At 45.8% G+C, this 50125-nt stretch carries 47 protein-coding genes, 1 pseudogene and 1 riboswitch (1 of these 49 running past the window's edge); of the genes and pseudogenes, 41 read left to right on the top strand and 7 right to left on the bottom strand.

Going from position 1 to position 50125, the window contains the following annotated elements; all coding sequences use genetic code 11:
- Positions 1 to 213: 213 nt before the first annotated feature.
- On the top strand, positions 214 to 2478 hold the full coding sequence (locus GUA98_RS26705) for a hypothetical protein (protein ID WP_193724940.1): 2265 nt from the start codon (positions 214 to 216) through the stop codon (positions 2476 to 2478).
- Between the two features lie 103 nt (positions 2479 to 2581).
- On the opposite strand, the gene dapA is transcribed toward GUA98_RS26705, so the two are convergent.
- Positions 2582 to 3478, bottom strand: a complete 897-nt coding sequence (gene dapA / locus GUA98_RS26700; protein ID WP_193724939.1) for a 4-hydroxy-tetrahydrodipicolinate synthase — start codon at positions 3476 to 3478, stop codon at positions 2582 to 2584.
- 123 nt (positions 3479 to 3601) lie between these two features.
- Between dapA and GUA98_RS26695 the strand changes: the two genes are divergently transcribed.
- The 4 genes from GUA98_RS26695 (at position 3602) to GUA98_RS26680 (ending at position 7695) form a co-directional block, all read left to right on the top strand.
- Positions 3602 to 4489 (top strand): LysR family transcriptional regulator, encoded by an 888-nt coding sequence (locus GUA98_RS26695; RefSeq protein ID WP_153978325.1) that lies wholly within the window; start codon positions 3602 to 3604, stop codon positions 4487 to 4489.
- 276 nt (positions 4490 to 4765) lie between these two features.
- Positions 4766 to 6043 carry a BNR-4 repeat-containing protein gene (locus tag GUA98_RS26690; protein WP_201281198.1) on the top strand — a complete coding sequence of 426 codons (1278 nt, stop codon included), beginning with the start codon at positions 4766 to 4768 and terminating at the stop codon, positions 6041 to 6043.
- A gap of 206 nt (positions 6044 to 6249) precedes the next feature.
- Positions 6250 to 7377, top strand: coding sequence for an NAD(P)/FAD-dependent oxidoreductase (locus tag GUA98_RS26685; protein ID WP_153978326.1), 1128 nt, complete (start codon positions 6250 to 6252; stop codon positions 7375 to 7377).
- Between the two features lie 21 nt (positions 7378 to 7398).
- On the top strand, positions 7399 to 7695 hold the full coding sequence (locus GUA98_RS26680; RefSeq protein WP_153978327.1) for a hypothetical protein: 297 nt from the start codon (positions 7399 to 7401) through the stop codon (positions 7693 to 7695).
- 132 nt (positions 7696 to 7827) lie between these two features.
- On the opposite strand, the gene GUA98_RS26675 is transcribed toward GUA98_RS26680, so the two are convergent.
- Entirely contained in the window at positions 7828 to 9333 is a 1506-nt protein-coding gene (locus tag GUA98_RS26675; RefSeq protein WP_193724938.1) for a DHA2 family efflux MFS transporter permease subunit, read from the bottom strand.
- Positions 9334 to 9550: 217 nt separating this feature from the next.
- On the opposite strand from GUA98_RS26675, the gene GUA98_RS26670 reads away from it, so the two are divergent.
- The 3 genes from GUA98_RS26670 to GUA98_RS29845 all read left to right on the top strand — a co-directional run bounded on the left by GUA98_RS26670 (position 9551) and on the right by GUA98_RS29845 (position 11357).
- On the top strand, positions 9551 to 10153 hold the full coding sequence (locus GUA98_RS26670; protein ID WP_153978329.1) for a TetR/AcrR family transcriptional regulator: 603 nt from the start codon (positions 9551 to 9553) through the stop codon (positions 10151 to 10153).
- A gap of 26 nt (positions 10154 to 10179) precedes the next feature.
- Positions 10180 to 10818: an NAD(P)-dependent oxidoreductase gene (locus GUA98_RS26665; RefSeq protein WP_193724937.1), complete on the top strand. Its 639-nt coding sequence runs from the start codon at positions 10180 to 10182 to the stop codon at positions 10816 to 10818.
- A gap of 83 nt (positions 10819 to 10901) precedes the next feature.
- On the top strand, positions 10902 to 11357 hold the full coding sequence (locus GUA98_RS29845) for a hypothetical protein (protein ID WP_227780147.1): 456 nt from the start codon (positions 10902 to 10904) through the stop codon (positions 11355 to 11357).
- 102 nt (positions 11358 to 11459) lie between these two features.
- Here GUA98_RS29845 and GUA98_RS29840 read toward each other — a convergent pair whose 3' ends face one another.
- The gene (locus GUA98_RS29840; protein ID WP_227780146.1) at positions 11460 to 11639 is read right to left on the bottom strand and encodes a hypothetical protein; all 180 of its coding nucleotides are present in this window, start codon (positions 11637 to 11639) and stop codon (positions 11460 to 11462) included.
- 139 nt (positions 11640 to 11778) lie between these two features.
- Here GUA98_RS29840 and GUA98_RS26655 point away from each other — a divergent pair.
- The 15 genes and pseudogenes from GUA98_RS26655 (at position 11779) to GUA98_RS26585 (ending at position 27292) form a co-directional block, all read left to right on the top strand.
- Positions 11779 to 12452, top strand: a pseudogene (locus GUA98_RS26655) (response regulator transcription factor).
- A complete protein-coding gene (locus GUA98_RS26650) occupies positions 12449 to 13822 on the top strand; it encodes a sensor histidine kinase (protein ID WP_193724936.1) in 1374 nt (457 codons plus the stop codon). Before GUA98_RS26655 ends, GUA98_RS26650 begins: the two are co-directional and overlap by 4 nt.
- A 203-nt stretch (positions 13823 to 14025) precedes the next feature.
- A complete protein-coding gene (locus GUA98_RS26645) occupies positions 14026 to 14388 on the top strand; it encodes a hypothetical protein (protein WP_153978333.1) in 363 nt (120 codons plus the stop codon).
- 2 nt (positions 14389 to 14390) lie between these two features.
- Positions 14391 to 16109 carry an ABC transporter ATP-binding protein gene (locus GUA98_RS26640; protein WP_153978334.1) on the top strand — a complete coding sequence of 573 codons (1719 nt, stop codon included), beginning with the start codon at positions 14391 to 14393 and terminating at the stop codon, positions 16107 to 16109.
- 211 nt (positions 16110 to 16320) lie between these two features.
- Positions 16321 to 16743 carry a MarR family winged helix-turn-helix transcriptional regulator gene (locus tag GUA98_RS26635; protein ID WP_153978335.1) on the top strand — a complete coding sequence of 141 codons (423 nt, stop codon included), beginning with the start codon at positions 16321 to 16323 and terminating at the stop codon, positions 16741 to 16743.
- The gene (locus GUA98_RS26630) at positions 16740 to 17819 is read left to right on the top strand and encodes a threonine aldolase family protein (protein WP_153978336.1); all 1080 of its coding nucleotides are present in this window, start codon (positions 16740 to 16742) and stop codon (positions 17817 to 17819) included. The genes GUA98_RS26635 and GUA98_RS26630 overlap by 4 nt, the downstream gene beginning before the upstream one ends.
- Positions 17820 to 17970: 151 nt before the next feature.
- Positions 17971 to 18603, top strand: a complete 633-nt coding sequence (locus GUA98_RS26625) for a pentapeptide repeat-containing protein (RefSeq protein WP_153980688.1) — start codon at positions 17971 to 17973, stop codon at positions 18601 to 18603.
- A gap of 51 nt (positions 18604 to 18654) precedes the next feature.
- Positions 18655 to 18753, top strand: a riboswitch (guanidine-I (ykkC/yxkD leader).
- A gap of 104 nt (positions 18754 to 18857) precedes the next feature.
- Positions 18858 to 19199 (top strand): DMT family transporter, encoded by a 342-nt coding sequence (locus GUA98_RS26620; RefSeq protein ID WP_095358261.1) that lies wholly within the window; start codon positions 18858 to 18860, stop codon positions 19197 to 19199.
- Entirely contained in the window at positions 19196 to 19510 is a 315-nt protein-coding gene (locus GUA98_RS26615; protein WP_153978337.1) for a DMT family transporter, read from the top strand. Before GUA98_RS26620 ends, GUA98_RS26615 begins: the two co-directional genes overlap by 4 nt.
- 109 nt (positions 19511 to 19619) lie before the next feature.
- On the top strand, positions 19620 to 20957 hold the full coding sequence (locus GUA98_RS26610) for a DEAD/DEAH box helicase (protein WP_153978338.1): 1338 nt from the start codon (positions 19620 to 19622) through the stop codon (positions 20955 to 20957).
- A 282-nt stretch (positions 20958 to 21239) separates the two neighbouring features.
- The gene (locus GUA98_RS26605; RefSeq protein ID WP_153978339.1) at positions 21240 to 22181 is read left to right on the top strand and encodes an ArsR/SmtB family transcription factor; all 942 of its coding nucleotides are present in this window, start codon (positions 21240 to 21242) and stop codon (positions 22179 to 22181) included.
- Positions 22182 to 22369: 188 nt separating this feature from the next.
- Complete coding sequence (locus GUA98_RS26600) at positions 22370 to 23662, top strand: ABC transporter substrate-binding protein (RefSeq protein ID WP_153978340.1); 1293 nt, start codon at positions 22370 to 22372, stop codon at positions 23660 to 23662.
- A 78-nt stretch (positions 23663 to 23740) separates the two neighbouring features.
- Complete coding sequence (locus GUA98_RS26595) at positions 23741 to 24631, top strand: carbohydrate ABC transporter permease (RefSeq protein WP_153978341.1); 891 nt, start codon at positions 23741 to 23743, stop codon at positions 24629 to 24631.
- Positions 24631 to 25437, top strand: coding sequence for a carbohydrate ABC transporter permease (locus GUA98_RS26590; protein WP_193724949.1), 807 nt, complete (start codon positions 24631 to 24633; stop codon positions 25435 to 25437). The genes GUA98_RS26595 and GUA98_RS26590 overlap by 1 nt, the downstream gene beginning before the upstream one ends.
- 88 nt (positions 25438 to 25525) lie before the next feature.
- Positions 25526 to 27292 (top strand): glycoside hydrolase family 2 protein, encoded by a 1767-nt coding sequence (locus tag GUA98_RS26585; protein ID WP_153978342.1) that lies wholly within the window; start codon positions 25526 to 25528, stop codon positions 27290 to 27292.
- 340 nt (positions 27293 to 27632) lie between these two features.
- Here GUA98_RS26585 and GUA98_RS26580 read toward each other — a convergent pair whose 3' ends face one another.
- A complete protein-coding gene (locus GUA98_RS26580) occupies positions 27633 to 28058 on the bottom strand; it encodes a MaoC family dehydratase (RefSeq protein ID WP_153978343.1) in 426 nt (141 codons plus the stop codon).
- A gap of 497 nt (positions 28059 to 28555) precedes the next feature.
- On the opposite strand from GUA98_RS26580, the gene GUA98_RS26575 reads away from it, so the two are divergent.
- From GUA98_RS26575 to GUA98_RS26535, 9 genes are all read left to right on the top strand, one after another.
- On the top strand, positions 28556 to 29401 hold the full coding sequence (locus GUA98_RS26575) for a helix-turn-helix domain-containing protein (protein WP_227780145.1): 846 nt from the start codon (positions 28556 to 28558) through the stop codon (positions 29399 to 29401).
- Positions 29402 to 29488: 87 nt separating this feature from the next.
- Positions 29489 to 30763, top strand: a complete 1275-nt coding sequence (locus GUA98_RS26570; protein ID WP_227780144.1) for an ABC transporter substrate-binding protein — start codon at positions 29489 to 29491, stop codon at positions 30761 to 30763.
- 49 nt (positions 30764 to 30812) lie between these two features.
- The gene (locus GUA98_RS26565; protein ID WP_127535888.1) at positions 30813 to 31703 is read left to right on the top strand and encodes a carbohydrate ABC transporter permease; all 891 of its coding nucleotides are present in this window, start codon (positions 30813 to 30815) and stop codon (positions 31701 to 31703) included.
- Between the two features lie 15 nt (positions 31704 to 31718).
- Positions 31719 to 32600 (top strand): carbohydrate ABC transporter permease, encoded by an 882-nt coding sequence (locus GUA98_RS26560; RefSeq protein ID WP_193724935.1) that lies wholly within the window; start codon positions 31719 to 31721, stop codon positions 32598 to 32600.
- Between the two features lie 286 nt (positions 32601 to 32886).
- Positions 32887 to 33810: a UDP-N-acetylmuramate dehydrogenase gene (gene murB / locus GUA98_RS26555; protein WP_153978346.1), complete on the top strand. Its 924-nt coding sequence runs from the start codon at positions 32887 to 32889 to the stop codon at positions 33808 to 33810.
- Positions 33811 to 34017: 207 nt separating this feature from the next.
- A complete protein-coding gene (locus tag GUA98_RS26550; RefSeq protein WP_193724934.1) occupies positions 34018 to 35178 on the top strand; it encodes a type III polyketide synthase in 1161 nt (386 codons plus the stop codon).
- Positions 35165 to 35887 carry a methyltransferase domain-containing protein gene (locus GUA98_RS26545; RefSeq protein WP_153978348.1) on the top strand — a complete coding sequence of 241 codons (723 nt, stop codon included), beginning with the start codon at positions 35165 to 35167 and terminating at the stop codon, positions 35885 to 35887. Before GUA98_RS26550 ends, GUA98_RS26545 begins: the two co-directional genes overlap by 14 nt.
- A gap of 60 nt (positions 35888 to 35947) precedes the next feature.
- Complete coding sequence (locus GUA98_RS26540; RefSeq protein ID WP_193724933.1) at positions 35948 to 37093, top strand: FAD-dependent oxidoreductase; 1146 nt, start codon at positions 35948 to 35950, stop codon at positions 37091 to 37093.
- A 180-nt stretch (positions 37094 to 37273) separates the two neighbouring features.
- Entirely contained in the window at positions 37274 to 38461 is a 1188-nt protein-coding gene (locus GUA98_RS26535) for a PLP-dependent aminotransferase family protein (RefSeq protein ID WP_193724932.1), read from the top strand.
- Positions 38462 to 38596: 135 nt separating this feature from the next.
- On the opposite strand, the gene GUA98_RS26530 is transcribed toward GUA98_RS26535, so the two are convergent.
- Together GUA98_RS26530 and GUA98_RS26525 are read right to left on the bottom strand one after the other, a co-directional pair.
- Positions 38597 to 39022 carry a hypothetical protein gene (locus GUA98_RS26530; protein WP_095287325.1) on the bottom strand — a complete coding sequence of 142 codons (426 nt, stop codon included), beginning with the start codon at positions 39020 to 39022 and terminating at the stop codon, positions 38597 to 38599.
- A 122-nt stretch (positions 39023 to 39144) separates the two neighbouring features.
- A complete protein-coding gene (locus tag GUA98_RS26525) occupies positions 39145 to 40419 on the bottom strand; it encodes a stalk domain-containing protein (RefSeq protein ID WP_193724931.1) in 1275 nt (424 codons plus the stop codon).
- A 226-nt stretch (positions 40420 to 40645) separates the two neighbouring features.
- Between GUA98_RS26525 and GUA98_RS26520 the strand changes: the two genes are divergently transcribed.
- The 4 genes from GUA98_RS26520 (at position 40646) to GUA98_RS26505 (ending at position 44933) form a co-directional block, all read left to right on the top strand.
- Positions 40646 to 40978 carry an antibiotic biosynthesis monooxygenase gene (locus GUA98_RS26520; protein ID WP_193724930.1) on the top strand — a complete coding sequence of 111 codons (333 nt, stop codon included), beginning with the start codon at positions 40646 to 40648 and terminating at the stop codon, positions 40976 to 40978.
- A gap of 195 nt (positions 40979 to 41173) precedes the next feature.
- Positions 41174 to 41482 carry a hypothetical protein gene (locus GUA98_RS26515; protein ID WP_193724929.1) on the top strand — a complete coding sequence of 103 codons (309 nt, stop codon included), beginning with the start codon at positions 41174 to 41176 and terminating at the stop codon, positions 41480 to 41482.
- A gap of 255 nt (positions 41483 to 41737) precedes the next feature.
- A complete protein-coding gene (locus GUA98_RS26510; protein ID WP_227780143.1) occupies positions 41738 to 43708 on the top strand; it encodes a 5'-nucleotidase C-terminal domain-containing protein in 1971 nt (656 codons plus the stop codon).
- A 190-nt stretch (positions 43709 to 43898) separates the two neighbouring features.
- A complete protein-coding gene (locus tag GUA98_RS26505; RefSeq protein ID WP_153978355.1) occupies positions 43899 to 44933 on the top strand; it encodes a helix-turn-helix transcriptional regulator in 1035 nt (344 codons plus the stop codon).
- 76 nt (positions 44934 to 45009) lie between these two features.
- Here the strand turns inward: GUA98_RS26505 and GUA98_RS26500 are convergent, their stop codons facing one another.
- Complete coding sequence (locus GUA98_RS26500; RefSeq protein ID WP_153978356.1) at positions 45010 to 46071, bottom strand: S-layer homology domain-containing protein; 1062 nt, start codon at positions 46069 to 46071, stop codon at positions 45010 to 45012.
- A gap of 213 nt (positions 46072 to 46284) precedes the next feature.
- Between GUA98_RS26500 and GUA98_RS26495 the strand changes: the two genes are divergently transcribed.
- From GUA98_RS26495 to GUA98_RS26475, 5 genes are all read left to right on the top strand, one after another.
- Positions 46285 to 46863 (top strand): esterase/lipase family protein, encoded by a 579-nt coding sequence (locus GUA98_RS26495; RefSeq protein WP_193724947.1) that lies wholly within the window; start codon positions 46285 to 46287, stop codon positions 46861 to 46863.
- Positions 46864 to 47031: 168 nt separating this feature from the next.
- Positions 47032 to 47619, top strand: a complete 588-nt coding sequence (locus GUA98_RS26490) for a sugar O-acetyltransferase (protein ID WP_193724946.1) — start codon at positions 47032 to 47034, stop codon at positions 47617 to 47619.
- 208 nt (positions 47620 to 47827) lie between these two features.
- Complete coding sequence (locus GUA98_RS26485; RefSeq protein ID WP_153978357.1) at positions 47828 to 48727, top strand: AraC family transcriptional regulator; 900 nt, start codon at positions 47828 to 47830, stop codon at positions 48725 to 48727.
- Positions 48728 to 48743: 16 nt separating this feature from the next.
- Positions 48744 to 49733 (top strand): aldo/keto reductase, encoded by a 990-nt coding sequence (locus GUA98_RS26480; RefSeq protein ID WP_153978358.1) that lies wholly within the window; start codon positions 48744 to 48746, stop codon positions 49731 to 49733.
- Between the two features lie 138 nt (positions 49734 to 49871).
- Positions 49872 to 50125: the 5' end (the start) of an amino acid permease gene (locus GUA98_RS26475; protein WP_153978359.1), read on the top strand. It continues 1177 nt past the right edge of the window; the window shows 254 of its 1431 coding nt (coding positions 1–254); the start codon lies at positions 49872 to 49874; the stop codon falls past the right edge of the window.

Below are 50125 nucleotides of genomic sequence, written 5' to 3'. Positions count from 1 at the left end.
GAGTACCGCCGGAATGTTTGACCTTTTTTAGCCATGAAAAAATCCCCTTCGTTTACATGATTAAGTTCATCTTAACAGATGTCTTTTTTCTCATGTCTACTAAAAGGGGATAATACCATATTCGCGGCTTTTTTTTGTTTTCTGAACTTAAAAAAGTTGCGTATACGATGAAAATTATGAATAATGTTTAGATGTGCGGAAGGGGGGCATTTTTTGAAAAAGAAGAAGAATAGAATTCCGTTTACACTTCTCGTAATATTTGTTCCTGCGATAATCCTGACGGTACAGATCTGGAATGATTATCGAGGCGGGGTTATGAGAGTCCAGGATCAATACTCCAATCTGACAGGCATGTATTATCTTGATGGCGGGAACAAAATTGCAGCTTTAACGGATGAAAGGGACGGCATGTATTTGAGGCTCCACATGTATGAGGCTAACACGGGGAACCTGATCAAAGAACAAATGATCCTTGCCAATTATGAAGGTCCATTAGCAGCAGCTACATATCAGAATAACGGTGTGATCATCCCAACAGTAGACAGCAGTCAGAGCTTACAGCTGACTCACGTACGGGATACGGGAGAAGTGACAGAATTAGCCCGAAGTACATTGCAGCTCGATACTCCTTGGGCAGATGTACACGCCTGGCGTGGCAGGCTCATTGTGAATGGAGAAACATCAGGTTCAACGACATACCTTGCAGAGGTCAGGGACGCAGAAGTAAAAATAGTGATTCTTAATAGTCCAGATGTACTTCCGTCGGATCCTGAAAATATCTCTGACTTAGACGGGAGCTTCAAAAACGAGCTGCCTGTTCCTCTATTTGAAATCGTACTTGAACATGGCGAAAGGGCCCATGTAAGTGGAATTCTTCAACAAAATGGCCTTCCGGCTGTGAAGATTCAATCCGAGGATGTAGGCATTTCCCTCGCACAGGAACAGGCTTCCAATACGTTTTCCAAATTATTCGGCGTCGATAACACTCGATTGGTTCGGGCTGAGGATTTCGATCCCAAACAAGTCCGTTTCTATAATGCCAAAACGAATGAGTGGGGTTCTGTCGTTAATACTCCCAAACCGGTATACCAAGCCCGTGTATTCTTATTGAATGACCAGGAGGTTTTCATTGTTGGATCTTCCATGGAGGATGAGAAACAAGGTGAAGTTCGCGGTTATATCTACAATGAAAAGAAAAAGTCTTTTGTGGATGCAGGAGCAATGGTTGGGCAATTATCATTTGAGGATCTGGAGAACACGGACGTTCAATTTTACAAAGCTCTCGAAGATGATACGCTCTATTACTCCGGCGGCGAACAGGCTGCAGGGGCCATGAACGTGCAGACAGGACTAGTCCATATGCAAACGAAGGATCAGATGCTCGAATGGATCAAAATAGCGAATGAAGGACAGTTATCCTTCCGTGGATTCCTGGGTCATATTGGTGAAGGGGGGGTTCTTGTCCTCAACTGGGCAGTTTGGCTCGCGATTCCGCTGTTAGTCATCATTGTGCCACAATTCGTCCTGCCGTTGTTGTTTAGAAGGCGTACACGGCAGATTAACGAGGGTGAACTGTTGAATGGTACGATCATGGAGATGGCAGAGACAGGTACCTACGTCAACAATCAGCCGCTCGTTCGCTTCAAAATTCGTTTCGAGGTGGATGGTGAACGGAAGGAGGTTGAACTCAAAAAGGTGATCTCTCTCCTGAATGCTAATCGTATCGGCGATCAGGTAGTTATCAGCTATAATCGGGAAAAGGACAAGGCCATGTTGATATCCGATGAGGATTTACAGGGCCAGATGCCATCAACCATACATCATGCTGTTCTTGAACGTATTGATCATTATGGATTCCTGAATCGCGGCAAGGTCCTCCTGCTCCATTTTATAGCGGATGAACAAGAATACGAGGTGCCGGTTGTGCAGCCTCCGGGCTTCAGCTACCGTGTAGGGACCGAGGCAACGTTGATTCAGGCTGGAGGCCAGGTTCGCCTTCAAAGTTATGGTGTGGGTACTTCGGAACTTGCCGATCAATTGGCGCTGGAGGCAGAAGTTGTCCGAATGGAGAAGAAGGAGACGGAGTTCCTGGATCGGGAGCTGTTGGTTATGGATTTAATCATAACAAGCGGTGAGGACAGTATCCGCAAAACAAACAGCCTGTTCGTACCATTGGATACTGTTGTTCAGAACGGAACGCGGATTCCCATGCATATGAAACGTGAAGATTATGAGCGTGAACTTCGGTTAGCCAAAGGCAAACAGGGTGCGGCCACGATTCGAACCGTCATGTATGAAGGGATAACAGCCGGCGAGCGCCCCTTGGCGCGGATTACGGTGGATCGAGGAGGACAGATCTATGAAATTCGTCAGTCGATCGATCCTATATTCGGTGTAGAGATTGGCGACGAGCTCTGGATCAGTTATGATGAACAGACACGTGAAGCTCTTATCCTACATTATTCATCAAATGGATAGCATCACACAGCTAACGTATATATTTAGAATTTCATAAAACACATTGAAAAAGCCGCAGATCTGCGGCTTTTGTTGTCTATGGAAGGACGTTTAATGATAAGGTTTAACCTACTGCGTTACTGCTCACCATGTATTGATCCATCTTCGCTTTTAATTGCTCAGATGCCGGCATCAGCGGCAGGCGCAGTTGATCGGAAGTAATGATTCCTTGATTGACAAGCAGCCATTTGATCATGGCAGGAGCGGGCTCTGCAAAGAGATGATCAATAAAAGGAGCGACTCGAGTGAACAGCTCACGCGAGCCCTCTTTGTCCCCATTTTTATAGCGATCGTACACCTCAATGAATTGCTCCGTGTTAATATTGGCAGATGCCAGCATGCCGCCAGCAGCACCTTCACTTAACATATCATAAAAGAATGCATCATCCCCGCACAGGATGGGTTTGGATCCGCTGCGTACCAGCTCCGACATTAATTCCACGCCGTTGGTGCTGTCCTTAAGGCCAATAACCCCGTCTAAGTTCATTATTCTTTTCATCGTATCCACGGAGACACGGACACCCGTGCGTGCAGGGATTTCATATACAATAATGGGTACTCCCACTTCGGCAGTCACGCGAAAATGCTCATAAATGCCTTCCTCTGTTGGTCTGTTGTAGTAGGGAGTGACGACAAGAACAGCGTCCGCTCCGAGTTCACCAGCCATTTGTGTGCGCTTGACCGTTGATGCTGTATCGTTGGTTCCGGTTCCAACGACGATAGGTATTGTTTTATTTATGCTTTGCAAGGTTTCCTTCGTGACTTGAACAAGCTGTTCTACTTCATCCCATGAAACCGTAGGTGATTCTCCAGTAGTGCCGTTAATAACTAAACCGTGAATTCCGCTATTCGCCATATGTGTGATGTAGTTCCGAAAGGAAGGGATATCGAGCTGATTATCCTTCGTAAAAGGGGTGATTACCGGTACATAAATACCTTGAATCTGTTGTTCGGTTAGCATAATATGGCCTCCATTTATGTTGAAATGACATTAAATTCACTTTACCATGGGAATTGGCATCATAGTTAACTATAATAGATGATGGGTGTTATCGATTATTTTGATAAGGAAGGTATGAGGAACATGGATTTGAATTATTTTCAAACCTTTCGTGAAGTGGCCGTGCGGCAAAGTTTCACCAAGGCGGCAGAAGAGCTTGGCTATGCACAGTCGAGTGTAACGACACAGATTCAAAAGCTGGAAAAAATCTATCAGGTCAAATTATTCGAACGTTACAATAACAATAAAATCCGACTTACTTCAGCCGGGGAAGAATTGTTCAAGCTCTCCGGACAACTCCTGGAGATATATGAACATTCGCAGGAAAAGCTGACCAAACAGGGCGGAGGCTCACTTACCATCGCAACGATGGATTCGCTGGCTTCCTATTTTCTTCCTGCTCCGATTCAGACGACGCGCAAGCAGTATCCTGAATTGGGTATTCGGCTGCAGACCGATCGTGAAGACATGATTTTGCAGAAAGTAAAAGAGGGAGAAGCCGATGTGGGACTGATTCTCGCGAATGCTTCACTCGAATCTGGCTTGCAGTGGATCACCATCCGGGAAGAGCCGCTCGTCCTCATCGTTAACACAGATCATCCCCTTGCGAAGAAACAGAAAATCGAACTGAGCGATCTGGCTGACGAAGAATGGATTATGCCCGAGGATACCTGCAACTACAGACAGCTGCTGGAGAGAGTGCTCAGGGCTAACGGTATTCCTTACAAAGTAGGTCTGGAGCTCGGAAGTCCTGAGGCGATTAAACGAAGCATTATGGCAGGATCGGGTATCTCGCTTTTGCCTCAAATGATCGCCCTCGATGAGATCCGGCGGGAGGAACTCACCGTTTTGCCACTGGAGCATGGCGAATTCAGACTCGAAATCCAATTAGTCATTCACACCCGAAAATGGGTATCTCATGCATTGCGCCAATTTGTCACAAACCTCGGAGCCAAGGAGACTGAATGGTAACCCATTCGGTCTTTTTGGTGATGGAAGATTTCGAAAACGTTTAGCAAAACCGGAAGTGATGAAATGTTCTATTCCATTTTATCTTGAAGCTTAAATATCAAATTTTTGTTCTATTAAAAGCATGATTTTGTATATGACTTACAGCGGAAAACTCATGTTACCATGGTGATGGCGCTAACAAGCACCCAGCAAACTGTAAGCGCTTTAATTATTCCCGGCCGGGGATTCTTTCTCTACGAATTCATGTTACACCAATCATGAAGGAGGCGAATGATCTTGGGAAAAAGCAGGTTCTGGAAGATAGGCGCCGCTGCCGCATTGCTCATATCGATACTGCCAACGAGCTCTGGTATGGCAGCAGCAGCACTCACGGAGGTTCCTTATGCCATGGATTCAAGCAATCAGGCGGGATGGTGGACGCCGCTGGAGACATATGGCACGGGAAATGAGTATGCGTACTTGGCATATAACGGCCCGGGAGGCACAGAGAGCACACATACTGTAAATATCGCAAGACGGGACGGATCTGGAACGTGGTCCAACATTCCGGTGATGAATGGCAGCAGCATAGCCCAGTATAGTGATGACATTGGGCACAACCAACCTTCCATAGCACGAGACGGCAGCGGCCGATTTCATGTCTTTGCATCCATGCACAACGATAGCTGGCGTTATTTCAGGTCAGACACCGTTGGAGGCGCTCCGCAGAATCATTCTTCCGATATGCCTTCCTTCTCCACTTTCAAGGGGACATACCCCGTTCTGACAACAGCACCAAATGGTGATGTCTATCTTCTGATCCGATCAAGCGATGACACGACTGGATATCGTCCAGGAATTTTGTATCGCTGGAACAATGCTCAGTCCAGCTGGAGCCAAGTGGCGGTCGTCGGTGCGAACGCGGGTCGTTCATTCTATCCCAATGATCTGGTTTTCGATGCGCAAGGCGACTTGCACATCCTGTTTGAATGGTCAACTTTTGTTTCGAGCGCACTACGTCATGATTTATCTTACGTGAAGTACAGACCTTCAACAGGTACTTTCTATAAAGCAGATGGCAGCGTCATAACTTCACCCGTATCGCTAAGTAATGTGGATATTGTGCAGCCGTTTGCTCCAACCGAGGCCTACGTCAAGGATGGAGGCGATCCAGGCGGACCGGGAATCCAGAGCGCCAAGCTGGCTGTAGATTCAGCAGGCAATCCGAAGATTGTCTATCGGTACCGTGAGGAAGGAAGCACGAACTTCTCCGTGAAATATGCTTCTTATGATGCAGGTGGATGGACGCAGCAGACTGTATATAATGCCACGGCAACTAGAGCGGGAATTGATATTACGTGGACGGGGTCAGAAGTCCGGGTCTATTATACGAAATATAGCGGCACCGACCGTGCATATATGGCTGTTCCGGACGGCAATGGCGGATGGACCCAAACGTCGATTGCTCCAGGCAAGCCGATTGAGAGACTCAGTGTTGAGCGCAATGCCAATGGTGTCGATATTCTGTACCTGGTGGATATCACCAATCGTAAGCTGTATTACGGCAGAAACTAAACTGCTTAACTACTTCTGATAAGTACCTCTGGAGAGTCAACCGCACAGGCCGTGCGGAATCACTCCAGAGGTGTTTTTTTGATTATATTCAAATATCGGAGCGAAAGCCTTTTAGTATGGCATACTAAAATGGGCATCTCTTGCTAATCGAATGCGAAACAGTATACGCTATACTGGAAGCAGTGATAGAGGAAAGGGATGCAAGCATGAAGAAAGTCATCGTAGTAGGGTCAGGAATACTGGGGGCTTCGACAGCCTATCAGTTAGCAAAAAGGGGTGCGGAAGTCATCCTTGTGGATCGTGGTGATATCGGACAAGCTACGGATGCTGCCGCAGGCATCATCTGCCCGTGGTTGTCGCAAAGGCGTAATCAGGATTGGTATCAGCTTGCCAAGGCCGGCGCACGCTTTTACCCCGAACTCATTGAAGAACTGCAGAGCGAGGGAGAAACCGAAACCGGGTATGCCCGAGTGGGGGCACTGAGTATTCATTCAGATATCGAAAAGATCGGCAAAATGGAGGAGCGTGCCCATCTTCGAAGAGCAGATGCACCGGAAGTCGGGGACATTACAAGGCTTAACGAAGAGGAAACACATGCACGTTTTCCTTTGCTCGGTCCAGGTTATCATTCCGTATATATTAGCGGCGCAGCGCGTATAGATGGCCGTGCCCTGCGAGATGCCTTAATTCGATCCGCGCAGCGGAATGGAGCCGTCCTCGTTCATGGGAATGCTGCACTTCTGTTCGATTCTGATCGGGTAACCGGAGTGTCGGTTGATACAGAGCAATTTCTGGCGGATGAAGTGATTGTATGTGCCGGTGCATGGGCCAATTCGATCATGAAGCCCCTGGGTATTCACTTTAAGGTTCATTACCAAAAAGCACAAATTATGCACTTGCAGGTATCCGATCAGGAAGAGACAGAAAGTTGGCCTGTGGTTATGCCACCATCTGATCAATATCTTTTGGCTTTTGGCGAGCACAAAATCGTGATCGGCGCCACACATGAAAATGAAATTGAAGGATACGATACCAGAATCACGCCGGGCGGTATTCAGGAAATCTTGAATAAAGGACTGGAACTCGCACCAGGCTTGTCGAACAGCACGTTTCAGGAGGTAAGAGTTGGATTCCGGCCGTTTACGCCAGGCTTTCTTCCGGTAATGGGGCCTGTTCCCGGATGGAAGGGATTGATCACAGCCAATGGACTTGGTGCTTCAGGCTTAACGATGGGCCCCTTTATCGGCAGTCAGTTAGCGAAGCTGGCTCTGAATCAGGAGCTGGATATCGACATCCAGCCGTATGATCTTGCCAAAGCGATGGACGAATCTTAAGAAGAATTGTTGAGGTGAACCATGACCTATTCACAGCGATTAACCCAAGCAAGCTCTTCCGATGTATCCTATCTGGAGTATCAGATCGGGGCAGCGGAGGACGAATTGAAACAAGCCGAAAGGCAGCAGAGTATATACGAGTCTGAACTGAATCGGCTCAGGACGTCTCTTGAGGATGAGTCAAGTTCCATTTCATCAAGGGACACTGAGAGGGAGCTAAAACTGCAGAAACAAATAGCCGATGTGAAGAGTCGTATGGAAGCGATTCGTACACAGCTGGTTCAATTGCAGGATGATATGGAGAAGTTGGCAGATTAAGAGGCCTTACCTTATGAATAAATGAATCCTTTTTAATGGAAGGCAAGGCTAGCGATTATTCAGGTAAAAAGCGGCAGACAGGACATGAAGTTCGTCCTGATCTGCCGCTTTTTAGTTTATATTGTTCCCGATTTAGTTCGAATTCATGGAAACTTTCTGTCTAACAGGCATTTTGACTTCTTCTTCGGTTGCCTGCTTCGTACGTTTGATGAAGAAGGAAAGAGCGAGCCCTACGACTGCTATGCCGATAATAACGACGTAAGCATCGTTGATTCCCTGAATCATGGACTCCATCGCCAATTGTTCCCGGGACAAGCCGTTCGCAGCGCCACTTGCAATCATATCCTGTACATGTGTCGTTGTACGACTGGTCATGACACTCACGAGCAATGAAGTACCAACCGCGCCAGCGACTTGTCTGACCGTATTGGAAATTGCTGTACCATGAGGACCGAGTCTCGGCGGCAGCTGATTCAGACCTGCTGTTTGAATTGGCATCATGAGCAGAGCCATACCAATCCGGCGTCCAGTAGACATCAGAACCAAGTAAGTGTAGCTGGTCGAATCGGTCAGATCGATAAAGCCAATCGTGGTAACGATTGTAATGACCATACCGATAATGGCAAGCCATTTTGCCCCGAATCGGTCGAACAAACGTCCAGTAACCGGCATCAGGAATCCCATGACAAGAGCACCTGGAAGCAGCAATAATCCGGATTCGAGTGCGGTATAACCACGTGCATTTTGAAGATACAGAGGTAGCAGCATCATGTCTGCATACATAATCATCGTAATTGCGATATTAATGATCGTGGTCAAGGAGAACATATTATACTTGAACGCACGAAGGTCGAGCAGCGGGGTTGCAGAAACGAGCTGACGCCAAGTGAACAAGGCGAGAGCCACAATCCCTGCGGCAAGACAGATGAGCACTTCCGCACTGGACCATCCGAGACTTCCTGCGCGGCTGAATCCATACAGCAGGGCACCAAAACCAATGGTCGATAAGGTCACACTAACTGTATCGAACTTCGTATCAATGCGTTCCGATACATTTTTCAGATATACAAATGCACAACCGATAACAATCACCGTCAATGGGATCATGCCGTAAAACATCGTTTGCCATGAATAGTTCTCGAGTACGTATCCAGCGAGGGTAGGGCCGATTGCCGGTGCAAAAATGACTGCGAAGCCGACCATTCCCATGGCAGCTCCTCGTTTCTCAGGGGAGAACAAAGTGAGAATGACATGCATCAGCAGCGGCATGATAATACCTGCTCCAGCAGCCTGCACCATACGACCTGTAAGCAGTGTACCGAAGTTGCTCGCTAATGCCGATATGATCGTACCGATCAGGAAAATGAACATGGAAGCCTGAAAGAGCTGCCTTGTGGAAAAGCGCTGCATAAAATACGCAGTAATTGGAATAAGTACGCCATTTACCAGCATGTAGCCAGTGGTTAACCATTGCGCCGTTGTAGCGGAGATATTGAAATCTCCCATCAGCTCAGGCGTGGCAACACTCATTAGGGTTTGATTCAATGTGGCCAGAAATGCACCCAGAATCATGACAAACAGTATGGGACCTTTTTTGATGTTTTTCTCTTCGTCTAATCTAGCTTGACGCAAGTCCATTCCATCCTTTCAATCTACACGTGACTAAATTTACAACGTGTTGTATAGTTTACATTGTATTTATTGAATTATATACATATTCCCGCAGATTACAATTTACACATCTGGACATAATTGTTGCTTATTTTACAGAACCGTTAATTATGTAGCTTAATGCGAAAATAAACGACTCATTATTTAAAATTGTAATTTTCTGAAACTGAAGGAGTGATACGTTATGAAAAACGATAACAAGTCAGCTACCGATCCTCGAATACTTCGGACAAGACAGCTTATTCGGGATGCCTTCGTAGATCTGCTGCAGGAAGTGGATATCGAGAAGTTAACGGTGAACCGCATTGCCGAACGTGCAACCATTAACCGGGTAACCTTTTATCTTCATTATCGTGATATCACGGATATGATGGAGAAAATGGCGGACGAGATGAACGAGCATATTGAACGGATTGTTGATCAGTACCACCGATTTGACAATCATGAGACAGAGGACGCCTGGCCAGTTCTGGTGAAAGTGCTTGAGCATTTTGCCGATCATCCCAAATTCTATCGTGTCGTGCTCGCCTCCAAACGAACCCCAATTTTTACAGAACGGTTGTTGAAATTACTCACTAGACTTGTTACAGAGAAGATAGAGAAGCTGGAGATGGAAAGTGCTTTTGCGCAGGCAGGCATCCATAAGGAAATTGCCATTTGGTACACCTCTTCGGCACTGATCGGAACCATTGTGGCCTGGCTTCGCAATGACATGCCATATGCACCACATTTTCTGGCCAAACAATTTTCGTTAATTCGCTCGTATGCGTACAAAGGATTCATGTAAATAACAAAAGAATGGATGTGGGACAATTGAACATCATCATATTTGGAGCGACCGGAAGAACAGGCAAGGAGCTGCTGCAGCGTGCACTTATTGAAGGGCATACCGTAACCGCATTTGTCCGAAACCCTTCCAAACTGGGTATTCCTCATCCAAATTTAAAGATCGTGCAGGGAGAAGTAACCCGATATACGGATGTCGATCATGTCCTGAAAAACGAAAAATTTGACGCAGTCTTTTCGGTTCTTGGGGCGAAGAGCATGTTCAAAAGAGATCTCGTTCTTATCGACGCGCTGAAAAATATCATCCAGGCGATGGAAAACAACGAAGCTGGCAAACTGATTCATGTGTCGTTTATTGGTACTCACAGGGAGGCTGGTAAGCTCGGTTTCTTATACAAATATGTCATCCCGAACGTCATGACCAATCTGCTTCGCGATCACCTGGACAAGGATAAGCTCGTAACCAGCAGCAAGCTGAATTGGATACTGGTTCAACCTCCCGTGCTCACGATGGATCGTTATAATGGACAGTATGTTCACGAAGCGGAGATTCACCCGGACAAGTCTCGGAAACTCAAGCTGTCGCGTGCCAATCTGGCTGATTTTATGCTTCAACATGTGAACGATAGTACGTATGATCGTAAAGCTGTCTTGGTTACAGAGTAGGTTTTCCGGAAACCATTTCATGACCGCCCATCGGCGGTTTTTTTCAAATGACCAAAGACTAGAAAGTGAGGAGGGGACGTTTTTTGCTGATGGATTCTATCCAACATAAACATCTGATTGAGATCATGAAGTCACTTCCCCTGAAACAGAGGTACTCCAAAGCGGATCTGTTAATCAATGATCTGAAATTGGGAGAAGCAGGGAACGTTGAGATGTACTATTCTCCACATAATGAATACATCAATTTCTCCGCCAAAGTCATGCTTGTTGGCATTACACCCGGTTGGCAGCAGATGGAGATTGCTTTTCGCACAGCCGTTCAAGCTTTGAAGCGTCATGCCACCTACGAAACAGCCTGTCAGGAAGCAAAGTTTGCCGCCAGAATGGCTGGAGTCATGCGAACAAACGTAATCCAAATGCTTCAGGAGATAGGACTGCACCAATTTTTTAATGTACCACATGTGAGTAAGCTTTTTGATCCGGAGTGCACGCTTCTGCACACCACTTCACTGATCCGGTATCCAATCTTAGTGAAGTAGCAAAATTATACAGGACATCAGCCTGCCATTACCCAGAATAACTTTTTATATGAAGCTGTGCTTGGGTCTTTTCTGCCTGAGTGGAGTCAACTGGACGAACCCTTAGTTATTCCGCTCGGGAAGTCCGTTGAAGCTGTGCTTCGTCAACTGCTTGAGGAGAAACGAATACGTGAGAAAAGGATATTGTGGGGCTTCCCTCATCCGTCCGGGGCCAACGGTTCCCGGCTCAAACAGTTTCAACAGAACAAGGCAGACATGCAGCATAGATTGAGAAATCTCCATACAACTGCTCCTGCGTGTAAAAAACAATGAGAGTCTCAAGCGGCAGTCTGGATTAACATCACACAGAGGGTCAACCAAGTAAATTAATAGTATAATAGTTGAGACTACTTAGAATGCAGTGGAGGAAAAGGAGAAGCACATGCCGACAATACTTGTTGCTGACGATGATGCGAACATTCGCGAACTTGTCTGTTTATTTCTGAAGAATGACGGTTTTACAACGGTAGAAGCTGCAGATGGCAAGCAAGCCCTGCGCTTTATGCCTCGACACCTGTCGATCTGGTTGTGCTTGATATTATGATGCCAATTATGGATGGCTGGACATTATGCAAGGAACTTCGCAGGGCAAGTCCTGACCTTCCCTTGCTGATGTTGACTGCACGAGGTGAAACATGGGAGAAGGTAAAGGGTTTTGAACTGGGAACAGATGATTATTTGACCAAGCCGTTTGATCCGCTGGAATTGACGGTTCGGGTTAGAGCACTGCTGAAGCGTTACCGGATCGGTTCAACACAAATGATTCAGCTGGGCAAGCTCATTTTGGATAAGCAAACCTATAAAATTACGAATGGCACGGAATCTCTTAAACTGCCTCTGAAGGAATTCGAGCTTCTATACAAACTTGCGGGGACACCTGGACAGGTATATACGCGTGAACAACTGATCGATCAAATTTGGGGAATTGATTATGCCGGAGATGATCGAACGATTGATGTACATATTAAACGTTTGCGGGAAAGATTTGTGGCTTCATCTGAATTTCGAATTGAAACGGTGCGGGGGCTTGGATACAGGCTTGAGGTTTGTGGATGATCAGATCTCTGTATATCCGTGTGGTCCTGACTTTTCTTGTGTCCGTTATCGCGGGTATCATTTTAGCATTTATCATTACTTTTCTGGTGTTCCGCGAGAATCTGAATGAAAATTTGCTGGACAAATTATTAAGCTTTGGACAGGATATTGTGCGAATCTATGAAACGATGCCTGAGCGTGAAGCAGACTGGTTTGTAGCTGAGATGAAGCAGCTGGATACCTATCATATTCGCATCTATGATGAGAATAATGAGTTCCGCTCCTTCGGTAAGCTAGGTGAACAGTCCCCAGCTCCTGTATCAGCAGAGCAAATCAAAAACGTACGGAATGGAGACATTGTTCGGGCCAATGCAACCAAAGAGTATACAGGTTATTTGGGAATGCCTTTAAGAACGGAGTCGGGAACAAAAGCGTTATTTGTTCAGCCTCTTGTCTCTCCTTATACTTCTTTTAATGTAAAATGGATATCCACGTTCCTGATCTATTCTTTGGTTATCGGCAGTCTACTAATTTTGGCAGCTTCCATATTTGTAGTCAAACCAATCAACAAGCTCACCAAGGCAACCAAGCGTCTCGCTTCAGGTGATTTTAATGTCAGGGTGAATATTAAGCAAACGGGAGAGCTTGGAGCTTTGGCTAGAAGCTTTGAAGAAATGACACATGATCTGCAGCACCTGGAACAAATGCGCAGAGAATTCGTCGCTAATGTTTCACATGAGGTTCAGTCGCCGCTTACTTCCATCTCCGGGTATGCCCAAGCGCTCAAGCAGGTCAATCTTGCGGAGCAAGAACGAGACCGTTATCTGGATATTATTAGTGCTGAAGCAAAGCGAATGTCCAAAATGAGTGACAGCTTGCTGAAACTGAGCTTGCTGGAATCCGATTCGCAATCATTGCGATTCACGGAGCGCAATCTCGATGAACAGATCAGGCGCGTAATTGTGGCACTGCAGCCACAATGGACTGTCCGAAACATTAATTTCGAGCTGGATCTGCAGGCGATTAAAGTTACAGCAGATCATGATCAGCTGGATCAGGTTTGGATGAATATTCTCGGGAATGGCATCAAATTTTCCGAAGATCATGGTGCTATGGCTGTCAGTATGAGACAAGTTCACTCTGATGTGATCATACGCGTATCCGATAACGGAATTGGCATTGAACCAGAGGATCACCAGAGTATTTTCGAGCGCTTTTTCAAGGCGGATCGTTCCCATGGCAGCAAATACGAGGGTAGCGGGATGGGACTCGCTATCGTTAAACAGATTGTTTCACTTCATAAGGGAGACATTCAGGTAGAGAGTAAGCCGGGTGAGGGAACAACATTTGTTGTGACCTTGCCGATCCATCCTGCCGAAAAACATAGATAAAGATTGCAGTGTCTTCTGTGGTCTGGCCACTATTTGCTGAGGATTACATACAAGAGCATTGTATGTGTCCTCAGCATTTTTTTATAGAAAAGGGGAAACTCGCATAACTGGAAAAAACAGGTTGACAGGATAAAGTTCTGCGTATACAATCGTATACATATTAACTCGTATACAAATGTATACGATATGGAGGTGTTCTTGAAATGAGAGAACAATACGCTAGTGAGTCTGCAGAACGTCAAAATATGCGTTCAGGACGTGGACGCGGAGAAGAAGAGCAGCGTGGTGAACGGTCCAGAAGGGGCAGAGGACATGGTGAACATCACGGTAAGCGGGGGAACGGAGCGCAAACGTTCCGGCGTGGTCGCATTCTGGTTTTTCTGGAGCAAATGCAAAATCGAAGAACGACTTTGGCCAGACAGCTGGGTCAAGCGGAATATGAGCATATTCGTCCGATGATTAGCGGTGAATTAAAAGCGATCGATCAGGTTATCGATGAATATATTCATCTCTTCGAGCTTCAAGATGAACATGAGAGCCCTAATAAGGATTTGGAGAGTGAATAAGAATGATTCGTCGTTTCTTTTCGTATTATCGGCCTTACAAGAAACTGTTTGTCATTGATTTTGGATGTGCAGTTATCGCAGGCCTGTTGGAACTGGCATTTCCACTTGCCGTGAGCAAATTTATTAATGAATTATTGCCAGGTCAGGACTGGCCGCTCATTATCCTGGCTTGTATTGTATTGTTGTCCATTTATGCACTTAATACAGCCTTGAATTATGTTGTTACATATTGGGGTCACATGCTCGGTATTAACATTGAGACCAACATGCGTGAGAAAATGTTCGCTCACTTGCAGAAGTTGTCCTTCCGTTTCTTTGATAATCGAAAAACCGGTCATCTGATTGGTCATTTAACGAATGATCTGAATGACATCGGAGAGGTAGCTCACCATGGACCGGAGGATGTCTTCATCGCCGTTATGACATTGATTGGTTCATTCTGGCTCATGGCGAATATTAATCTGGAGCTGGCCTTGATTACATTTATTATTATACCGATCATGGCCTGGGTCATTATCGTGTTTGGTGGACGCATGACCAAAACGTATCGTCGCCTCTTTGGCAACGTGGGTAATTTCAATTCCCGGATCGAAGATAATGTAGGCGGAATTCGTGTCGTTCAATCCTTTGCGAATGAAGAGCATGAGAAAAAACTATTTTCCGTCGACAATGAAAACTTTCGTCAAACCAAACTGCTTGCTTATAAAACGATGGCCAAGAGCATCTCGGTCAGCTATATGATGATGAGACTGGTCACTGTATTTGTGATGATCAGCGGTGCGTGGTTCTTTATTGACGGCAAAATCGATATGGGAGACTTCATGGCATTCCTGCTGCTCTCCAACATTTTCTTCCGTCCGATTGAGAAAATCAACGCAGTCATCGAGAGCTATCCGAAGGGGATTGCCGGCTTCAAGCGCTATCTTGAAATTATTGATACGGAGCCTGAAATCGCGGATGCCAAAAACGCTGTTGAGCTGAAACATGTTCGGGGCGATATCCGTTTCGAGAATGTATCGTTCGGTTATGAATCCAGCCGCCGTATACTGAACAACATCAGTCTGTCTATTAAACCGGGAGAAACCGTTGCTTTCGTTGGACCTTCCGGTGCAGGAAAAACAACCATCTGCAGTCTGCTCCCAAGGTTCTACGAAGTGGAAGAGGGAAGAATCACAGTAGATGGCGTTGATATTCGGGATGTCCAGCTGCAATCCCTTCGCAAACACATTGGTATCGTTCAGCAGGATGTATTCCTGTTCTCGGGAACCATCAAGGAGAATATCGCCTATGGGGATCTTACGGCAACAGATGAGCAAATCTGGGATGCTGCCCGCCGGGCGTCGCTGGAGGAATTGCTTCTCACCTTGCCGGACGGCATCGATACGATCATCGGTGAACGTGGGGTTAAGCTATCAGGAGGGCAGAAGCAGCGTTTGTCCATTGCTCGCATGTTCCTGAAAAATCCACCGATTCTGATCCTTGATGAAGCTACATCAGCTCTGGATACGGAAACGGAAGCTTTAATTCAAAAATCTCTTGCAGAACTGTCTGTGGGCAGAACTACGCTGGTCATTGCACACCGCCTGACAACCATCAAGAATGCAGACCGCATCATGGTTGTGAACGCGGATGGCATTGCCGAGCAGGGGAATCATGATGAACTGGTTGCAGCTGGTGGGATCTACAGCCGACTTCATCAGGTACAGTACAGTCATTCATAGAAAAAGGTTTTGGAAGCTGAACCGCGCAAATAAGCGCGGTTTTTTGCTGCTTCATTTGCCCTCAAATGATTGCATCGTATTATTTTTCGGCAGGCACGATCATTATGTTGACAACGTCCACTAATCAACTTATTATAATGTTGACAATGTCCACTAAAAGGGAGGGTTTCGCATCGACTCTCAGCATATACATTCTGATATTCTGGCTGACATGCGGCGTTTTAACCGCTTTTATACCAATATTCTTGGCGTATTGGATAAGCACATCCTTGGTACGGGGTATTCGTTTGCCGAGGTAAGGGTCATCATTGAAATTGGTATTCGTGGAGAAAGTATTGCCAACAATCTGGTGGATACACTGACCATTGATCGCAGTTATATGAGCCGAATTGTGAACAAGCTGACTAAGGAAGGTCTGCTCACCAAGGTGAATTCGGAAGCTGACAGCCGTGTCAGCCTCATTCGGCTGACGGATAAAGGCCAGGAACTTTACGCTGAATTAAACGATCGGTCTGACCAGCAAATATTGAAGTTAATGCAGAATCTGGATGAGGAAGAGATCCAAGAGGTCTATGCTTCCATGATGAACATACAAGAGAAGTTGACAAAGAAAGCAGGAGAGACAACACGATGATACGATTCGAATGTGATTATAACGAAGGTGCGCATGTACGCATTCTGCAAAGACTGATCGAGACCAATATGGAACAAACGAACGGTTATGGCACAGATCCTCACTGTGATCGGGCGAGAGCTCTGATTCGTCAAGCGTGTGACAGTGAGCAGGCTGATGTGCATTTTCTGGTCGGAGGCACTCAAACCAACACAACGGTCATTGCATCCATCCTTCGTCCCTATCAAGGTGTCATTGCGGTGACTTCGGGCCACATCGCTGTTCACGAAACGGGGGCAATTGAAGCAACTGGTCATAAAGTACTTACCGTTCCCAGCGAAGACGGGAAGATCACAGCTGAACAAGTAAAAGCAGTCTATGAAGCGCATAGGAGTGAGTCTTCTCCAGAGCACTGTGTACAGCCAGGAATGGTTTACATATCCCAGCCAACAGAGAACGGGACGATGTACAGTAAGGCCGAATTACAGTCATTATTTGAGACAAGTAAAAAATGCGGACTTCCTTTATTTGTGGATGGGGCAAGGCTCGGCTACGCGCTTGCGTCTCCGGAATGTGACATGACCCTTGCTGATCTCGCGCGTCTATGTGATGTGTTTTATATCGGAGGAACCAAGATCGGTGCTCTGATGGGGGAAGCTGTAGTCATCCTGAATGATGCATTGAAGCCTGATTTCCGTTACATGATCAAGCAGAAGGGCGGTCTGCTCGCAAAAGGCAGATTGCTGGGCATTCAGTTCGAAACGTTGTTCGAAGACGGATTGTATCTGGAAATTTCACGACATGCCATTGATATGGCCATGCGAATTCACGATTCGCTCGAAGAACAGCATATCCGGTTCCTGTATGAATCACCAACCAATCAACAGTTTCCAATTTTGCCTGATGTTTTGCTTGAGAAATTACGCAGCCAATATACGTTCACCTTCTGGGAGAAGGTAGACGCCACACATAGTGCAGTCCGTTTTTGCACCAGTTGGGCGACGCAGCAGGATAATGTGGATGCTCTGGCCCGTGATATCGCTCGATTAATGCACGAATCAGGTGAAATCCTTGAATTGGCTGAAGCAATGGTTTAAACAGTGAAAATGTAGGATGAATCGTTGCGATATACTGAAAAAGGACGACATATGGTCGTCCTTTTTTTGATGGGAAATAACGTGAATGTGAATTGGAAGCAAAGTCGTGACCCGATTGACAGGTTGTCTTAAACAGAGTTACCATGGACACATGAAAATAGATAGCCCGAAAATTCAGGAACAATCGATGACCGTAGAAACCATTCATGTATTGGAATCCAAAACAGAATACCGGAATCAACTCATTGAACAGATCTCACTCGATAACCAGGAAGCACTTAAAGTATCCTTTGAGAATGTCATTTTCAGAAATGTGATAATCTCTGATTCCACGCTGGAGCAATTTGAATTTACGGATGTTGTTTTTGAAAATTGTGATTTTTCCAACGTCAATTTCTCAGGTGCTATCATGCACCGGGCCGCATGGACCAACTGCAAATTTGTCGGCACGGATTTTTCCACCAGCAGAATGCAAAACGTTCAATTTGCCCAGTGTGTGGGGGACTACTCCAATTTTAGATTTGCCCACCTTAAACAAGTCGCTTTTGCCGAATGCTCATTAGTTAGTGCTGACTTTGCCTATCTAGCCTTGCAAAAAATGCTGCTGGACCAATGTAATATTGATCAGTCTTTCATGACAGGTACAAAATTAAAGGGGTTGGATCTTAGCAATTGCCAATTTGACTCGCTGGTATTGAACATGGAAGATCTGAATGGCTGCGTTATATCACCTTATCAAGCGGCGACCTTCGTCGGATTAATGGGGATTGTGATCAAGTCATAAAAGACTTGCCCCAATGGGAGAAGTGTGTATAATAGGTTACATAAAATCATACGACATGCTTTCTAGGGTTCCGCGAGTGAGATCGGCCTGGTCCGAGAGAAAGCTCATAACCTGTTGGTTATGCCACGGAGGGATAAAAGCCTGGGAGATAAACTGCTTGAATGCAGTTTGTTTCCCGGGCTTTTTTATTTTGTCTCTAAGACAAAACCTAAACGTTGTTGTATGAAATTGGATACCAAAAGGAGTAGGTCAAGATGAACAAAACCTGGTTGTCTGTTGTGATTGCAGCCCTTTTTGAAGTGGGCTGGGTGATTGGCTTAAAGCATGCGAGTGGTCTGTTGGAATGGGGAGCAACGGTGATCGCCATTGGTGTTAGCTTTTCCTTAATGATTGCGGCTTCCCGTACACTCGATGTCGGAACGGTATACGCCGTATTTGTTGGATTGGGAACGGCTGGCACGGTACTGGCAGAGATTCTGCTATTCGGAGCTGCTGTCCAGGCTGGAAAAATGATACTCATTGGTGTGTTATTGCTCGGAGTAATCGGACTGAAAATGGTAAGCAAGCAGAAAACGAAGGAGGCGCATCATTCATGAACTGGGTATTTCTTATTATGGCAGGCCTATTCGAGATGCTGGGTGTATTGATGATTAATAAATGGAACAAAGAACGTAATGTTCTATCTATCCTGCTTTTAGTTGCAGGTTTTGGATTAAGCTTCTGGCTTCTGTCTCTGGCTATGAAAACACTGCCCATGGGGACGGCATATGCCGTGTGGACAGGAATAGGTGCTTCCGGAGGAGCGATTCTTGGCATGATTTTCTATGGAGAATCCCGAAACGCACTTCGAATATTGTTTATTGCCATGGTGCTTGGATCTGCGGTTGGGTTGAAGCTGGTGAGCTGACATTGGGATTAAAAGATAATATACAGATCGTCTTTTTAATGGTATCCTTATTCGTTACGTGTGATAACAAGACACATCTAATAGATATGGACGTCATGAAGGAGACTCAATGAACTTTAAAGACTTGAATATTATACCCCCAATCTTAGAAGGATTGAACAAAGCGAACTATACGAACCCTACACCAATTCAGGAACAAGCGATCCCAGCCGTATTGGCAGGCAGAGACTTGCTTGGGTGCGCGCAAACAGGAACAGGGAAGACGGCAGCATTTTCGGTGCCGATCATTCAATTATTAAGCGAAAAGTCAGGTGGTCCCAGACAAGGACGCCGTATTCGCTCCTTGATTTTAAGTCCAACCCGAGAGCTGGCTATCCAGATTGCGGATAACGTTAAGATTTATAGCCGATACACGGATATTCGCTGCGCCGCGATCGTTGGTGGTGTTTCACAGAAGGCGCAGGAGCGAGCGCTGAGCCAGGGTGCAGATATTATTATCGCCACGCCAGGCAGATTGATGGATCTGGTTAACCAAAAACGGATAGATTTGAAATCCATTGAGATTTTGGTATTAGATGAAGCTGACCGGATGCTGGATATGGGCTTTATTCATGATGTGAAGCGAATCATCTCCAAGATGCCGAGCAAGAAACAAACCCTTTTCTTCTCAGCTACGATGCCTCCGGAAATTACAAAAATGGTCAAAACGTTACTCGTAGATCCTGTGAAAGTTGAAATTACACCGGTGTCTTCTACGGTAGACCGAATTGAACAGTCTGTGTATTTATTGGAGAATGGCAAGAAACAACATATGTTGAATCATATTTTGCAGGATAAATCCATTGTTTCGGCACTGGTGTTCACCCGCACGAAGCGCGGCGCTGACCGTGTTACACGTGAGTTGACCAAAGTAAATGTGACTGCTCAAGCCATTCATGGTGACAAGTCTCAGAATGATCGACAAAAAGCGCTGAACAATTTCAAAAGCGGAGTCACACGAGTGCTGGTAGCGACAGATATTGCGGCAAGAGGAATTGACGTGGAAGAGCTCTCGCATGTCATCAACTTTAACCTGCCTAATATTCCAGAGACCTATGTACATCGAATCGGCCGCACAGGCAGAGCAGGGCATAGCGGTATGGCCATCTCTTTTTGCGATAAGGAAGAAATGCCGTTCCTCAAGGATATTGAGAAGGTAATCAAGAAGAGCATTCCCGAAGTCAAAGATCATCCTTATCCGATGACGAGTGCTTCTGTGTTTATAAAAAACAGTAAGGGATCGAAGGCTGCAGCCGACAATTCCGTAAGCAATAAACCGGCCAAGAATAAGAAGAATCCCGCGCGCAAACCCAAGTCTGAATGGTTTACCAAGCCGGGGAAAGCACAAAACAGCAACTTCAAACCCAATAAATCCAAAAGCAGTAAAGTCAATAAAAAAACGATCTAATCAAACGGGCAGAATTACTTAAGTGAACTGTCCCCGAATCGTTCGGCAAGTCAAACACCTCAAAACGCCTTCCGTATTGTATCAAATGGAGGACCGTTTTGAGGTGTTTATTCGTTGTGTGGGCTCTAAGAGGGGATCACACTGTAGAAGTGAAGTTGAAAGCAGGCATTCGATAAAAATCATTTAATACAAAATATAAGGTTTAATACAGCAAATTTGACTCTTTGGTAACATACAAGTAAAATTATTGAAATACAATCTTAGAATGAGGTGGATTACGCAATGCTTGAGCTTAGTTTTGAAGACCCGGACAAGCTGGTAACGGTTACCCATGCTTTATCTACACGTTCCCGGGTAGATATCCTCCGCCTCCTTAATTCCAAAAACCTCAATATTGTGGAGATTGCTGAAGCTCTTAAACTTCCGGTATCCACTGTAGCCAACAATATCAAGATTTTGGAGGCTGCAAGATTAATTAATACAGAGCTGCTGCCGGCTTCTCGCGGCGCGATGAAGGTATGCAGTCGTAATTATGATGATATACACATTGCACTGAATTTGGAGAAGGCGGGTCCCAGAGGAGGTGTTCAAGTCTATGAGGTAGACATGCCCATAGGTCATTATAGCGATTGCGAGGTATCCCCAACCTGTGGCATGGCCAATGCGGATGGAATGATTATACGTGAGGATGAACCTGCGAGTTTCTTTCACCCAAAGCATATTGGAGCTCAGATCATGTGGTTTCGAAAAGGATATGTTGAATATTTGATGCCACTGGAACTACCGCCCGGAGCAAGGATTGAATCGCTTGAAGTATCTATGGAAATGTGTTCTGAGGCGCCTAACTACGATCACAACTGGCCTTCCGATATTTCGGTATGGATTAATGGCGTGGAGATTGGCATGTGGACATGTCCTGGGGATTTTGGTGACAGAAGGGGAAATCTTAATCCCGCCTGGTGGCATGAGTGGTCAACCCAATATGGTTTGCTAAAGACCTGGCGAGTAGACAAGGAGAAGACTTCGCTTGATATGGAGAAGGTTTCCCCTGTTACATTAAATCAACTGAACCTCCTGGATAGTCACAAATTGCGCTTGCGGGTGGGCATCAAACCGGATGCTGTTCACCAAGGTGGGATGAACCTGTTTGGCAGAGAATTTGGAGATCACGATCAGAACATCAAAATGACCATCAATTACGTAATGAATCCTGATGTGGATTGAAGAGAAAGCTTTAGTTGCGGATAAATTGTAACTAAGGCTTTTTTTGATTCAATAATTACAATAAATATAATTGAAAGCGTTGACATAAAGGGGTTTGGTGGCTATAATCCCACTATAGATACAATAATAATGTAATAAATCAAGTATGTCGTTTGTATCTATAATATTAGAATAAAGGGGATGCTCGCATGAAAAGAAGAGTGGGCTTGTTGGCACTAACATTACTTCTCTCTGTGTCTATGATTTTAAGTGCATGCAGTGGAAACAGTGGTGGTGCCGACGATGATGCCGCAAGTGATGGGAAAGTGAGCTTGTCCTTCTGGACATTGTTCGATGGTGGCGATGGGGCAAACATGCAAGCATTAGTTGATGAATTCAACAAAACCCATCCGGACATCGAAGTGAAAAATACCAAGCTTGCCTGGGGCGAGTATTATACCAAACTTGTCACCGCGGTTGGTAACGGCAACGGACCGGACATCGGCATATCCCATTCCTCTAGGCTGCCCGATCTGATTGATCAGGGGGTAGTCACTGAACTCGATACACCCGCTGCAGATGCAGGCGTAGATTGGAATTCCTACAATCAAAATCTTTTGAGTGCGGTTACAGTAGACGATCAGCATTATGCAGTACCCATTGATACACATGCTTTTATCATGTTTTACAATAAAAAGCTGCTAAAAGAAGCTGGTCTGCTTGGCGAAGACGGAAAACCCGTGTTGGAACAATCAGCTGATGGTTTTGTAAGTTTCCTTAAAACATTAAAAGAAAAGTTGCCAGCAAAGGTTACACCATTTGCATTATCCAATAACAATGATGATCCTTTCCGTCTATGGTGGTCATTGTATTCGCAATTGGGTGGAAATGATGTCATATCGGACGATCTGAAATCTGCGGCGATTGATAAAGAAAAGGGGATCCAAGCAGCCGACTATATCCAGAAGTTGTATACCGAAGGCTACATCAAGAAAAATGATCCGGACTTTTATAAAAATTTCCAAAGCGGAACAGCCGCAATGACCATGACGGGTGTCTGGACGACAGGGACATGGGAATCCACCAAAGATTTTGAGTTTGGTGCGATGCCGATACCTAAATTTTACGACCAGGAAGCAACATGGGGAGACTCTCACACGATTATTCTGCCTTTGACTCAGGATGAAGACGAAGCAAAACGGAAAGCAGCGATGATTTTCGCCGATTGGGTTGCAGATAATGGCCAGGTATGGGCCAAAGCCGGTCATATTCCTTCCAAACCATCCGTTCTGGAAAAACAGGAATTTAAGGATATGCCTTACCGAAGCGATTATTCTGAAGTAGCAAGTGTCGTTAAGTTTAGCAAAAAATCAACCAAAACTGCCCAAATCCGTGAAGAAGTCGCCTTTAAATTTTTGAATGAAGTATGGGTCAATAAAATGACTCCGGCTGATGCCATGAACAACATGGAGGCAGGCATTCAGAAAATACTGAGTGAGTAGAAGGAAGACGGGTCACGCAAGCTTGCGCATGTGTAAGCATTAACGCTGGCTTGCGTGTCAATCAAAGGGGAGACGGGTATGAAGTTCAAAAAAATGAGGACGGAGATGCAGGCACTTGTCTTTCTGCTTCCTTTCCTAATTGTGTATGTATTGTTTACCATCTGGCCGATGATTAAAGGCATTGAAATGACCTTTTACAAATGGACACTCATTAAGAAAATGGACTTTGTTGGCCTGGATAACTTCCGCAAGGTACTTCAGGACAGGGAAGTCTGGGAAGCGATATGGCACTCGACCTTCTTTGTTTTTCTAAGTACTCCGACCATGATTATACTTGCCATTGTGCTGGCTCTGATTGCGAATCGAAAATCGGCTCTGCAAAAGTTTTATCGGATTATCTTTTTTATCCCAAGTGTACTCTCGGTGGCAGTCGCAGCTTATCTGGGGTTGTTCGTATTCCAGCCTTATACCGGGTTTGTCAATTCTGTACTGCATCTCATTGGCCTGTTACCCCAAAATTCCGAAATTTTCTGGCTGACCGAAACAAACCTGGCCTGGATCGTCATTACCGTTGTAACGTTGTGGTGGACGGTAGGTTTTAACTTTATTCTGTATTTGTCGGCGCTTCAGGAAATACCGGATGAGATCTATGAAGCTGCACGATTGGATGGAGCGAGTGACTCGCAAATATTTTGGAGAATTACTCTTCCATATCTATCTCCACTCACCAAAACCATAACCATGCTGCAAATTATCGCTTCATACAAGGTCTTCATGCAGATCTATGTTATCACAGGCGGTGGCCCGCTGGATCAGACACGTCCGATTATCCAGTTAATCTATCAAACCGGATTTAGAAATAACAACCTCGGTTATGCCGCGACGATGTCCTATATTTTATTCTTCATACTCCTGGTGTTATCCGTGCTGCAATACTGGATGAACAACCGGAAGGGAGTGGATAGATGATGAAGTGGCTGTTTCGTATAAGTTCTGCATTGATGGCTGTACTGTTTGCGGCTCCGTTGGTTTGGATGCTTGTTGTATCGATCAAGGAAGAAGGCATGAAGATCATTACAGTCCTGGATTGGTTTATGCCTCCGTATTCACTGGCTGTGTATGAAGAGATTCTAACGACGACCAAATTGTCTCAATGGATTGCCAACAGTTTGTTCGTGGCCGTCATTGTAACGGTGCTTACTGTCATTTTTGCAGCAATGGCGGGGTTTGCGCTATCCAAGGTCCCATTTCGCTATCGTACCATTGTTTTCTTTTTCATCCTTGGAGGGCTGTTAATTCCGGGGGAAGCTACCATTATTCCACTCTATCAGGTGGCAAAAGATCTTCATTTGCTGAATTCGTACAGCGGACTCATCATTCCGGCTCTTGCCTCGCCCGTAGCTGTCATTGTACTCAAAAGTTTCTTTGACGGTGTTCCCAATGATCTGCTCGAAAGTGTACAGATTGATGGGGGTGGCTTCTGGAGAATTTTCACCAGCATCATGTTACCTCTCACTCGTCCAGCAATGGCTTCCATGGCCATTCTGACGTTTATCGGTTCCTGGAACAACTTCCTGTGGCCGTTCCTTTCGATCACCGACGATAATCTATTTACACTGCCAATGGGTATTCCTACGTTGATGGGTCAATATTCTGAGGATTATGTCAAACCAATGGTTATTAATGCAGTGGCTTCAGTACCTATCATTATTTTGTTTATCATTTTCGAGAAGCAGATTGTCAAGGGAATCAGCATGTCCGGAATTAAGGGGTAATGTGAGCAAGTCTGAATTTCATAAAACAATAAAACGGCTATGTCAGGCCAGCGAGCCCAATGTAGCTCAAGGAGAATGGAGAAACGATATGACAACCCAATTTTACAATAAGGATTATCCAAGACCACAGTTTGTACGTAAAGACTGGCTGAATTTGAATGGCGAATGGGATTTTAGTTTTGATGACCATCAGGTGGGTGAGAGTGAACATTGGTATGATCAAGCTGAATTTCCGGAAGGACTCAAAATTAAAGTTCCCTTTACCTATGAAACTCAGGCAAGCGGAATCGGAATCGAGACATTTCATCCACTGGTTTGGTATCGCAAACTGGTAACCATTCCTCAAGAGGTTAAGGGCAAGAGAACTATTCTTCATTTCCAAGGGGTGGATTATCGCGCCAAATGCTGGGTGAATGGAAGGGTTGCGGGTGAGCATGAGGGGGGATATGCAGCATTTTTCTTCGACATTACACCTTATCTTACTTACGGTTCGGAGAACAATATTGTTCTTGAAGTAGCGGACAGTCAGAGTGCAATGCAGCCGCGGGGGAAACAGCGCTGGGTCGATGAAAATTTTGAATGCTTTTATGTGCAAAGCACCGGAATTTGGAAGAGTGTCTGGCTGGAGCATGTGAGTGAAGCAAGGGTCGAAACGGTCAAGATGACGCCCGATATCGACCGTCATATGATTCGTTTGGACTTTCAATTGAATGGGATTGAAGGCAGGAACAACTTGCGTCTGGAAACAAGGATTGAGCTGAAGGGTCAGCATGTGCAAACCATCAGCCTGTCTCCGGATAGACCTTGGATGACGGTAGAGGCCAGTGTCAAACATGAGGCGGGCGGCCCGTGGAAACAGTCGTTGTGGTCTCCGGATTCACCAAACCTGTACGATATTGAGTTTGTTTTGTACGAAAATGAGAAGGAAATCGATCGGGTGCATTCCTATTTCGGCATGCGAAAAATATCGATTGAAAATGGGCAGGTTCTGCTGAATAATGCTCCGCTCTATCAACGACTTATTCTGGATCAGGGTTATTGGCCTGAAAGCCATTTGACTCCTCCATCGGTGGAAGCGCTGATCGAAGATATTGATAAAATTGCCGAGATGGGATATAACGGCATTCGCAAACATATGAAACTGGAAGATCCCCGCTTTTTATATTGGTGTGATGTAAAAGGGATGCTGGTCTGGTCGGAAATGGCGGCGACCTTTGAGTTCAATGATGAGGCGGTTAGCCGTTTCACCAAGGAGTGGCTCGAGATTGTACCACAACAATATAATCATCCAAGCGTGATCACCTGGGTTCCGTTTAATGAATCATGGGGAATACCGACAATCGCTCATGAGGTGGCACAGCAGCAGTTTACGCAATCCATCTATCATCTGACCAAAGCCATTGATCCTTATCGTCCGGTCATTACCAATGACGGATGGGAGCATACGGTATCGGATATTTTGACCATCCATGATTATGTGGAGTCAGGAGATGTCTTTTTGGAACGTTATCAGGATAAGGACATGATTGTAACCAACAAGGTCTCCTCTAATCGATGGAAGTTTGCTTTTGCGGAAGGTTACGAGTATAAAGGACAGCCCATTATCATCAGTGAATTCGGGGGCATTGCCTTTCAATCGGATAAAGGCTGGGGCTATGGCAATCAGGTGGACTCCGTTGAAGCCTTTGTTGAACGTTTTCGTTCCATTACGGGAGCGATCAAGGCCATTCCTTATATCTCGGGCTACTGTTATACACAGGTCACGGATGTGCAGCAGGAGATTAATGGTCTGTTAACTGAAGACCGTCAGCCGAAAGTGCCGCTGGAAGTCATCCGCAAAATCAATCTCGCATAAAGGCTCAAGTATACATTACCGTTTCATGGGGATCAGGAGTGTAGATCACAATGTTACGTGAAGATTGCCCAAGGCCGCAATTTGTGCGACAGAACTGGATGAGTTTGAATGGGGAATGGGAATTTGAATTTACAAGCTGCTGAAGTTGGATTATTCAGTCTGGAACCAGGAGATAGGTATGGGGCGATGAGCAGGCTTTATGTGCACTAAGCTGTTGCATAAAAATGGTGAAGAAGAACCGACTCCGTACGGATTCGGTTCTTCTTCTGAAACCAAAAGTAGACCATTATAATTTGGATGCCACTCCCCAACATTTTGAATATTCCTTTTGCAAGGAAGCTTAATTATCAATCAATGCGCTTAATTCGGCCTGAAATACTTTTTGATGATTTTGATTATAGGTTGTGAGCAGTACGGTAACAATGCCATTGCCTCTTCGTCTGGGGAGCAGTTCAATCACTTCCGCAACTACGCTCAGCTCATCATCGGGAAATACAGGCTTGATAAACTGAATGTGATTCATCCCCGTACCTGCGACAACATTCTCTCCATATACGCCTACTTCAATCCACAGCTTGAAGGAGATGTTCATCGTCTGCATGCCGGAAGCAATCAGGCTGCCGAAACGTCCTTTTTTAGCCTTTTCCTCATCCAAATGCATGTACTGAGGATCATAGATCTTCGCAAACTCCATAATATCGCTCTTGGACAGTTTAATCGATTTGGTTTCGTAGCGCTGACCTACGACATATTCACTAAATTTCAATGCGGGCACCTCGTTCTTTTCGAATGTTTATTTAGATATCATTCATCATGTCGCCTATAGCAAATTTTTGGGGAGACTCTGTGTCAAAATGATGTTCAATTGAACATTTTGCCCAATATTAATGTGCCATAGTAACTTCAATTTGGTCAAATGTACCATAATGCATGGATAACCTTTACGCACTGAACACTTCTTCTATAATTAAAGAAAAAAAGAGCAGCAGGGGGAACAACCATGTTAACGATTGTTATGTTTGCATTGGCAATGGCAAAAGCACAAACCGTTAACATTTTCCTTTTTCTATAAATAAGGGATTGCCGAGGAGACATGCTTAGCCGTCCTATAGGGCGGCTCTTTTCATGTGTGAAATTAATTTTCCTGATCTGTTCGAAAGGAATCCTGCTCTTCATGCATAATATGATTACTAGGGCTTGGAAATTGGAAAATATGGAAAGGGTGATCTGATGGGAGTGCCAACGTTTCTTGAAACAGGTCATATGACAGAAGGGTTTCCGATCCGGGTAATTCACACGGGTGAACAGTTTAATTTTGCTGCACATTGGCATGAAGAGGTTGAATTGGTCGTTGTGAATGGAGAACGCGCGAGAATTGGAGTGAACAACGAGGTCTATGAGCTTGTACAAGGAGACGTTCTGCTGATTAAGCCGGGGGATGTGCACTGTTTTTTGCCAGGTACCGGGAATTTAACCATTATCCTGTTTCGGCTGGAGTGGGTGACGGGAAATGTGGCAGCAGATCCTGAGTCCCATGACCTTCGCGAACTTTTTCATAAAACCACAATGATTCCGTCACTTATCTGTAATGAGAAGAATCTGGACCGATATATCAAGGCCATTTCCGAAGAGGAGAAAAGGCAGCAGCCGGGATACCGCTGGTTAATGGTAGCGAGACTGTACGATCTCATCGTCCACCTGCTTCGGACCAAGGAACCAACTACAGAGCCATGCGCTTCCAAAGAGACCTGTAACGGAGCCAAAAGATTCGAATTCCTTGAATCGGTCTGCGAATATCTGGAGGAACATTACGCGGAACCCGTTAAGCTGGATCATGTGGCTGAGCATATTAAATTCAGCAAATTTCATGTGTGCAAGCTGTTTAAGGAGACTAAGGGAGTCACGTTGATGGAGTACCTGAACCACTTTCGTATTATCAAATCCGAATGGGCATTATTGTTCAGTCAGACCTCCATTTTGGATATCGCCATCGGACATGGATTTAACAATGTGAATTCCTATAACCGACTGTTCAAAAAATATAATGGCTGTACACCTTCTGAATTCAGGAAGAAGCATCAGACCCATATCACAAAATATGAAGGATGATTCACAATATTTGAGGAGAAAGCCCTCTTCAAAATCACTATACTCGAATAAAATGTAAGCGTTTCCTTTTATCGAAGGAGGGGGCCCATGAAGACATTTAAGTTGAAGTATCTCTCCATCATTGCACTTGTAAGTGCAGTGATGATCGTATCCGGTTGTCAGTCCAAGGGAGAGCAGGCATCGAAGCAGGAAGAAATTACGGTGTGGAGCTTTACGGATGAAGCCGGTTATGCCATTGAGAAGTTCGAAGAAAAGTATCCTGACATCAAGGTGAATTTCGTCAATATCCCCGGAAACTTTTACATTACCAAATTAAAATCCGCCCTGCAGACCACGTCGAAAGCACCTGATGTATTTATGATTGAAAATGCAAACATCCGAGAACTGATTGATGTACCTTATCTGGAGAATCTGTCTTCATCCCCGTATAACGCGAATGAGCTGATTCCAGAACAATATCCATTTGTACAGGCGAATGAAAAGGACAGTGAAGGCCATATTCGCGCCATTGGGTATCAGGGGACACCTGGAGGCATCTATTATCGCAGGGACCTGGCCAAGGAATATTTGGGAACGGACGACCCCGTGAAAGTGGGCGAGCAGATCGGTACATGGGAAGATATATTTGAGATTGGAGAGAGAGTGCAGCAGGAGAGCGGAAATAAAGTACATGCACTGGCAAACTGGAATGCCATATCCAACTCCTATGATGGAATCCCCTGGGTAAAGGATGGCAAGCTTGTCATTGATCCAACGTATATGGAGGTTCTGGACCTGGTGCGGGAAGCTCGTCAGCGCAAGGTGCTTGCGGAATATGAAGAAGGAAGTGCGGGGCATGCCGCTTCAATGCAAAAGGGGGAAGTGATGTTCTACCCTGGTGCAACCTGGGCTTTGCAATATACCTTCAAGGCGAATGCGCCGGACACCGAAGGATTGTGGGGGCTAGCACCTGGCCCGTCTTCATTTAGCGCAGGAGGCACGTATATCGCGATGTACAGTCAGAGTGAAAAAAAGGATGCAGCTTGGAAGTTTATCGAGTTTTATAACTTTGACCATGATTTCCTGTCTGAGCTGGCGAAGGAACAGGATTATTTTACAAGCAACATGGTCGTGAATGACCAGCTGGCACCATCCGTAACTTCAGCTTATTTGGGAGGGCAGAAGCATTTCGAGTTTTTCTCCGAGGCAGCCAAACAGGTTCCGGTGTATGAGCGAACCAAGTATGACTCTATTATTAATAATGACATTTATAAAAATGTCCTTCAGTTGTATCTCAATAATGATATCCAGACCAAAGAAGAAGCGGTGAAGCGAATCAAACGCGATGTGAAATTGAGATTTCCTGAGCTGGAAGTGGATTAGCCGAGGAGAACGAAACCTTTTAATCATCCGATGACTGGAGGAACACATCATGTTTGCCAAATCGATCCGCAAAGACCACTATGGCTATTATTTTATCGCTCCCTTCTTTATCATTTTCGCTATTTTTGGACTCTATCCTATTCTGTATTCCCTATATATCAGTTTTACCAACTTTGATGGCATTACGACCCCTGAATTCGTTGGGATCGGGAACTATATTGCTGTTCTGCAAGATCCGCTGTTCTATAAGACGCTGTTCAACACCTTATTTATCTGGGGAGTATCTGTCGTCCCGCAGCTTACCGTCTCTCTTGTTCTTGCTTTTATCCTGAACGACAAGCTGCTTAAGGGAAGAGATTTCTTCAGAGCCGTATATTTTTTCCCGAATATCGTTACAGCAGCATCACTTGGATTGCTAGTCAGCCTGATCTTCGATTGGCAGTCTGGCGGTCTGAATCACTTCCTGGTGCAGATTGGACTAATTGATGATCCGATTAACTGGAAAAATGATCCGTGGTTTATGAGACTCATTGTGTCAGCTATTCTGTTCTTTCAATATTTCGGATATTCAATGGTCATTTACCTTGCAGGGCTTCAGGGAATAGACCCGGCTCTACAGGAAGCGGCCCAGATGGATGGAGCGAAGAAGAAGCACATTTTTATTCATATTATCGTCCCAATGCTGCGACCGATCATTCTGTTTCAGATGATTACCTCCATTATTGGAGGCATTCAGATTTTCGACCAGCCGTTCACGCTCACCAATGGAAATGGTGGACCGGACCGTGCTGCCATGACCAGTATTATGTATCTCTATAATGTGGCATTCCAGAGCACACGCTTCGGTTACGGCGCAGCTATCGCCTTCTGTCTGTTCGTTATCATCATTCTCTTATCCGTTGTATCCTTCATCATGACCAGTCGGAAGAGTCGTTCATAGGGAGGGGGAAGTGCTATGCAAACCGCAAAATCGATGGAGCAACCGAATGCAGCCATCCAGCAATATGCCAGCACGAAGCAGCTTACGATCGGTAAAGTAATCATCTACTTGTTCCTGACTGGTCTGGCTGTAATCTGTATCATTCCGTTTTATCTGATGATTATCTATGCCACGCATAATAATGCGACCATTGCATCCACCTTTACTTTCCTTCCCGGACCATTCGTAGCGGATAATTATTTTAACATGGCCTCCAAAATCAACATTTGGCGCGGATTTGCCAACAGTCTTTTTATTGCCGGCACTTCGACTGTGCTATCGCTGTATATCGGTTCATTAACCGCATATGGATTTGCCAAGTTCAAGTTTAAGGGACGTACCTGGCTGTTCATGTTTTTGCTGGCCACGATGATGGTGCCCGGGCAGCTGGCTCTGATCGGGATGTACCGGCTCTTCAGTACACTGGGGCTTTTGGACAGCTATGCGGCCATTATTTTACCTGCGGCAGCGAATGCTTTTAACGTATTTTTTATTAAACAATTTATGGAGAGCAGTATCCCCGACGAAATCATTGAATCGGCACGTGTGGACAGTGCAGGAGAGTTTAGGACATTCAATCAGATTGTGCTACCCATTCTGGGGCCTGCCATTTCGGCACTTGGCATATTTACGTTCATCGGCTCCTGGAACAATTTCCTCACACCGCTTGTTCTGTTCTTCTCATTGGATAAATACCCGCTTCCGGTCCTCGTTGCTCTGGTTCAGGGCTATTATGGTATGGATTATGGGTTGTTATATCTGGGAGTTGCGATTTCCATCCTGCCGATCATCATCGTCTTTGCGATCTTCTCCAGGCAGATTATTGGCAGCGTGGCGCTGGGAGCTGTGAAGGGATAGGTACCTTATATAGAAAGATTAACCTCTGGGCCAAGTGCCCTTTTTTTGTGCTTATATTTAAAAATGAAAAAAGGAAGACAGCAAGCATTGTGCTCACTCACTTGAAATGAGTTATAATGAGTAAGGCCAAAGCAACGCTTTACCAAGTCGCCATATGGCGGCTTTTTCCAGTCCTGCACCATCATTTTAAATAATTAATGATTAATTCGAATTAATTGCGACAAAATGGAGCTATTCAGAGTAAAATAACCTATACGATGCAATCAAGACAAGGTGGTAGAAAATCATGAATTCATATCAGTTATTAAGCAAAACCCTGTTTGACAACTTTCACGAAGACCGCATTCGATATTCCGAACCGATCCGAAATTATACGTACACGCGACTCGGCGGGGAAGCAGATATTCTCATATTCCCCGAGACCATAGATGAAGTAGCCAAAATTGTGAAGCTGGCGGTTCAGCATGATATCCCGCTGACTATATTGGGATACGGCTCCAACATGATTGTCAGAGATGGCGGCATCCGGGGGATTACCATGTCGCTGCAGAATCTGAATCAGGTCCTTGTGAATGGTCATACGATGACAGCACAGAGCGGTGCAGCCATTATTGATGTATCCCGGCAGGCGTTAGATGCAAGTCTTACCGGACTCGAGTTTGCCTGCGGCATTCCGGGCTCGGTAGGTGGTGCGCTCTATATGAATGCAGGAGCATACGGAGGACAGATGTCCGATGTGGTCGAGTCTGCCATTGTCGTAACAGAGGCAGGCGAAATTATCACGATGCAGAGCGAGGAGCTGCTGCTCGGTTATCGCAAGAGTGTATTTATGGGCAAAAGGGATATCATCATCGAGGTGAAGTTCCAGCTGCAGCCGGGAGATCCGGTAGAGATCAAGGCGAAGATGGATGAACTTACTTATGCCAGAGAGTCCAAGCAACCACTGGAATATGCCTCCTGCGGAAGTGTCTTTAAACGTCCGGAAGGCCACTTTGCGGGCAAATTGATTCAGGATTGCGGACTTCAGGGGACTCGTATCGGCGGTGCCGAAGTATCTCGCAAACATTCGGGCTTCATCGTGAATGTGGATAATGCTACAGCGCAGGATTACATCGATATGATTGCGCTCATTCAGGAGAAGGTGCGCAGCCAGTTCAATGTGAATTTGGAAACGGAAGTCGTCATCATTGGCGATGAATTGAATAAATAATTGGACGCAAGTCCATACTTTTTCGATAAGTCGCCTTCGGGCGGCTTCTTTTTTTACACTTTCCCGAAGAAGAGCAGCTGAATGGAGAATGTGGGTCAGCATAAACCATATACATAAATATAAAGGAAACGACAGATTACAACGACGCTCTTAAGGGTAAATGTTGTTAATTAAAGGATATCTCTCATCCACCATAGGAGGTTTAAAATGAATCAACCCTTGTATAACCATACGGATATCGCCATCCTGGGCATGGGAACTGCGCTGCCTGTTCATGAAGTTGCCCAGTCCGATATTGCTGAACTCATTGCCTCATCGCTTGAGGATCAACAGGATTTGGCCCGGTTTGCCAAAAGAGTGTTCAGGTCCTGCGGCGTAGAAACACGCTATACGGTTGAACCCAGTTATCTGGGGGCACTTGAGGACTGTCGTTACATTCCTTCGGGGGACCATTCTCAGATTCCGTCCACGCAGGAACGAATGGATACATATAAACGGGAGGCTCTCCCGCTTGGGATGGAGGCTGCCCAGAGGGCATTGAAGGATGCGGGCATGTCTCCTGAACAGATTACACATATCATAACGGTCAGCTGCACGGGACAATATCTGCCTGGTCTGGATGTCATGCTTATTCGCGATTTGGGATTATCTCCCCGCGTAAACCGGTTACCGCTCATTTTTCAGGGCTGTGCAGCGGGATTAAAAGCCATACAGATGGCTCGGGATGTCGTCCAGGGAACGCCTGATGCCCAAGTGCTGGTCGTGTGCGTTGAACTCTGTACCCTGCATTTTCAACCGGTTAAGGAGAGAGGGGCGCTGTTTGCAGCCTCATTCTTCGGGGACGGGGCTTCTGCCTGTGTCGTTGGAGCACCGGCATCCGAGCAGCGGCATTATCTCGCGCTTGGAACCGGATATTCCGTTCTGCTTCCTGATTCAACCGAGGATATGACATGGGAGGTAGGCAATCAAGGTTACGATCTGTACTTATCACCTCGCATCCCCAAACTGCTGGGTACGCACTTGGAGAACGAGCTCTATCAATTGCTCGGAAGCGACAGTTTACCCGAACTATGGGCCATTCATCCAGGCGGCCGGGGGATCGTTGACTCTGTCCAGGAAGTCATGAATTTAAGAGCAGAACAGACGATGTACAGCAGGGAAATTCTTAGAACCGTAGGTAACCTATCATCCAATACCATTTTATTTGTACTTCATGCCATGCGGGAGGATATGAAAGCCCGTAATCAATCTGTAACGGAGGGTGTGGCGATGGCTTTTGGACCTGGGCTGATCGCGGAGCTCATGAAATTTACGTACGTTCCGTCCTATACGCCTGCGCTGAAGGAGAAGGATCATGTCCTTCTTTAGAAACTTGTCGATCCGGGCGAAGGAAGATGAATTGATGGATGATTTCTCCATGGGCGGGGAAGAATTGCGTGAAGCACTGCAGCACTTACGTCGTCTCAATAAAATATTTGCCGCTCCTGGTCCTACTCTTGATGGTGTGGAGAAATTATGGATATCTGTCGGTAGACCTCTTAAGCTGAGCATTATGGATGTAGGAGCAGGCTCAGGAGACGTGAATCAGAAGCTGCTTCAGTGGGCGAAGCAGAAGGGGATTGACCTCACGATTACATTGGTCGATCTGACCGAGGAAGCTTGCGAAGAGGCAAGACTGCTCTTTCAAAATGAACCAAGGGTCAAAGTACAGCGTGCCGATGTCATGAAACTGTCGGATGCATCGGCAGATATCGTTACAGGATCGCAGTTTGTACATCATTTTGACGGACAGCTGCTGCTGGATATCGTTTCACATATGCTGCGTGTCTCCAGATATGGTGTTGTGATTAACGATATCCACCGCCACCCGGTATCTTATACTGCGGTCTGGCTGACAACCCGGATGATCTCGCGTAATCGTTATATCCGGCATGACGGTCCGCTGTCTGTTGCCAAGGGCTTCACGGCAAAGGATTGGCAGGAGTTAAAACAGCAATTGAACCATGACACCATGACCTATGAATGGAAGCCGCTGTTTCGCTACTCTGTCGTGATCCCGAATCATCAGGCAGGTTAATGAAGGTGGCATGTATCGTCACGGCTGCTCAAAATTCAATGTAAAGGCAGGTGATACTAGGTGTCCGAATCAATAGATGTCATAGTTATCGGTGCTGGAATCGCTGGCAGTTCGTGCGCCCTGCAGCTGGCCAGACAGGGTCATCGTACGCTTCTGTTGGATCGACAGTCATTTCCCAGGCACAAAACCTGCGGCGAATTCATGTCACCAGAGACCAAAGAAATGCTGGAGTATCTAAATATTCAGCTTCAGGAAGTGAAGCCCAGCACAATGGATCATGCACAGATCATTATGCCTCAGGGCGGTCAGATTGAAGCCCCCTTGCCCGGATCCGCTTATGGCATAAGTCGACATGAACTGGATCGCCTTCTCCACAAGCAAGCTCAAGCAGCGGGGGCGGAGATAATAACAAAGGCAACCATCGTTGGTATTCAGCTGCTTGAAGATGAATGTTACGAGGTGCAGGTCAAACAAGGGAATGAACAATTAAGCTATAGAACGAAGGCTGTCATCGGAGCGTATGGAACCAAAAAGCCGCGTGGAATGACGTCTCCGCCTGAAACTCGGGATGATACTGTATACGTTGGGATAAAGTCTCATTACAGTGGACTTGATATGCCTGCTAGAGTTGAACTTTATTTCTGTGAGGGAGGATACGTCGGCATTTCACCGATCGAGAATGGCTATGCGAATGTTGCAGCCTTGTTAACGCTGGATACGGTGCAGGGAAGCGGCAAGTCTGTAACCGATATCCTGCAGGCGGCCTCCGAAACGAATGGAAGGCTCGCAGCAAGACTGGCAGCTGGAAAGCCTGTTCAGGGAACTCAGGTTTCCATCGCTCCACTTCACTTGTCGAACGTGCCTGAGCCTTGGTCGCAGTTCCCGCATATTGGAGATGCGATGCTGATGATTCCTCCCCTGTGCGGTGACGGCATGTCCATTGCGCTGCGTTCTTCCATCCTGTGTGCAGAGTGGACCCACCGTTACTTGCAAAAGGACATCGGATTTGCGGAGTGGAAGGAAGGATACGCAAAAGACGCGAGCGATGAATTTACAGAGCTGCTTCGGCGTGCACGGAGAATCCAGAAGCTGGCTTTTGCCAGAACCAATAAATATTACCCCGCGCTAGCTCGCTTATTTCCTGGTTTGGCAACATATCTGGTCAAGGCTACAAGGTTATCAGAGATGAATGCTGCTCGCGGGTAATGTGGGGAAAAAATGCATATTGATGGATCTGAAAGAGGCGGCGTATGTCGACCTCTTTTTTATTGTTTTTGACGAATTTGAAGCAGACCATTTTGAAAACAGAGAAGTACTCGTATAATAGAAAAGAATGTAGAAGTAGTATTGAGCGTCAGATTTGAAGCAGGGAGGCATTATATTAAGATGAACTATTCATTTTCTAACCGGATTGCTGCGCTGCAGCCATCCATTATTCGAGAGATCCTGAAGGCATCCTCGGGTCAGAACGTCATTCCATTCTCTGCGGGTAATCCCGCTCCGGAGACGTTTCCCATTGAAGCCATTCGGACATTCACACAGTCCATTCTGGAGCAGGATCCAGTTACGGCTCTGCAATACGGGATAACTGAAGGTTACGCCCCGCTGCGCGATACATTGACCCATCACCTGAAGACGAACTATAACACAGGCACAGCATCGGACGAGCTATTTATTGTCTCGGGTGCACAGCAAGGCATTGAGCTTGCCTGCAAAGTATTCTGCAACGAGGGAGACACAATCATCTGTGAAAGCCCAAGCTTCATAGGGTCGTTAAACTCCTTCCGGGCTTCAGGTGCAAGGCTGGTTGGCGTTCCAATGGAAAGCGACGGTATGGATATCGGCAAGCTGGAACTGGCACTGCAGACGGAGCAGAATGTGAAATTGATCTACCTGATTACGAGTTTCCAAAATCCGACGGGAGTAACGACAAGTCTGGAGAAACGCAAAGCCATTTATGCTCTCGCCAAACAGTATGGTGTGATGATTCTGGAAGATAATCCATACGGTGAGCTTAGATTCAGTGGAGAAGATGTACCTACGATCAAATCCATGGACGAAGAGGGACTAGTGATCTATGTGGGCTCCTTCTCCAAAATCCTGTCTGCCGGCTTGCGTGTTGGCTATGTGCTGGCACCGAACGAAGTCGTGCAGAAGATGGTGGTTGCCAAACAGGGAGAAGACGTACATACGGCGATGCTTCCTCAGATCTTGGCATACAAGTTCATGGCAGAATACCAGTATGCAGAACATATCAGCAGTATTCGTGAAATATATCGCAGAAAATCTGCCTTAATGATGGACAAACTCAAGGAACACATGGGGAATTCCATTACGTTTACCCAACCGGATGGTGGTCTTTTCCTCTGGTGTGATCTGCCGGCTCATATTCCGATGCTGGGTTATGCCAAGGCAGCTGCAGCCAGCGGCGTAGCCGTTGTTCCAGGCACGGCATTCCTCGTTGATGAGAGTGAACCTTGCAATGCGATCCGATTGAATTTCTCCACACCTTCCGATGAACAGATTGTGAAGGGGATTGAAATTCTGGGGCAGGTATTAAAGCAGTATTCTTAATAACGTCTGATCTGGGTAGCTCCCTGTACAGCTGAAGTGGCATCTAGCCTTTCAACTGTGAGGGGGCTTTTCTTCATTCAAAAAACCCTACCGGATTTGCAGCGGTAGGGTTTTTGAATGTAAATCGATTAATGATCAATCTGATACGAGGAAGCCGTCAAAATTTTCGGGTCCGACTCGAACCGTTCCGAGCAAGTTCGTACTGATAAACGCTGAATACGTCAGTTGTGGTGTAATGGGCGGGTTGAAGTCATTCGCTGAAAAAGTAATGATTTCAGGTGCGAGTATACCGCTCAATCCATAGGTGCTATTTGCCGAATAGATGATAGGATCTGTCGCCAGCGTACCTCTCACAATGGTAATTCTCACTACGAAAAGTGCCAGAGGTAACTGAACTGTAATCGTCCCTTTGAGTTGAACTCTGGGATTAGCCCCTGTACCCGCAGTAATAAGACCAATCTGGGCAAATAACGTAGGCGTATTGATTACCGGTATGGGTACAGAGATGGAGTTGGTCGACGTTGCATTGATCGAGACTCTTGCGTCCAGTAACTGAGTCATTCTGCATACCTCCTATCCGATAAGATAGAATAGTATATTCATAGAAGACAAGTTTGCGTGGACAAACTCCTGTAGGGCAGGAGATCCTTCATCATGCCCTACACATCAAAATGAATGTTCATTTACTCTTTGATCACTGACGAATTCACCGCATCTACCATTTGATTGTTGAATTCACGGAATAAGCCAAGGCGCCAGAATGCTGCTCCTTTGAGATCATATCTCTTGGCCAAGCCAAGCTTGTCATCAACGGAGGTTCCCGTTTCGCTGTTTAAGTTAATCCCAAGCAGCAGCTTTTCTTTTGGAACACCTGCGTTAAGTGCAAGCTGGATCGCCTGGTCAACGAGACTGTTGGGTTCAGGGACCTGTGCCTTGGTACCGGCAGGGTTATATTGATAAGCCATAATAATAAGATCGTCTGCCAAGGAAGCGAGCGTTTTGTAATCATAGCCTTTATATGCACTGTTCAGAGGCGGTACAGCCAGTGATATCGAAATGTCACGAGGCAGAGAAGCTTTTAACTGTTTGACATAATCGTTAAGCAGCTTCTGCTGCTGCTTGGCATCCAGTTTGAAACCCAGACCTTCAAAATCAAGAACAACGCCACCAAATCCATTCTCAGTCACAGCCTCGTTAATGCCCTGAATCGACTTGTCGCGCAGACTGCTGTCACTCAAAACTTTGGTTAGCTCGCCTTGACCATCCAGTGCGTATACCATAAGGTACGGTTTGATATTCTGATCTGCAGCATCCGCTACGATGGTCTGAGGGGTCACTTCGCCTGCTGCCTCAGGAAGATAATATTCATCCCCTTGAAGCGTGAATTGGCCATTCCGGTCGATTCGACTCCAGCCAAATGCTATAGAGTTCATGGATGGGACCAGATCTATTTCATGAAATGCCCGCACGGCATAAAAGGCTCTCAAATGCATTTCACGCTGTGGGGATGCGAGAGAAACTGTACGTGTCGCCTGATCCCATTTCACACCCACGCCGAATTGGCTGCTGAACGAACTCAGTGGAATGAGTACGCGTCCTTCTCGTTGAACCGGGGCTGCGGCCAGCTTCAGGTTGGTGCCGTTAACGGTTGCGGTGGTGCTTCCCACTTGAAGGAGGACCTCTGTGGCCTGACCTTTTACACTGCCTACGGCTTTGACGGTTTGTGTTTTGCTATTCCACGTAATCTGGATCCCCAATGCTTCACCTACGGTACGGAAGGGGACATAAGTAACGCCTTTATCAACTCGCGGGGCAGCATCAAATTGGAGTGCTACATTATCCAACTTGACTGATATGGCAGGTGCGGCATGCACATCCCCGATGTTTACCGTCGTTCCAAGCAAGGACAAACCAATCAAGGTGGCAGCAATGGTTTTGCCTATGTGTTTACGGGCCATGTTTTTATATTCCTCCACATTCATAAAATAGTAGAAAATAGGACGTATGCACAGTAATCTAGCATAGTGTAGTATAGCAAAATTTTCATAGAGTTCCAATTACAAGATAGACTAATTCGGCTTTATTGATAATCATTTTCAATTGGGCTACAATAGTGGAAAGAGTATACCAAAATGCGGTTAGGCCGGTAGGTTTCCCGTGTAACTGCAATCAGGAGGAATATTGATGTTGATACAAACGCGCAGTATGGTTATCGAAAAGGGGCACAGTGACAAGGTACTGGAACGTTTCAACGGCCCAACCCCAGTGGTGGACATGCCTGGTCTGATTGATTTTAGCGTCATGGTCAACAAGAAGAGCAAGGAACATGAAGAAGTTATGGTTATGATTCGTTGGGAATCGGAGGAAGCGTGGAAAAACTGGGAGAAAAGCGATGCACACATCCAGGGCCACCGCAACAAAAGAGGGCAGGAAAAACCTGCATATCTGATCAGCACAACTGTAAATATGTATGAAGTCCAGACTGTAAAAACAGGCAAAGGCACGGTTCAACAATAGAGTCCATATGAAGATCATCAGGACCTCCCAAGGGAGGTTCTTTTCCATTCCAATCAGCAATGAATAGCTCGCACGCCTATATAGAAAAATGAACATCCCTGTCGGCTGCCGAGCACCTTTCTTGCCGAACCGATGCGTAAATTGTTATTATGAATGATAATATAGTCTTGAATTAATCAATCTGGAGGCATATCAATGAATCAGCGTTTCCGTATCACCCGAACCATGCAGGAACAAAATGGGGAACCAACTATTACTCTGGAAGAGTGCAAGGCATACTTTGCAACCCAGCCTGACTTTACGTATTCACAGGTTTACACTGTGCAGGGAACCGAAAGCACCATGTCCATTGATGGAGATTTCTTTATGTGGAAACAGGATAACATGGACATTCCTTTCCGGCTATATTCTGGGGATTTGTACGTGGCCATTTCCAGTGAAGCTGTGGTTCCTAAGATGATTGAAGTCGCGACTGCTCTGCAAGCAGATATCGTGGAAGGATAGTTGATTTCAAGCCTGGTCCTTAAGTGGATCAGGCTTTTTTTATGACAATACAATGATTCGATTCGTAGCCCCTAAATGTTGGATCATTATCAATAATATATGTAATGTAGCTGCTGTAACGACAAGAATGTGTTGCAAAATGTAATAATTTAGCTCAAAACGTAAATTTAATCTCCAATTATTTCATTTATCTTGTTATGATTTAGAGGAAAGACCTGGTAACATACATCATAAGACAAGAGGTGAAAGGGATTTATGAAGCATCGTAGTAAGCTCAGCTGGATTGTCATCATGGTATTGGTGTTCTCTACTCTTTTTGGTGGAATTGCGGCTGCCGAGACGTACACCGTTAAAAAAGGAGATACGTTGTGGACCATCGCCAAAACAAATGGGACAACCGTAGCAGAGATGCAAAAGCTCAATCGATTGAAAAACGTGAATGTCCTTCAAGTGGGCCAAAAGTTAAAGCTTCCTGAGAAGCCATCCACAGGTAGTGAGGTTCCTCAAAAAGAAGAGGAAGCTGAATCCACTACAATCACCATTCTGGGCACCTCTGACGTGCACGGGAATCTGTGGGGCTATACTTATGAAGATAGTGCGGAAACAACGAATAACGGGCTCGCACGGATATCTACATATGTCAATGAAGTGAAGAAGACCTCCCCTAACGTGCTGTTGATTGACAACGGGGACACATATCAAGGCAATATTTTAACAGATGATATTTATCGTAAAAACACGGATGTCATTCATCCTGTTTCCAAAGCCATGAATGCCATGAAGTACGATGCCATGGTTTTTGGTAATCATGAATTCAACTTTGGACTCGATCATGTGGATCGAATTATGAAAGAACTGAACTTCCCCGTACTTGGAGCCAACATCAAGACAGAAGATGGCGGGACGCTAGGCGAGCCGTACACGATTATCAATGTGGATGGCATTAAAGTAGGGATTATCGGTGTAACGACACCAAATGTACCCCGTTGGGATGGCGATAAGGTAGACGGCCTTACGTTTGAGCATATGGGTGAAACGGTGAAGAAGTATGCACAATACCTCAAAAATGAGAAAAAAGTGGATGTACTTATCGCGAGCGCTCATGCAGGCATGTTTGCTGAGTTCGACGAAGACGGAGCTTCAGACTCCGCTGAACGAATTGTAAATATGGTGCCTGAACTTGATGCCATGCTGGTTGGGCACATGCACATCGTGGTTAACGAAAAAATCGGACAAACCGTCATCGGTGGCCCTCGCAACCTTGGTCGTGACATTGTTCGTTTTGATATTGAAGTGAAAAAAGAACAAGGTAAAAATAAAGTGACGGACCGTCAGGTTCAAGTGGTAGACATGGCTTCCTACACCCCTGATCCAGCGATTCGTGACCTGGTGAAGGAAGAGCACGAAGCTACGATCCAATTCATTACAGGTGGTGGTTCTGCTGGAGCGGAAGGCTCGTCTGGTGGTATCTTCGGTCAGGCAACCGAGGACTTCCAGCCTGTGAATGAAATTAATGGGATTCCTGAAGGCAAGCTTCAAGATACAGCCGTGGTTGATCTGATCAACAAGGTTCAGATGGAAGTGAGCGGAGCGGATGTTTCGGCCGCTGCACTCTTCAAAGACACCTCCAATCTGAAAAAAGGCAATATCACATATGCGAATATTTTCGATATTTACAAATTCGATAATGTGCTCTATACCGTTAAGGTTACGGGTAAAGAACTGAAGGCGTATATGGAATGGTCTGCTTCACACTACAATCAGTGGAAAGAGGGAGACGTTTCGATCAGCTTTGATCCTGAGGTTCCAGGTTATTTGTATGACATGTTTGCTGGCGTAGACTACAAAATCGACCTGTCCAAGCCTGCAGGGCAGCGTATCATCGATGTAATGTATCAAGGCAAGCCTCTGGCTGATACACAAGAACTGAAGCTTGCTGTAAACAACTATCGATACAGCAGTGCACTGAAAGCTTACAAATTGGTAGAAGCAAACCGCGATTGGGAATCACCACGCAGCATTCGGGATTACCTGGTGGAATATATTCAAGAGCATCAGGAGATTTCTCCGGAAGTGGACAATAACTGGGAGATCGTTGGAATCGACCTCGAAAGCCCTTATCGGGATGAGATCATTCAACTGGTGAATGAAGGCAAGATCGATGTTCCTTATGACCAATCGCTTAATGTGAACGAGCTGATCAAGCAAGGAATTATTAAGAAATAATTTATATTGCAAGAACAAGAAGTCGCCATCATGGCGGCTTTTTTGCATTGAAGGCAAAGGGGTTAGGTCAGTTTATGAGGGGGGTGTGGTTTTGGTTGTTCTTCTATTTGGCATGACCATGAGATTAGACATCTGGTAGATGAAGGAGTATTCTTGTTTATACTTATGATCAATCGAAGGAGACCGAAAGATGAAGCCGCATTCCATTGAACGTATTAAGATTCCAGCCGGATTCTGGGCAGGCTTGGAGCAAATGGGGATCGACACCCGTGTCGTAGCCCGCAGAGCACAACTGCCACTCACCAAGCTTACGAATACAATCGTCAATACTGACGAATATTTTGCAATCTGGCAGGCTTATTCCGACCTCATGGGTGACACGGCTGAAGGAATCATCAAACTGGCAACCGCTTATGAAACAGCCCACTATCCACCAAGTGTACTAGCCACTTACCATGCCCGTGACTACCGTGATGCGCTATATCGGATGGCTCGGTACAAACGAATGTGTCCTCCCGAAAGCTTGCACATTACCGAGGAGGAGGATCGCTGTATTATTGAACTGGAGTGGATGAATGGTGGACCATTCGGACCTCCCGTCCTGGTTGGAATTACGCTGGCCTTTCTTCTGGAGCTGGGACGTCGTGGTACAGGGCAGTCTTTGAATGCAATGCAGGTCGAATTCTCACAGCCTATGGGAGACGTAAAGGCTCTGGAAGCTTACTTCGGCTGCCATATCCGGATGGGTGCACCAAGGAATCGATTGATTTTGCGTCAAAAAGATCTGGATCTGCCCTTCATCTCCTATAACGAAGAGCTGCTTGAGATGCTGACGCCCATACTGGATCGCTCGCTGGACGAACAGAAACAGGCTCAATCCATGACAGAAGCGGTCGTATGGATTCTTAAACGGAGCCTAACAGGTGGACGTCCCGATATCCAAATCGTAGCGCAGGAGTTAGGCGTAAGTAATCGGACACTACAGCGCAGACTCACCGATGAGAACACCAGCTTCAAGCAGCTGCTGACCCAAGCCAGACATGAGCAGGCTCGAGTATACCTAGCTGATCCGTCACTTGATATCAAAGAAGTGGCCTTTCTTGTAGGGTATGAAGACCAGAATTCATTTTATCGGGCATTCCGGCTATGGGAGGGGGAAACGCCTACGAATTGGCGCTCAAAGCAAGAAAGCTGCCGTAACAGGGTGTTACGAATTGATGGATAATCTATTAGAACCAAAAACCACTGAATGAGGATTCAGTGGTTTTTTAGTGTTAATGAAATGAATGATAGATTAGTCCCTATTCTTCATAAGGCAGGATGGCATAGATTTTCCAGCTGTTATCATTCATTTTTTTGAGTTTATACAATCCGTCCATGGAAACCGTTTCTTCCTGTTGTTCTTTACCCGAATGGATCGTTACTTTCATCTTGCCGCCTTCTGCTTCTAATACAGCCAAACGGTTAGAGGTTTCGATGACAGTAAAATTCGGTTGGGAGAGCATCTCAATATCCATTGTGGTTCCCTCATCTACTACAGAAGTGATATCCTCCAGAGACGTAAAATTGGATGAAAGCTGATATCCGGTGTAATAGGTTGCATAGGTTACGGACAGCTGATCATAGTTATGATCCGTCATGGCTTGAATTTCCGAGTCCGTAGCAGTGGAAGCCAGTGCCGTCAGTTCAGATGCCTCCGGCAGCTCGGTTTGCTCCAATTGTAAAGCTCGTTCAAGCATAACTACAGCTTGAGCACGTGTAGCTTTTGCGAAAGGCTGAAACGTAGTTGTTGTCATTCCTGAAACAATACCAGCCTGGCTCGCTTTGGTAATGGCGGAAGCTGCATAATAGTTTGGAACGTCCTTGAAGGTTATGGATTCACCTTTAAACTCGACTGTATCGGAGAACGCACGTACGACCATTACCGCGATATCACCGCGTGTGATCGGGAGGTCAGGTCCGAATTCAGTGCTGCTTACACCCCCAACGACGCCAAGTGAACTGGCAATCCGAATGGACTCCGCATACCATTTGCCTGCTTTTACATCACTGAAGGATTTTCCCTGAGCTGTACTATGTAGTCCTGTAGCCTGAACAAGAATAGCTACGAATTCTGCACGAGTGATGGGATGATTGGGCTTAAGAGCGACCTCGCCATTGCCCAGGCTGTAACCGTTAAGAAGGTCAGCGTTAACGAAGTTGTCAAGCGTATCGTATGCCCAGTGGCCATCAATATCTGTCGGGAAATACAAATCCAGCGATTTGTACGAATCGGCAGCCTGGGCTTTGCTCCACGAAATAGGGAATACCACAAGGATCATGGCGAAGAAGCAAAGAGTGATGCGGTTAATCGTTTGTCTCATCTAGGAAGTTCCTCCTGTAAATTGAAATTTGCCGTCATTCAGCATAACAGAGAAGGGGGTGGATGGCTAAAGGAAATCTTTACTAACGATTTAATCTATTAAATTTGAGACTAAAGATCCATTTATATTCCATATATTAACTTATATTATATATAGTGTAAATTATATTTTAGGAGAGTGAATGATGTGAAAAAGAGTAAATTGTTTTTTGCCATGGTCATGAGCATACTTATAGCCATTTCGTTACCTGGTATCGGTCAGAGCTCTAAGACATTCGCTGCGACAGAACGGACACCTGTTGTCTTTGTTCATGGATTAACAGGCTCCGATAGCAATTTCACTTATATTGAAAGTTATCTGCGTGGTCAAGGCTGGTCCAGAGATGAGCTGTTTGCGATTGATCTGCCCAGCAAGCAGGGAAATCAGCTGTTGAATTCTGCAGCTATCAGTCAATTCGTAGACAATGTACTTAGGGAAACAGGTCATAGCAAAGTCAACATTGTGGCTCATAGTATGGGCGGGGCTAATAGTTTATATTACATATTAAACCGTGGGGGTTCTACCAAAGTAGACAAGCTGGTCACCTTGGGAGGCGCCAATCGTTTGACAACATCTTCAGCGCCAGAGGGAGTTGAGGTTACTTCCATCTACTCTACCAGTGACACGATTGTATCTCCTGCACTTTCCCGTTTGAGCGGCGCGAATAACATACAGGTTTCGCTGGTTTCCCATATTGGTCTGCTCTTCAATTCACGGGTTAATGCCTTAATTAAGACAGCATTGAATGAATAGAGAGACAGCGGCAGCTGAATGAAACATGAGTGATCCAGGAGGTCACTCGTGTTTTTTTGTAATTTGCTAACTGATGAATTTATAATAGTTGTATTGTGCATTGCTGCGTCCATACATAGAATATTGGCTACCCAAATAGACACATCGAAGGAGCTTACACGAATGACGATGACCGAGAAAGAAAAAGCACAACAAGGACTCTTATATGATAATAACAACGACCCACAATTGGTAAACGAACGCCTTGAAGCAAAAGAGCTGTGCTACGACTACAACCAGCTTCGTCCGCGCATGATATCCGAAAGAGAAGCCATTATGAAAAAACTTTTGGCGAAAACAGGAGAGAAGTTTTGGATAGAACAGCCCTTTTATTGTGATCAAGGATACAACATTGAGATTGGAGAAAACTTCTATTGTAATCATAATACGGTGATGCTGGATGCAGCGAAGATTACCTTTGGCGCCAATGTGTTCATTGCACCGAATTGCGGATTTTACACTGCTGGCCATCCCCTGGATGTTGAACAGCGCAATCAAGGGTTGGAGATTGCCCTCCCGATTACCGTAGGGGACAATGTGTGGATTGGCGGAGGCGTATCTGTGCTGCCAGGTGTAACGATTGCAGATAATACGGTGATCGGCGCGGGAAGCGTAGTGACGAAGGATATACCGGCAGGAGTCATTGCTGCAGGCAACCCATGCAGAGTCATTCGAGCGATTACGGAAGCGGATAAGAATAAATATCCTAGAGGGTAAATGGGTCATAACCCAAGAGAATAGAAGAGAGAACGGGAGCCAGTTTACTGGAACCCGTTTTTAGTTTCATTGATTTGGCGTTGACGGATGCATTCCCTTTAGAAGAATGAACGAAATGATCACATGTCTTGAGCTTCAGAGCAAAGTATTTCTTGCAGAAAAGCGTTATGGTTATGTTTGCAGGAGATGACAGAAGGTAGGAAGAAGAATGGATGTACAACGAACTGAAAAACTAATTCATGCTCCAAAAGGAATGGAACAGGCACCAGACAAAGAGGGAAGCTTGAAATGGAATGGGCTGACAGTCATCCAGTTTTGCTTGCATACGCAGGGAACCAGAGGAAGCTTTTTCCTGAAAAATCATCTGCTGCTGTTCGTTAAATCAGGTGTATATACGGTTAAATACAAGAACGAAAAGCATACGGTACGGAGCAATGAAATGATATTCTTGCACAAAGCGATCAAAGTAGACTACGAAAAGTCGGGTGAGCCTGGTACTGAATATTTGCTGGATTATATGATGTTTTATCTGAACGGGGATATACTTCATAAGTTCGCAGATTTTGCAGATTGGAAGGCCATTCTTTTCACAAGTGAGGTCGCCCAGGTATCTGTCATTACAGTTACCGCCCCAATGAGAGCATATATTAACTCCCTAAAATCATATTTTCACCAATCTGATTCGATCAGCGACGGATTGGTCGGCGTCAAGTTCATGGAGCTGCTGTTTCATCTTGCTGAAGCAAACACAAACTTGCTGCAACAGCTGCTGTATCCCCATCCTACTGAACGGAGTCAGATTGAACAAGTCGTAGAAGAGAATGTGACCAATCCCGTTTCCATCGAAGATCTGGCCTATTTGTCTGGCAAAAGCCTGTCGACGTTCAAGCGGGAATTTCGGGCATTGTATAACACTTCTCCGTTAAAATGGATACGTAATCGCAGACTGGATCTGGCCAGTCAGCTCCTGCTCGAGTCGACACAATCGGTAACGGATATCTGTTACGCCTGCGGCTTCGAAAATACGACTCATTTTTCCAAGGTGTTTAAAATGCGCTTTGATCTTTCGCCAACGGAATATAGACGACAGAACTTAAGAAAAGAATAACGAGGAGGATGAGAAAATGGAGTATGTGAAGCTGGGGAAGACAGGGTTGGATGTCTCTAGAATTTGCCTGGGATGCATGGGATTTGGGGATGCCAGCCGATGGATTCATCAATGGGTACTGAACGAGGAGAATAGCCGGCCTGTCATTAAGAAGGCTCTGGAGCTTGGTATTAACTTTTTTGATACAGCGAATGTCTATTCTCTGGGAGCAAGTGAAGAGATCCTTGGGCGGGCCTTGAAAGATTATGCCAAACGAGACGAGGTTGTTATTGCCACCAAGGTGCATGGACGAATGCATGAAGGACCGAACGGCGCCGGATTGTCCCGCAAAGCGATCATGAGCGAAATTGATAAGAGTCTGATGCGGCTTGGAACTGACTATGTAGATCTGTATCAAATTCATCGCTGGGACTACCATACCCCAATCGAAGAAACCATGGAGGCATTACACGATGTAGTCAAAGCCGGAAAAGTAAGATATCTTGGTGCTTCTGCGATGTACGCCTGGCAGTTCCAAAAGGCCTTGTTTGTCGCTGAGCGCAATGGCTGGACCAAATTCGTTTCCATGCAAAATCATCTGAACTTACTGTACCGTGAAGAGGAACGAGAGATGCTTCCCCTATGCAAGGAGGAAGGGATCGGAGTCATTCCCTACAGCCCGCTTGCTTCAGGTAGACTGACACGTGACTGGTCGGAATCAACGCATCGCTCGGAGACGGATCAGGTGCAGAAATCCAAATACGACTCTACTGCCGATACGGATCGCTTCATTGTAGAGCGGGTTGCAGAGATCGCAAGTAAGCACAGTGTTCCGCGGGTTCACATTGCTCTGGCATGGCTTCTGCAGAAGCAGCCCGTAACAGCTCCCATTATCGGTGCGACGAAGATATCACATCTGGAGGATGCCCTTGCAGCCATGGACCTGAAGCTGACAGCAGAAGAAGTCGCGTGGTTGGAAGAAACTTATGTGCCACATCCGGTTGTGGGTTTAATTCCAATTCAATAATTAATGTGAATATATGAGCGGATGAAGGGCTTGCCCTATCGTTCGCTTTTTTTGTTTTTCTGCCTTCAACATGAAAAAGGACCAATTGGGAAAGGATACCTTAAGCGGTCCAAAATATTACAGAAGAGGAATGAAGAAATGAGTAAAGCATCAGAGACCTCAACGGAGGATAAGAAACTAAAATGGTGGCAGCTCAGCTTGCTTGGTGTAGCAGGCACGATTGGTACAGGCTACTTTCTGGGCTCCAGCCTCGCGATTTCGATCGGTGGCCCGGCAGTATTACTGGCTTACATTTTGGCTGCCCTCGGTACATATGTAGTTTTTGATGCCTTGGCTAGAATGACATCGGATCACCCAGAGCAGGGATCTTTTCGTTCCTATGCCAAGAAGGC

It is taken from the genome of Paenibacillus sp. P13VS, from assembly GCF_015143645.1.
Lineage (GTDB): Bacteria > Bacillota > Bacilli > Paenibacillales > Paenibacillaceae > Paenibacillus > Paenibacillus xylanilyticus_A.
Note: the sequence above shows the minus strand (reverse complement) of the source record. Positions and strands in the feature narration are given on the sequence as shown.

Excerpts from the sequence above, each read along its gene's own strand:
- GUA98_RS26615 (WP_153978337.1), top strand. The coding sequence starts at position 19,196 with ATGAACTGGGTATTTCTTATTATGGCAGGCCTATTCGAGATGCTGGGT.
- GUA98_RS26620 (WP_095358261.1), top strand. The coding sequence starts at position 18,858 with ATGAACAAAACCTGGTTGTCTGTTGTGATTGCAGCCCTTTTTGAAGTG.
- GUA98_RS26525 (WP_193724931.1), bottom strand. The coding sequence starts at position 40,419 with ATGGCCCGTAAACACATAGGCAAAACCATTGCTGCCACCTTGATTGGT.
- GUA98_RS26490 (WP_193724946.1), top strand. The coding sequence starts at position 47,032 with ATGACCGAGAAAGAAAAAGCACAACAAGGACTCTTATATGATAATAAC.
- GUA98_RS26595 (WP_153978341.1), top strand. The coding sequence starts at position 23,741 with ATGAAGTTCAAAAAAATGAGGACGGAGATGCAGGCACTTGTCTTTCTG.
- GUA98_RS26625 (WP_153980688.1), top strand. The coding sequence starts at position 17,971 with ATGAAAATAGATAGCCCGAAAATTCAGGAACAATCGATGACCGTAGAA.
- GUA98_RS26570 (WP_227780144.1), top strand. The coding sequence starts at position 29,489 with ATGAAGACATTTAAGTTGAAGTATCTCTCCATCATTGCACTTGTAAGT.
- GUA98_RS29840 (WP_227780146.1), bottom strand. The coding sequence starts at position 11,639 with ATGGAGATTTCTCAATCTATGCTGCATGTCTGCCTTGTTCTGTTGAAA.
- GUA98_RS26510 (WP_227780143.1), top strand. The coding sequence starts at position 41,738 with ATGAAGCATCGTAGTAAGCTCAGCTGGATTGTCATCATGGTATTGGTG.
- GUA98_RS26545 (WP_153978348.1), top strand. The coding sequence starts at position 35,165 with ATGTCCTTCTTTAGAAACTTGTCGATCCGGGCGAAGGAAGATGAATTG.
- GUA98_RS26505 (WP_153978355.1), top strand. The coding sequence starts at position 43,899 with ATGAAGCCGCATTCCATTGAACGTATTAAGATTCCAGCCGGATTCTGG.
- GUA98_RS26515 (WP_193724929.1), top strand. The coding sequence starts at position 41,174 with ATGAATCAGCGTTTCCGTATCACCCGAACCATGCAGGAACAAAATGGG.
- GUA98_RS26685 (WP_153978326.1), top strand. The coding sequence starts at position 6,250 with ATGAAGAAAGTCATCGTAGTAGGGTCAGGAATACTGGGGGCTTCGACA.
- GUA98_RS26630 (WP_153978336.1), top strand. The coding sequence starts at position 16,740 with ATGATACGATTCGAATGTGATTATAACGAAGGTGCGCATGTACGCATT.
- GUA98_RS26485 (WP_153978357.1), top strand. The coding sequence starts at position 47,828 with ATGGATGTACAACGAACTGAAAAACTAATTCATGCTCCAAAAGGAATG.
- GUA98_RS26600 (WP_153978340.1), top strand. The coding sequence starts at position 22,370 with ATGAAAAGAAGAGTGGGCTTGTTGGCACTAACATTACTTCTCTCTGTG.
- murB (WP_153978346.1), top strand. The coding sequence starts at position 32,887 with ATGAATTCATATCAGTTATTAAGCAAAACCCTGTTTGACAACTTTCAC.
- GUA98_RS26530 (WP_095287325.1), bottom strand. The coding sequence starts at position 39,022 with ATGACTCAGTTACTGGACGCAAGAGTCTCGATCAATGCAACGTCGACC.
- GUA98_RS26565 (WP_127535888.1), top strand. The coding sequence starts at position 30,813 with ATGTTTGCCAAATCGATCCGCAAAGACCACTATGGCTATTATTTTATC.
- dapA (WP_193724939.1), bottom strand. The coding sequence starts at position 3,478 with ATGCTAACCGAACAACAGATTCAAGGTATTTATGTACCGGTAATCACC.
- GUA98_RS26590 (WP_193724949.1), top strand. The coding sequence starts at position 24,631 with ATGAAGTGGCTGTTTCGTATAAGTTCTGCATTGATGGCTGTACTGTTT.
- GUA98_RS26575 (WP_227780145.1), top strand. The coding sequence starts at position 28,556 with ATGACAGAAGGGTTTCCGATCCGGGTAATTCACACGGGTGAACAGTTT.
- GUA98_RS26670 (WP_153978329.1), top strand. The coding sequence starts at position 9,551 with ATGAAAAACGATAACAAGTCAGCTACCGATCCTCGAATACTTCGGACA.
- GUA98_RS26645 (WP_153978333.1), top strand. The coding sequence starts at position 14,026 with ATGAGAGAACAATACGCTAGTGAGTCTGCAGAACGTCAAAATATGCGT.
- GUA98_RS26560 (WP_193724935.1), top strand. The coding sequence starts at position 31,719 with ATGCAAACCGCAAAATCGATGGAGCAACCGAATGCAGCCATCCAGCAA.
- GUA98_RS26605 (WP_153978339.1), top strand. The coding sequence starts at position 21,240 with ATGCTTGAGCTTAGTTTTGAAGACCCGGACAAGCTGGTAACGGTTACC.
- GUA98_RS26495 (WP_193724947.1), top strand. The coding sequence starts at position 46,285 with ATGGTCATGAGCATACTTATAGCCATTTCGTTACCTGGTATCGGTCAG.
- GUA98_RS26640 (WP_153978334.1), top strand. The coding sequence starts at position 14,391 with ATGATTCGTCGTTTCTTTTCGTATTATCGGCCTTACAAGAAACTGTTT.
- GUA98_RS26585 (WP_153978342.1), top strand. The coding sequence starts at position 25,526 with ATGACAACCCAATTTTACAATAAGGATTATCCAAGACCACAGTTTGTA.
- GUA98_RS26635 (WP_153978335.1), top strand. The coding sequence starts at position 16,321 with ATGCGGCGTTTTAACCGCTTTTATACCAATATTCTTGGCGTATTGGAT.
- GUA98_RS26675 (WP_193724938.1), bottom strand. The coding sequence starts at position 9,333 with ATGGACTTGCGTCAAGCTAGATTAGACGAAGAGAAAAACATCAAAAAA.
- GUA98_RS26680 (WP_153978327.1), top strand. The coding sequence starts at position 7,399 with ATGACCTATTCACAGCGATTAACCCAAGCAAGCTCTTCCGATGTATCC.
- GUA98_RS26520 (WP_193724930.1), top strand. The coding sequence starts at position 40,646 with ATGTTGATACAAACGCGCAGTATGGTTATCGAAAAGGGGCACAGTGAC.
- GUA98_RS26695 (WP_153978325.1), top strand. The coding sequence starts at position 3,602 with ATGGATTTGAATTATTTTCAAACCTTTCGTGAAGTGGCCGTGCGGCAA.
- GUA98_RS26480 (WP_153978358.1), top strand. The coding sequence starts at position 48,744 with ATGGAGTATGTGAAGCTGGGGAAGACAGGGTTGGATGTCTCTAGAATT.
- GUA98_RS26500 (WP_153978356.1), bottom strand. The coding sequence starts at position 46,071 with ATGAGACAAACGATTAACCGCATCACTCTTTGCTTCTTCGCCATGATC.
- GUA98_RS26650 (WP_193724936.1), top strand. The coding sequence starts at position 12,449 with ATGATCAGATCTCTGTATATCCGTGTGGTCCTGACTTTTCTTGTGTCC.
- GUA98_RS26535 (WP_193724932.1), top strand. The coding sequence starts at position 37,274 with ATGAACTATTCATTTTCTAACCGGATTGCTGCGCTGCAGCCATCCATT.
- GUA98_RS26610 (WP_153978338.1), top strand. The coding sequence starts at position 19,620 with ATGAACTTTAAAGACTTGAATATTATACCCCCAATCTTAGAAGGATTG.
- GUA98_RS26550 (WP_193724934.1), top strand. The coding sequence starts at position 34,018 with ATGAATCAACCCTTGTATAACCATACGGATATCGCCATCCTGGGCATG.